Origin of the sequence: Algoriphagus resistens, assembly GCF_001442615.1 — a bacterium.
Taxonomy (GTDB): Bacteria; Bacteroidota; Bacteroidia; order Cytophagales; family Cyclobacteriaceae; genus Algoriphagus; species Algoriphagus resistens.
This window is the reverse complement of sequence record NZ_LMXN01000002.1, coordinates 346,029-403,699: the sequence shown is the minus strand read 5'-3', so window position 1 is coordinate 403,699 and position 57,671 is coordinate 346,029. Positions and strand designations below refer to the sequence as shown.

Here is a 57,671-nt window from a genome sequence, read left to right as displayed (position 1 = left end):
GCTGAGAAGAAGCAAATCGAGTTGGAAGAGACCAATGTGGAAGAGTTTGAGTCTGAAGCTGCCGCCTACGTTTAAAATAAAATTGACTAAACAACCCTTGCTGTGAGATTGGCAAGGGTTTTCACTACATACCCAATGAAAAACTACACTGATTTACGAAAAATATCGAAGGTCTTCCATCAATATGGAATTGATCTGACAGGAAGAAGAAAATACGCTTCCTTTACCGCAGACCTGAGAATGGACCAGGTATTTGTAGACGGATTAATATTCGAATTAGAATATGAATTAAGAAAACAGATAGAAGATGACAAAGTAGAAGGGGTACAGGCACCCGCCCAGCTTATTAAATTGTTGATGAGTTAATGTTTGTACGGGAAAAGGATAGTCCACCCGTACTTTAGAAAAAGAGTCCCGGAAGTCTGGGACTCTTTTTTTTATCAATTTTTAACTGAGGGTTCGTTGAAATGAAAAATCTTTTGCCTTAGGTAAATGGGTGTTATAATTTCTTCAACGGGCGCAAATGACGAATAACCTAATTGGATTTAATATCATTCTGCGGGGATTTTACGTAAACGAATCCTGACCAATCTGGAGATTCGGAATTACCGGAAATCTATGTTATCTGACTAATCCCAAGTTCACTCTTCAAGCAAAGTATTGTTGAATAACTTTAAAATTCGTTTATACTCATCTGTCCATGAACTTGACTCTACGAATCCATGATCTTCAACAGGATAGATTGCCATTTCCCAATTATCTTTTCCCAGCTCAATAAATCGCTGTGAAAGCCTCACCACATCCTGAAAATGCACATTCACATCTACCATTCCATGTGCCATCAATAGATTGCCTTTCAATCCTTCAGCAAAATAAATCGGAGAGGACCGCCGGTAAGCAATCGGATCTTCTTCTGGTGTGTTGAGAATGTTGGAAGTGTAGCCGTGATTGTAGTGCGCCCAATCGGTAACGGAGCGCAGCGCAGCACCTGATCTGAATGTGTCAGAAGCATTGAACATTGCCATCAAGGTGATGAACCCACCGTAACTTCCACCGTACAAGCCTACACGATCAGGATCTATCCCATGTGAGGCAACTAGATATTTTACCCCATCAACTTGATCGGATAGGTCTTTTCCTCCCATGTGGCGATAGATGCCGGTTCTCCAGTCACGACCATAGCCTGCAGATCCCCGGTAGTCAATATCCAAAACTGTATAGCCCAAATCAGCCAGCAGGTTGTGAAACATATATTCCCGAAAGTAACTACTCCACCATTTGTGAACGTTCTGCAAGTAACCCGCACCATGTACGAAAACCACAGCTGCACCATTCTTTTTGGCTGGATCAGGGAGGTAAAGCCTTGCCGGAACTTGTTCCCCGTCTTGTGCGCTGAACCGCACAAGCTCCGGCTCTCTCCAGTTGTATGCTTTAAACTCCTCGCTTTGACCTGCGGTCAGTTGCTCGGCATTCGAACCAGGTTTGTTATCCTGCAAATAGAGCTCAGCGGGCTTATTGCTATAGGAATAGATAATGGCCAGCTTTTTCTCATCTGGAGAAAGTGAGACTTCATTGTTTCCTATCATGGATGTAAGCTTTACGGCTTTCCCGCCCAAAACCGGCATTTTATAAAAATGCCGTTCCCCGGGATCCACTTCTGAAGAGGTGAAATACCAATTTTTTTTGTCCTTGGAAAGGAAAGGGTTGAACACCTCATAATCGCCTGATGTGAGGGCATTCTTTTCGCCTGAACTCACATCCAGCAAATAAAGATGAGAATATCCGCTTTCTTCCGACTGGAAATAGATGTGTTGGTTATCGGGTAACCATCCCATTGTGCCTCCAGAGAACGAATAGCCAATGCCTGGACCTGCGATCCAAGCTTCGTCCCGCTGCCTATCCAGTGTGGTCAATTTTCCAGTTTCCAAATCGATGGAAGCAATCCATCGATCTTTATTGTCAGTAGATCGAATGTTTAGGATAGCCTTTTTACCATTCGGGGAAAAGTAGGGAGTGGAGAAAACCACATCTCTTTCCTTTTCTTCCCATTCCTTATCAGGGTAGTCAGCTACATAATCCGGTAAATCTTTAATTCCGGGCAGTTCGGAAGAACTTATGAAATAAACCGTATCTCGCAGTAAATTGTAGATTCCTACAGCTGCTTTAGTTGGAGTTGAACCGACTTTTGACCGTGCGTTCAGCTCCGTGGTGTATCCGGAAGCATCCACATAATCAGGAACTTTGGTGTTTTTGTTGTCAGAAGAATTATAGATGGTGAATGTCACGTAATTACCATCCGGAGATAATTGTAAGTTTACAGGGCTTTTGCCTTCAGTATAATAGGTGAATTTGTCCTTATCTGATTCGTTGTAGGCTTCTCTATAATCAGTTCGCATCTTCGCTTTTTCCTTACGCTCTTTTACTACACCTAGAAGCCCAAGATTTTCTGATTCCAACCAAGCGGTTTCCTCTTCCTCGTCTTTCGATTTTTCTTTGGGTTTTGGTTCAGTCGATATGTTGGTGATTTTTCTAGCCGTTCTTGTGGCTCTATTGAAGACAAAAATATTGCTCTTTGATGCAAAGGAGATTTCATTTTCATCGGCCATAAACTTTGGATCACTGAAGTTCTCCGGCCATTCTGCCAATACTTCAGAAGTATGCTTACCCATATCTTCCAGCATCAATTTCCTGTCTCTCTGATATACACGAAGGGATCTGTCCGTATTAAAGTCTTCCTCATTTCGCTCATTGGTTTTCAATTCCATCCAACTCACTTTTGAAATTGATTTTTTATCGGCTAATCCTAGTTTATACAATGAGTCAGCGGGGTCCTTTTCAAGGTTATAACGGAAATATATTGTTTGGGAATCATCGCTCCAGAATGCGGAAGAAGGGAAAGTTCCCATCCATAAAGGATCACGCATGATGTGCTCTACACTTAAATCGGATTGTGCCTTTGCGGCAAATAGGGCAATAAAAAGCAAAGGCAGAAACAGTAATTTTCGCTGCATAGTTGTAAGGGTTTGTTTATTCTGTATTTAATCTAGTGTTTCCAGGAACTGGTTCAATTCAGTTTCGATCTCGGTAAGTTGTGCCTGAAGGCTCGCATTTAATTCTGGGAAATCGAGTCGGTTATTCTCAAGCTCTTCTAAAATTTTCCGTGCCTTTTTAGCTCCTATATAGACCATGGTAGGCTTGGCTTTGTGGCAACGGTTTTTGATCGTACCGAAATCACCCTGCTTGTAAAAAGTATCAAGTTCCTTCAAGTCTTTGATGTTTGTCTCTAAGATTATCTGAACCATCTCTCTAACCATCTCAGGCTCATCTTCACCGAAGTACTGATAAATCGACTGTTCACTTATGGACTGATACATGGCTGGGTAAAAAAGGTTTTAAAATATAAAAAGTTGAATAGGTCTATCTTCCTAAAATTAAACACATTTTTGAAAAAGTTTAATTTTCCGACTAGGTCTTTCAATAATTCCTAGACAATTGATCCAGATTTCCTTTGAATGGTTAATTTTGCATGAAATCAAGTAGAAATCTATACTGCATGCCTCGGAATAAGAAGATATTTTTGATCCTATTTGTGATTTTCATGTTGATCATGTGCTGGATTGGATATGATATTTCCCAGAGGACTACCTTCCCTGGTTCCAAGAGGAATCTTGAGCAACGTATAGGGGATGACCTGAATAAGGATGGAAAATAGATAGCCAATCCTCTTATTTGTTCAATAGCTTACACTTACTCGGCAGGCCTGCCGGGGAAATACCAATTCAATGGATAACTTAATGACCCGTCAGCTTGATATTATTTTACGTGAAGGAGAGGTGGATTTTGCGCGGGATTTTGAACTGGAAGTAATACCCAAATATTTAGATGAAAAAGGGAGAAACTGGCTGGCGGATATCTATGATGATCTCGGGGGAATTGGAAAACTGCCTATGCTTGAAAAGCTGAAAATCGACTTCAAAATCAACAGAAATTTGTTCTTGTATGATGAAGAAATCCACTTCAATAGATACCGATTAATAACTTTTAAATCAGATCTTTATTCGGAATTAAACTTTCCTTTTCTAGAAACCCAAAAAAGGCTGTGTAGAAGCTATGAAAAAGAGTGCATGAAGGTAGGGTTGCAACAAAGAATCTGGAATGGTCCGCCTGTTGCCAAGCATTGTTTTGGAGATGCTTCTGAGCCGGGAGATTTCTCAGGAAACGGAGCTTCAGGTTGGAAGCTCACCGCATACAACGATGTTCAATTTGATATCCAAACGAGAATTCACGGATATAAACTTTTTCGCATTACACCTTACGAAACGCTAATGACCGGCGGTTCCTTGAAGCGTCTGGATCAATTGCTTATTAATCCCAAAGAGGAGCAGCGGAAGATGATTTTAAACTGGTTTATTCGAAAGTACCAGTCCTAGCCCCATAAAATCTGACTAATTCTCTGTTGTTTTTGAGTTTAGCTAGGTTTTAAGAGAATAATCCAAAAATTTCCCGCTCTACTTTTTCAACTACTAGAGAGAAATCGCTTGGATACTTCACAAAATCAAGGTTATTCACATCTATGATCAGTAGTTTTCCTTCCACATAGCCAGATATCCAATCTTGGTAATGTGTATTGAGGTTTTTCAGATAATCTATTCGCATAGTCGTTTCGTAATCTCTGCCACGCTTTTCGATCTGCCCTACCAGCTTTGGAATATCAGCTTTTAGGTAGATCAAGAGATCCGGAGCTTTCACATGAGCGATCATACTATCGAAAAGACTGAGGTAATTCGCATAATCCCGCTCCGTCATTAGCTTGCTTTTATATAGATTGGCAGCAAAAATATAGGCATCTTCATAGATAGTCCTGTCCTGGATTGTAGGTGTATTACTCTGCTGTATCTTCTTCAGTTGATTAAATCTGGAATTGAGAAAATATACTTGAAGATGAAAGGCCCATCTTTTCATATCTTCATAAAAATCAGGTAAATAAGGATTGTTATCTACAGCTTCAAATTCAGCTTTCCAGCCGTAATGCTTGGCAAGTTTTTCGGTAAGTGTAGTCTTTCCACTGCCTATATTTCCAGATACTGCGATATGCATTGTTCTTATTTTGTGAAACGGGGAGAAATGACAGAATCTTTGCTTCCTACAGTGTATTTGTAAAAACCTTCTCCGGATTTTACTCCTTTGAAGCCAGCCTGGACCATGTTAACTAAAAGTGGGCATGGGGCATATTTCGGATTACCAAAACCGTCTTGAAGAACTCTTAGAATCGAAAGACAAACGTCCAAACCGATAAAATCTGCCAATTGCAAAGGTCCCATCGGATGTGCCATTCCAAGCTTCATCACCGTGTCAATTTCATGTACACCAGCCACTCCTTCAAAAAGAGTGTAAATAGCCTCGTTGATCATTGGCATCAGGACTCTGTTTGCGACGAAGCCAGGATAATCATTGACCTCTACGGGCTCTTTAGAAAGATTAGTAGACAAAGTCATGATTTTGGCAGTCACTTCATCAGAGGTAGCATATCCACGGATCACTTCCACCAGCTTCATTACCGGTACGGGATTCATGAAATGCATACCAATTACCTGTTCGGGCCTTTTGGTAACTGCGGCTATTTTTGTAATGGAAATAGAAGAAGTATTGCTGGCCAAAATTGTCTTTTTGGGAGTGAATTGGTCTAGTTGACGGAATAAATCCAGCTTAATTTCCACGGTTTCAGTAGCGGCTTCCACCACAAGGTCAGCGGACTTTACGCCATCTTCCAAATCAGTGAATGTGATAATCCTGCTTAAAGCTGCCTTTTTATCATCTTCGGTAATCAATCCTTTGCCTACTTGCCTGTCTAGGTTCTTGGCAATAGTAGCCAGCGCTTTGTCCAGGAATTCCTGTTTGATATCGATCAGGCTGATTTCGTAGCCATGCTGTGCAACTACATGCGCAATGCCATTTCCCATGGTACCAGAACCAATGACTGAGATATTTTTCATAAAGAAGGATTAAGGTTAACGTTAGAATTTGGGTCTATTTCAACAGGTTTAAACAGTTGAAGAGTTCAAAGCTAATTCCAGCAGTGACCAAATCCAATTTTTCAACTTTCGGTTCTTTACTTTGTTGGTCACAAAAGTTCAGTTTTCAAACTGCGATTATTGCCTACCTTTGGGGAATGAAGGAACTTGGTTTAATCTCAAAATTACCCATCAATAGATTTACAGACTTCGGGGCATATTTGGCGCTGAATTCCGGCGAAGAACTTTTGCTTCCCAAAGGATACTTGACTGGAGAAGAAAAAGAAGGAGACGAAATTGAAGTATTTGTCTATACAGATAGCGAGGACCGGCCAGTAGCTGTGACACAAAAGCCTTTGGCACTATTGGATGAGTTTGCTGTTTTGAAAGCTAAGGAAGTTACTTCTTTCGGCACATTTATGGATTGGGGACTACCCAAGGATCTTTTTGTTCCAAAATCTGAAATGGGCAAAAACATGGAAGTGGGACAAAAATACTTGGTGAAGGTTTGCGTAGATTATAAGACCAACAGATTGATTGGAGTCAATAAATACAGAGACTTCATTCGGTTGGCACCGCTTGACTGGGAAGTAGGAAAGGAACTTGAAGGTCTTATTTTTGAAGAAACGGATCTTGGATTCAAGGTTTTGATTGATAATGAATACGAGGGACTTCTATTCAAAAATGAGGTATTCCAACCATTGGAACTAGGAGAAAAGCGTAAAGTTTATGTGAAAAAGAACCGTGAGGACGGAAAACTGGATTTGCAATTATTGCCTCTTGGTCGGGTGAAATATGATGAAGGGTCGGAAAAAATACTTTCTATCCTGGAGGCAAAAGGATTTTTACCATTGCATGATAAATCAGCCCCTGAGGAAATCCAGGAGCATTTGGCGATGAGCAAGAAGCATTTCAAACAGTGCATTGGGCAATTGTACAAAGCTAGGATGATCCAGATCGAGCCGGAAGGGATCAGACTAAATGCATCGAATTAAGTTTTAGAATATCAGTTGGAGTGATGCAAAATATCGCCCGGCCCTGTAAGGTAGCAATAGGGGCTTTGATCAGATTTGGAAATTTGATCAGGATATTCAGCCAGCTCTCATCATCCCAATTTTTGCCTGCGATGAATCGCTGGTAATCCGGATGAGCTCGGTTGAGTAAATCTTTTGCCCGGAGATTTAGTTTGAGCAAAAGACTATTCCATTGGGTAGGAGTGAGCTTTTCTTTGCTAAGGTCAATCGTGTTAACAAATTGGGATATTGATTTGGCATAAGCCAATGTCTGCTTATCTACCAGCTGCGTAGGGGAATGGTAGAAATACAATTCTGAAGGGTGAGTTTTCATGGCTATAGGGTTTTGTTGCTTCTTAAGATACTGAATATCTATAGTTTATAAAAGAATTTTTTTTCATAATTAGTTTCAAAAACATTATTTAACTTCTAGAGAAATTGGAAATTGACCTTGAAAATTTCGGTAAAGAGAGCAGATCAGAATATTCTTCTAATCAAAAGCTAAGAGCTAGGCTTAGAAAAGTAAAGCCTAAGGTTTTGGACGAAAGGTTCGGGAACTTGCATGAGCAGGTTTTCAGCGAACTAGATTGTTTGGATTGTGCCAATTGTTGTAAGACAACAAGCCCAATTTTTCTAAATACGGATATTGATCGTCTGGCTAAGGTTTTCCGGATGAAAAGCAGTGTTTTTATTGACGAATATTTGCATCGGGATGAGGAGGGTGATTTTGTCCTGAATTTTTCTCCCTGTGCTTTTTTGGGGCCCGACAATAAATGTCTTGTGTATGAAGATCGGCCAAAGGCCTGCCGGGAGTATCCTCACACAAACCGTAAAAAAATGCATGGTGTTCTAGAGCTTTCACTTAAAAACACCCTTGTTTGTCCGGCAGTTTTCAAAATTTTCCAGCAGATTGGGAAGGATTATAGGAAGTAATACTTTTCTTTTGCTTTTTTGAAACCGTAAACCTATTAATAATACTATGCAAAATCAGGAAGCACATTTCCTAGGAGTGGATGTGGGGGGAACTCACTTGAAAATTGGCCTTGTAAATAGAGAAGGCAATATATTGGACTTTGTGAAAGAAGACACCACTTCTTATCGTGATCATCCTGAAGGTTTTGGTCCAGCATTTATAGCTGGCTTGGAGAAATATCTCATCAAATATCCGGATGTAAAAAATGTTGGAATCGGACTTCCTGGTATGATTTCAAAAGATAGAACCACAGCACTGGAGATACCCGCAATACCTACTCTAAACGGCTTTAATCTTAAAGGGCAGCTTGAAGAGAAATTCCCAAAGCATGAATTTTCTTTAGAAAATGACGCTGCAGCAGCTGCGATAGGAGAATTTTATTTTGGGAAAGATGATCCCCCTCAGAATTTCCTGTTCATCACCATGGGGACTGGGATCGGCAGTGCCTTGGTATTGGACGGAGAAGTGTTCAAGGGATCAAGAGGAAATGCCATGGAAATGGGCCATATGCTTTCAAAGGGAGCCGCTAGACTTGAGACGCTCATCGGAAGAAAAGGAATCTTAACTATAATGTCCCGACTCATCGATGCTTATCCTCAAGAAGCCGGAGTCCTGGTAGGAGCTGAGCTAGGAACACATCTTTTAGTGGATACAGCGAAAGCCGGAAACCCGGTTTCCCTGATGGTATTTGAGGAGGTGGGAAGAATACTAGGGGAAGCAATTGTATCTGCAATCAGGATTCTCGATGTGACAAATGTGTATTTTGGAGGAGGGATTTCTGCGGGATTGGAATTTATGATGCCTACGCTGGATCGCACCATCAAACAATATTTGACGCAGTATTACGGGAAGGATTTAGTTTTGAAAAAAGCTACTCTAGAAAATAATGCCGGAACCCTTGGAGCAGCTGCACTGTGTTTTATGGGTTCTGGGTTGTAATCGTCACCTCGGATACTTTGCTTATTGCATTTAATCGAAAAAGAACTCTAAGGGGTTCTTTTTCGATTTCTACTCCATCACAATTATCACTAGGTTCCAGAAAATAGAAGAAAAAAGTCTGGCTTTTATCAACCAATTCCACCCGGTCGGGACGTCCAAACGTTTTGATCAAGGCTTGGTTATCTACTCCCAAATAAGAATGTTTTAACCGCTCAAGTTCTTCCAGATCCTGGATTCTCAATCCTTTGCAACCGTTCCTGTCAGATTTCCAGTTTTCCATATTCATGCTTCCTGTATCTCTTTTGGAGCTGCAGGAAAAGGAAATGGAAACAACTAAAACAGAGAAAAAGAGTAAAGATTTTTTCATGATTATAAAGAAATGGAATGGATTCGGGATTTGAGCTGCAGGTTTTTCCACAGCCAATAGAAAGAACCCACACAATAAAAGCCCAAGATTCCGACTAGAACCGGCAAAGGTAGCAGAGATTGGATCAAGAAAAAGACAACTCCTGCAAAAGCAAGGATTCTTGCTATCTCCTGAGGGAAATACCAGCTTCTTTTTTCGAATATCCCCGAAAAACTCACCGTCGTCCACACGATTATTGAACTTACAAGGACTTTGGGCAGCCAGTTAAAGCTGTCCACCTCGAAGAGAAAAAAGCCTGTAAGCGGCAAGACCGAAATATAGTGGGCAAACACATACCAATTCAATGAATTGGGAACTACTGTATCGAACTTCTGATAGCCAGCTTCTACTTCTTTGGGCGCACGATAACCACCCAGGTAATCCGGCAGCCAGCCAGGTTTGTAAAAGAGGTATTTTATTCGATCAGCCCAGCTTGGGATCATCTTAAGCTCTTCTTTCATATTGGCATAGTGTGCCAGGTTGACCCAAACAGGATTCCAGCTTTTTACAGGAGTTGTGATACCGTAAGTCGGTTTTTCCTCTTCTGCCCGGAATGTGCCAAACCATTTATCGAAAATGATGAAAATACCCCCATGGTTCTTGTCAATATAATTGGGATTGCGACCATGATGAACTCGATGATGCGAAGGCGTATTCATGAATTTCTCTAAAAACCCCATTCTGCCTATGACTTCAGTATGAATCCAGAATTGGTACAACAGATTGATCCCTGAAGCCAAAATCAACATCACAGGATCGAAACCCAAGAGTGCAAGTGGGAAATAAAAGAAGAAAGTCCAAATGGTCTGTGTGCTGCTCTGGCGGAGCGCCACTGAGAGATTATACTCTTCACTGGAATGATGTACTACATGTCCTCCCCAGAATAGATTAATCTCATGGCTCATCCTGTGAGCCCAATAATAACAGAAATCGTAGAGAAAGAATAAAAGCAGGAAAGTCCATACATTGTTGGGAATATGGAAAAATGCGAGGTATTGGTAGATCAGCGTATAGATTCCAATCGAAAGCACTTTGATGAAGACTCCAGTCACTTGGGAGATCACCCCACAATTGATATTAGTAATTGCATCGTTGAGCCGGTAGCCGGGATGTTTTTGAAATCTAAGGACAATCATTTCTATAGCCATCAAAATGAAATACATCGGGATCGCGATCACTACTGGACTGAGGTTCATTATTTTGGGTGTTTTAGCGAAGCTATTTGTCAAAGATAAAGATAAAAGGAAGATGGATAAGTCGGATTCGATTTGTCCAAATCCTTTATATTAGCGCATTCAATTCCCCTCAATTATGTATTACCGATTCGGAAAAGCCTTTTATTTCCTCAGTGTTGCCCTGTTCATTTTCTTTCTGCTGTATTTCTATGCTGCATTGCCGGAGAAAGTCAGTTATAATTTCGATGAAAATGGATTATCGGCCGAAAAACTGGATAAGGGTACTTTTTTCTATGGAATGATCGCAGTTTTTATTATAATGAACGTGATCGTTCTACTTCCTCCCAAATTACTCGAAACCAAAAATCATAAGGGTTTGATCCGGGTTTTCCCCATTGGGGACAAGTTTAGGGATTATTACCTGGCCTGGTTTTATTCTTTCGGCGGCATACTAAACATGAGCCTGGGCATGTTGGTATTTTATACCCATGCGATCAATAATCAAGAGGAAATCGCCGCGAACCAGTATAATTTCTTCTTTTATCTCATACCTGGACTTTTCGTTTTCTGGGTATTGGGGTTGTTTGCGATCTTTATAGGGAAATTCAACCAAGTTTCAACTAAGTCTTGAGCAGAAATAAGTATCAAAAAGAATATGGCTGAAGCAGTTAAATATACAGAAGACAGTATCAAATCCCTCGACTGGAGGGAGCATATCAGGTTAAGACCGGGTATGTACATTGGAAAGTTAGGCGATGGAAGTGCGCAGGATGACGGTATCTATGTCCTTGTCAAGGAGGTGCTGGATAATTCTATTGATGAACATATGATGGGCTATGGAAGAACCATCGATGTCAAAATCTCCGAACATAAAGTGGAAGTCCGGGATTATGGCCGTGGGATTCCACTGGGCAAAGTCATCGACTGCGTTTCCAAGATTAATACAGGTGGCAAATACGATTCCGGCGCTTTTCAGAAGTCTGTCGGCTTAAATGGGGTAGGTACCAAAGCAGTGAACGCGTTGTCTGACTTTTTTAAAGTGCAGGCTTACCGTGAGGGAGAAACCAAAGTAGCCGAATTCGAAAAAGGCATCTTGGTAAACGATCCACCAGTGACCAAGACATCCGATAGAAATGGAACAAAAGTCGTTTTTTCTCCTGATGGCGGCATTTTCAAAAACTACCATTTCATACCTGAATATCTCGAAAATCAGATTTGGAACTATGCCTATCTAAACGCAGGTCTTACGATCAACTATAACGGGAAAAAATATTTCTCTGACAGAGGACTTTATGATTTGCTTTCCAATAAGATAGATGAGGAGACTCAGCGATATCCTATTATTCACCTGAAAGGGAATGATATAGAAATGGCTCTCACGCACTCCAATCAGTATGGAGAGGAGTATTATTCTTTTGTCAATGGTCAATACACGACACAAGGGGGGACACATTTAGCGGCGTTCCGAGAGGCAGTCGTGAAGACAGTACGGGAATTTTTCAAGAAAGATTATGATGCTTCTGACATTCGGCAAAGCGTCGTAGCCGCAATTTCCATCCGGGTGCAGGAACCTGTTTTCGAGTCGCAGACCAAGACTAAGCTTGGTTCCCAATCTGTTGGACCAGATGGCCCCACCGTCCGTACGTTTATCAATGACTTCCTCAAGACGGAGCTTGATAATTACTTGCATAAAAACCCAGCGGTTGCAGATGCTCTTTTAAAGAGAATCCTTCAATCCGAACGTGAGCGTAAGGAGATTTCAGGGATTAAGAAATTGGCAAACGACCGGGCCAAAAAGGCCAATCTGCACAATAAGAAGCTGAGAGATTGCCGTGTGCACTACGACGATCCCAAAGCCAATGAGGATATGAAAGCCAATACAATGCTGTTCCTTACTGAGGGTGATTCCGCTTCGGGATCTATCACCAAATCCCGGGATGTACAGACCCAGGCAGTGTTTTCACTTCGGGGAAAGCCTTTAAACTGTTTTGGGATGACCAAGAAAGTGGTGTATGAGAATGAGGAATTTAACCTTCTACAACATGCACTAAATATTGAAGACGGAATTGAAAATCTTCGCTATAGAAAGATTGTAATCGCTACGGATGCAGATGTCGATGGTATGCACATCCGCTTGCTGATTATGACTTATTTCCTGCAGTTTTTTCCTGACTTGGTAAAGAATGGACATTTATTCATTCTGGAAACTCCATTATTCCGGGTGAGAAACAAAAAGGAAACAATCTATTGCTATACAGACGAGGAGCGACAGCGGGCAATTCATAAGCTTGGAAACAAGCCTGAAATTACCCGATTTAAAGGATTGGGGGAGATTTCTCCTGAGGAATTCGGAGGATTTATAGGAGAGGATATACGCCTGGAGCCGATAATATTGAATAAGGAGACCAAGATAGGTGACTTGCTTACTTTCTATATGGGCAAGAATACACCAAATCGTCAGAACTTTATTATAAAGAATCTAAAGATTGAAAAGGATTTGGCACTTGAGGATCCAAAAGCTACCGAAGCGGCTGAAGAGGAAAGTGAAGCGGCTTAATTTTCTGCCAACGAATGGGTTTGTATAAGAAAACAAACTGCTATTCAATTGGGTATTTGTTGGTTTCAAAGTTGTTTGCTTTCTTTTGCGACAGAGCAGGCTATTATATTAAGTAGGAAAGCTACGGTTCCCAACGCCCGATGTGGAACGGAATAACAACGGCTGTATAGCTACCTATGCCTATTTGGTTGTGTTTACCATCAGGTTGACATGATTTGATGCTTTGGAGATCGGAATAAGAATCAAAGCGGATGACAATAAAATTTCAAATGATTATTTCCTGATTGGAAATATGATTTCTGTTGGTGTTGGTATTTGACCTTCCAACTTTATAAATACTGGACTATAACATGAGTGAAGAAAACAATTTGCCTGATAATGGAGACGAATCTCTGCACACTTCTGTTCCGGTGACAGGAATGTACAAGGAATGGTTTCTCGATTATGCTTCTTATGTAATTCTTGAGCGGGCAGTCCCTGCGATCGAAGATGGTTTGAAACCCGTGCAACGTCGTATTCTACATGCGATGAAGGAAATGGACGATGGACGGTTCAATAAAGTCGCCAATATCATCGGTCAATCCATGCAGTTTCATCCACATGGCGATGCCTCCATTGGAGATGCTATTGTAAATATTGGTCAGAAAGAACTTTTAATTGAAACCCAGGGTAACTGGGGCGATGTACGGACCGGTGACCGAGCTGCTGCTGCCCGTTACATTGAAGCCAGGCTTTCTAAATTTGCCCTTGAAGTATTGTTTAATGCCCAGACTACTGAATGGCAACTTTCTTATGACGGCAGAAAACGGGAGCCGGTAACACTTCCAGTTAAATTTCCGCTTTTACTTGCACAAGGGGTAGAAGGAATTGCTGTGGGACTTTCTACCAAGATTCTTCCCCACAATTTTTGTGAGTTGATACTCGCGTCTATCGAGATTCTCAAGGGAAATAAAACCAATGTCTTACCGGATTTTATCACAGGGGGATATGCTGACTTTTCTGAATATAATGAAGGTCTTCGGGGAGGTAAGGTTAAGGTTAGAGCAAGGATTGAAGAGGAGGACAGTAAAACACTTTTAATTAAGGATATACCGTATGGTACAACAACTGACTCTTTGATTGATTCTATCCTAAAAGCGAATGAGAAAGGCAAAATTAAAATCAAGAAGGTAGTAGATAATACCGCCAAAGATGTAGAAATAGCGATACAACTTGCACCTGGCGTTTCTCCCGATGTGACAATAGATGCACTTTATGCTTTCACAGATTGTGAAGTGTCTATTTCGCCAAACGCCTGTGTAATTATTAAGGATACGCCGGTCTTCCTCACAGTAAACGAAATCCTAGAATACAATACCAAGCAAACCAAAGCGCTACTTAAGCGTGAGTTAGAGATCCGTAAGGCGGAATTGATGGAGAAGCTGCTATTCTCCTCATTGGAAAAAATATTCATCGAAAATAGAATCTACCGGGACATCGAAGAATGCACTACCTGGGATGATGTGCTTAAGGCCATAGATGAAGGACTGGATCCATACAAACCCGATTTCTATAGAGAGATTACTACCGAGGACCTGGTCCGTTTGACTGAGATTAAGATTAAGCGTATTTCCAAATTTGATACTTTCAAAGCAGACGAGTTGATGAAGCGGCTTCAGGATGAGCTGAAGGAAGTGAATCATCACTTAAGGCATCTGACAGACTATGCGATAGCTTACTATGAAAATCTGCTTGCAAAATATGGCAAAGGCCGGGAACGTAAGACTGAAATCAGAACTTTTGATACGATTCAGGCTAATACCGTGGCGGCAAGTAATGCAAAGCTTTACGTAAACCGTGCAGACGGGTTTGTAGGCTATGGTCTAAAGAAGGATGAATTTGTCTGTGACTGCTCAGATCTGGACGATATCATCGTAATTCGTAAGGATGGAGTTTGTATGGTTTCTAAGATTCAGGAAAAGAACTTCATGGGCAAGGATATTTTACATGTGGCTGTTTTCCGTAAAGGCGATGAACGAATGGTCTATAATTTTATCTACCTGGATGGCGCTACGGGCCGGGCAATGGTCAAGCGTTTTCAGGTATTGGCCGTGACTCGTGATAAAGAGTATTTGCTTACCAAAGGTACTAAGGGCAGCAAAACGCTTTACCTCACTGCCAATGCAAATGGTGAAGCTGAGATCATCACGGTCTATCTGACTCAAGGTGCAAAAGCCCGAGTGAAGGTTTTTGATTTTGATTTTGCTACAATTGATATCAAAGGCAGAGGAGCAGGAGGTAATATTCTGACTCGATATCCGATACGCAAGATCCAGTTGAAAATGGAAGGAGTATCTACGCTGGGAGGATTGAATATTTACTATGACTCCATCGTAGGCAGGTTAAATACCGATGAGCGAGGAAAGTTGATTGGTAATTTCTTGGGAGACGACAGAGTGTTGGTCTGTTACAAAAGCGGTGATTATGAATTGACTAGTTTTGAAACGACCAACAGGTACGATGCTCCTAATGTAGTCCTGATAGAAAAATTTGATCCTGATAAAGTACTGTCAGCCATTTATTTTGATGGCGGGAGTAAAACTTATTATATAAAACGCTTCCAGATAGAGACAACTACCTTAAACAAGAATTTTAATTTTATTTCAGATCATAAACAGTCTTACCTGAAACTTATCTCCACTGATAAACAACCGCAGGCACGCGTGACTCTGATCAAAGGCAAAGAGGAAGAAGTGATGGAGTATGACTTGGATATGTTGATTGACATTAAGGGATGGAAGGCTTTGGGCAATAAATTGAGTACCTATCAAGTGAAAGACTTGAGCTTAATTGAGTCAAAAAAAACGGAGATATCCAAAGAATCTGAATCAGAAGAGGAAGAGCCGGATTCAGATGATGATCTTGAAATCGGTTCTACGATAGATTTATCAGTAAAAAAAGACGATGATGAACAATTAGGGCTATTTTAAGTAGCTCAACTTTTCCAAATGGAGAGAAAAAAGCATTTAGAAACTATAGATCAAGACTGGTTGGATTATTTGGGCCAATACATTACCGCCCATAAGAAAACAGTAATGGAGAAGGTGTTGGCTCAAAGAACCCGTTTTCTTACTGTTGTCCTGGAAGATATTTTCAAACCCCATAATGCCAGTGCTGTTTTACGTACTTGCGATTGCTTTGGGATTCAGGATGTACATGTCATCGAGAAGGTGAATAAGTACAAGATCAATCCCTACGTAACCCGGGGCGCCTCCCAGTGGGTGGATCTGCATAAGTATTACACGCAAGATGGCTCAGCGGTTCAGGATTGTTTTTCCAGTCTTAGAGAAAAGGGATATAAAATATTTGGTACCAGTCCTTTACCGGGTTCTATTTCAATTTATGATTTAGAACCTGATGAAAAGCTTGCACTGGTATTCGGGAATGAACATGAGGGTATAAGTGCGGAAGTGCAGGAAAATGCAGATGGATTAGTGCATATTCCGATGCTGGGCTTTACAGAGAGTTTTAATATTTCTGTGGCAGCTTCCATTTCTCTTTATGAGCTCGTCAAAAAAGTCAAAAACTATGATCATCCTGATTTCTACCTGACAGATGAGGAGAAGCAGATGCTCCGGATGAAGTGGTATAAGTCAGTAGTAAATAGAGCGGATTTGCATGAAAAAGTTTATTTGAATACAAAGAAGGTCTAGTCCTTCTTGTGAAATACTGTGTTGAGCTGTTCTTTGAATGTTGGCTTTTGTGCTCTTTTTTTCGCTTTATGCCGCTTCCTCTGTCTTTTCTTCTGCTCTTTGCTTTTTACCAAAACCATACGTGCGGATATCCCCACTTGCCCTCTATAGAATTCTTCCCGGCCAACTAGGTTAATATTGGGTTTGTAATCCAGAGAAATGACAGTATTCAACAGGGTGAGTTCCAATCCTGCAATCAAATCCAATCCTGTGGTGGAATTTCCATAGGTATGAAGAATTTGCTTTTGCTCAGGATCTTTCACAAAACTTTCTTCAACTCCGAATGAGGGGCCAACTCCATAGTAGTAATTAAAGCGTTTGGAGATGATGGGATGGTGTTTTTCTACCAATACTGAAAAAGTAGTGTTAAGCTTGAAATCGGATTGGAGAATCCCTTCAAGGGATAGTCTTTTCGTGATTCTTTGTTGCACTGTTAATCCTACAGTTCTGTAAAGATTATTGTTGCCAAACCTTAGCCCTAAAGCAGTACCATAGCGTTGAGCCTCTGAGATGGTAAGTGATGTGAAAAATAGGAGGATGAGCAGGCTAATTCGTGTTTTCATAGACTATTTTCAAAGGGAATGACCCTTGTTCAATAACTATTCCAAGCTTCAGGATTTACTTAAACAGGAATAAAAAATGCCCTCAGAAGCAGATTTGCTAATGAGGGCATATCAATGTAACTAGAATTTTTTAAGATTCAGAAACGACAATCTTCTCGATTTTGTCACCTGCTTTTATCTCATCAATCACGTCCAAACCTTCTACCACTTTACCGAAGCAGGTGTGATTTCTGTCTAAATGGGCAGTATTGTCCCTACTATGACAGATGAAGAACTGGGATCCTCCAGTATTTCTACCTGCATGCGCCATAGAAAGCACCCCACGATCATGGTATTGATTCTCCCCATCCAGTTCACATTTTATGTGGTACCCAGGTCCACCGGTTCCATTTCCTTTGGGGCAGCCGCCCTGAATCACAAAATTTGGAATAACTCTGTGAAAAGTCAGTCCATCGTAAAATCCTTTATTGGCAAGATCAATGAAGTTTTGGACTGCAATCGGCGCGTCCTTCTCATAAAACTCCACTTTCATTGTACCTTTCTCTGTAATCAATTCTGCTGTCTTCATTTTTATCAGGTTATCGTATGTTCCAATCAGGAGCTTTTATATTCTTAACTGGGGCAAAAATATAATAATTAAGATAAGATTTGATACATTAATTATACAATAGATGATTTTATGAATTCTAATTGGTTCTCTATGAGCAGAAGGTTGACTGCATGTAAATTAAATGTGGTGGTAGCTAGGCGATAAATCTGGTTATTCTCCGCAACGAGGAGAAAGTGGTGTTTTTTAATGTGAATTTACTACGTGCACCGTTGGGGATACACGTAGTATTTATTGTAGGAATGTAGTTTCAAGCGAACCAAATAGGCAAAGGGTATACAAATTAGCATTCACATTTTTTGAACTTTCTTTTATTCAGAGAAGTGGCCCTCCTTGTAGAATAACATCAGATGAAAATTCCTTGAATTTTTCGAAATTTGCCTTAAATGCCTGCGCTAATTCTTTCGCCTGTTTATCATAGGCCTCCTTGTCCTTCCAGGTTTGCCTCGGGTCTAGAATTTCCGATGGCACGTTTGGACATTCCAGTGGCATATGAAATCCAAAAACGCGGTGCTCACTAAATTTAGCATGGTCTAATTTTCCCTCTAGAGCTGCGGTAATCATCGCCCTGGTATAAACTAGCTTCATTCTGGATCCCACTCCGTAAGGCCCCCCAGTCCAACCTGTATTGATTAACCATACATTGGTATTATACTTCTCCATTTTTTCCCCAAACAAAGTAGCATATTTGGCTGGGTGCAGTGGGAGGAATGCTGCTCCAAAACATGCTGAAAATGTCAGTTTTGGTTCCGTGATCCCCATTTCTGTACCAGCTACCTTAGCTGTGTATCCGGAAATGAAATGATACATAGCCTGACTTTTGTCCAACTTGGAAATAGGAGGGATCACTCCAAAAGCATCTGCAGTCAGGAAGAATATATTCTTCGGTATTCCGGCCTTAGATGGCACCAGTGCATTTGGTATATAATCAATAGGGTAGGCCGTTCGGGTATTTTCGGTAATAGACTTATTCGCAAAATCCACTTCTCTGGAATTTAGCTTGAATCGTGTGTTTTCTACAATGGATCCGAATTTTATTGCATTCCAGATTTCGGGTTCTTTCTCTTTGCTTAAATCAATGACTTTGGCATAGCATCCACCTTCGAAGTTGAATATTCCTTCTTCAGTCCAGCCATGCTCATCATCTCCTATTAAATCTCTATTTGGATCCGCCGAAAGGGTGGTTTTCCCTGTTCCTGATAACCCAAAGAAAATAGCCGTATCCCCGGTTGATCCCACATTTGCGGAGCAATGCATAGAAAGGACATTTCGATCATGGGGAAGAATGAAATTTAATACTGAAAAAATACCCTTTTTTATCTCACCTGCATAGGCAGTACCTCCAATCAGAATGATTCGTTCTGTGAGATTGATTATTGCAAAATTTGGGTTTAAGGTGCCATCAGTTTTGGGATCAGCTTCGAAATCCGGAGCACAAATGATGGTAAAGTCATGTTCGAAATCTCGCAATTCAATTTCCGACGGCCTCAAAAACATATTATAGCAGAAGAGATTGTGCCACGCCTTGGTATTGATCACCTTCAACTTGAGTCTGTAATTCGCATCAGCCCCGGCATAGGCATCTCGCACAAAGAGTTCCTTGTCAGCTAAAAATGCTTTCATTTTGTCCATTAGCAAACTGAATTTTCCAGCATCAAATGGAATGTTAATATCTCCCCACCAGACTGAGTCTTTGGTTTTATCGTCCAGGACGATGTATCGGTCTTTGGGGGATCTTCCTGTGAATGTGCCGGTGTCGGCCATCAATGCGCCTGTGGATGTTAGTTTACCTTCCTTGCGCGCTAAAGCAATTTCCACTAGCTCTGCCGGCGGAAGATTGATGTGAACTTTTCTGTTTGTCGTAGTACGGAGAAAAGCAAGGGGGGAGGTCTGGGTAGCCAGATCTAGTTCCTGCATAAATATTTGGGTTTACAATCTGAAAATTGTCTTCACAAAACTACTGAAATACCTTCTAAAAAAAACAAACAAATGTGCTTTATTTTTAATTACAATCGATTGCATTTGAAAAACAGATGTTTATTTGGGAAGCGGTTCGCACTTAGCCGCGTGGGATGCGAAACTATTTCCCCAATGGTGTAATAATTAGGCACAAACCTATAATTCAGCGGCTTTAACTTTGGAAACAAGGCCTAAAAAGGTTTATCATTGCAAAATTGATTTCACCCAAATAAAACTTTCCTTGGAAAAACAACATACTCCTGAATTTGACGGGCCTACTATTTTTGGCCATCCCAAAGGTCTGATGACACTCTTTTTCACAGAAATGTGGGAACGATTCAGCTACTATGGCATGCGGGCATTGCTCATACTATTTATGACCATGACTATCTCTGAAGGTGGTTTGGGCTTTGATGACCAGACTTCCGGAGCTATTTATGGCCTATATACTATGGGCGTTTATCTTTTGGCCTTGCCGGGAGGCTGGCTTGCAGATAGGCTTTTCGGACTGAAAAAATCAGTGTGGTATGGAGGGATTATCATTGCAATAGGTCACTTCACGATGGCTCTTCCGGGAGTAATGGCTTTGTTTACAGGTGATCATTCGATCAAATCCGAATTGAGTACTCTTGATACCTCCTCGTTCTTTTTGGGCTTAATATTAATTGTAGTGGGTACTGGGCTTTTAAAGCCAAATATCAGCTCGATAGTAGGACAGCTTTATCCAAAAGGAAGCACAAAGCGTGATGCAGGTTTTTCTATTTTCTATATGGGAATCAACCTCGGTGGATTTATCGCCCCAATTGCCTGTGGTACCCTTGCAACATATGATATGCACCTTGGTTTTGGGCTTGCAGGGTTAGGGATGGTTTTTGGCCTAATTCAGTATAAACTATCAGGGGGAATATTGGAAGGATACGGAGAACCTCCTTTAGTGGTGACCGAAAAAGAGATTTCAGGTCAAAAGAAGTTGAGATCTTTGGTGACCTATATATGCATTGCCTTGATTGCAATCGTTGGAGTACTCTTCATGGGAGTGATACCAGTCAATGTTTCTACCATTGCAGGGGCTTCGGGTACGATTATCGCTTTGGTAGTTTTCGGTTATCTGGGTTATGTAATAGTTTTTGGAGGACTCAACAAGTCAGACAAAAACAAGGTAGGGGTAATTGCTATTTTATTTCTTTTCACTGCAATGTTCTGGTCTGGTTTTGAGCAGGCTGGATCTACTTTGAATCTGTTTGCAGAACGATTTACAGATCGCACCATCATGGGTTGGGAAATTCCTACCAGTTATTTCCAGTCCGTGAACTCTCTTTTTATCGTCATTTTCGCGCCTGTGTTTGGAGCGCTTTGGGTATGGCTGGGCAGAAGAAACCTTGAACCTAGCTCTCCGCTGAAGTTCACATTTGGTCTTTTATTTCTGGGACTTGGTTTTTTTGTGATGTATTTCGCGACCAAAATCGCAGCGTCAGGCGATCTCGCTGCGCCAACTTGGCTATTGGTTACCTTTATGCTCCATACATTCGGTGAATTGAGTTTATCTCCTGTTGGACTTAGCTTGGTAACCAAATTGGCGCCAAATGGATATACCGGGCAAATGATGGGAATCTGGTTTTTATCAAATGCCCTGGGAAATCTTTTTGCCGGATTGATAGCAGGTGAAGCAAGTGGTGGTACAGAGGAAGCATTGGCCCAAATGCCAGATCAATATATGTTGATCGTTTATACAGTCTTTGGATCTGCCGCAGTGCTATTGCTACTCAAGCCTGTGATAAGGAAAATGATGGATGATGTACACTGAGTAGAGAACTCATTTTATCAGAGTTAAGTAGATATAAGTCGGGGCCTATCTCATAATCCGCTTTTCCTATCAGGCTGAGTCGCCAGACTTTATAAGGTGCGAAAGCCGAAGCCTTTTATTGGGTAAGGAAGGTATGTTTCGTCCACAGCTAGAAAGCTGCTCAATGTGATATTTATGAGTTTTAAGATTGCCTCTTCTACTATAAAAATCATTTGAATCCTCCTGGGAAATTGTCGAATAGGATCAGGGAAGTCTCTCTTCTTTTGCCGAAACCCACGATTTAATCTCTGCAAGCATGCTGTCCAAATCAGATCTAGTATAAACCTTGCCGTCTTTCACCACACCTTCAATACTAAGGGTGGCTGAGATATCTTCCAGAGGATTTTTAGAAAGGACTATAAGATTTGCAGCTTTGCCTTGCTGTACGGAACCAAATTCTCTGAAATTAAAATATCCTGGGCCGTTTATCACCGATGCGATCAATGCTTCCTGTGGAGTCAGGCCATATTCAACCAGTTTTTGAAGCTCCAAATGTATTGCCAAACCAGGGAAATCATAGGTATTAAGATACCCGGCGTCTGTGCCGGCAATGATCTTCATACCTGATTTTTTTACGAGCGGAATGAGATTGGACACTGTTTCAAAAGCTTGCTTTCTGGCTTGTTTAGTGGCTTCATTTTCCCCGGCCATCCGTTGAATTCTCCATTGGTAGCTTTCTTTCAACTGAGGTCCCAAATAATCGAGGATAGTATCATTGGCAAAATCATTTTCGTCCAGATAAGCGATGTTATAACTAATCAAGAGCGTAGGGACTACTGCAGTTCCCTGCTTGGCCAGCTGTTGGAAGTTTTTCAGAGTCACAGCTTCATCAAAAGTATTTGACTGAAGTTCAGCAGCATTAGCACCACTAAGTGTACCTTCCGCCCTTCCTTTGGAAATTTCTGCCTCATGAGGAGTTGTAGCCCTCAGCAGGTAAGAAAGGTGTTCTACTGTCTTTTGTCCTGCTTTGGATACTTGATCAAGTGTCAGCTCAGCTGGAATATGACCTGAAACACTATAGCCCCTTGCAGTTGCCTTTTGTACAGCTTTCAGGAATAGTTGAGGTTCTAGCGTGTTATCAGTGATTTTGATAAAATCTACCTTCAACTTATCCAGGGAATCCAGTGCTTCATCTAATTCATGTTCCGTACCTACTTCAAGGTCTCCGGGCCAAATCGACTCGATTCCTTCCAGTTTTGGTCCTGAAGTCAGAATATCCGGACCAATTCTGTCTCCTGCATTTATTTCATCCCTCCATTTCAGAACTTCAAGGCTGATATCACCAGCTGCATCCCTGACCGTGGTCACTCCAAATGCCAGATAAAGTGGTAAAAGTTGTTCATTTTCATCGATGTATTCCGCCCCTCCAAAATGGACATGGTTATCCCAAAGGCCCGGCATCAGGTAGTTACCATCTATATCCAATTCCCTGGCAGGATGGTATTTTTCCATCATTGATCCATCTCCAACTTCCATGATGGTATCGGCATTTATTATAACAAACCTGCTCTCTGATAGAGTACCCTCTTGAATGTCCAGTATTGTGGCATTTTTAATGACCAGATCCACTTTTGTTTTGGATTGACAGGCTGAAAGTATCAGAACTGCAAGAAAAATATAGTTCCTATTCATCATCAAAATAAACTAGTCTGCACTGTAGTTTTCTTGGTTGCTTGAATAGTTCCTTTTAGCATTTCCTGCATCAGGCGAAGGAAACCAGGCTCCCAGTTTTCGGCGTGTACTTTAAGATCTTTTCCTTCATATTCTATCGGTCCGAGCATTTTCTCATAGCCAATAATCATACTCCAAACGGTGTAGAAAGTAATTTCCGGTTGTAGCTCCGCACGAATACTTCCATCCTTGATCCCTTGGCTTACCATCATAATTCCGATTTTAGCAGGATCATGATGGACTTCGAGTAGCTTCTGAAAATGGGTAGATTCCAGCGTTTTCGGATCAATTGATTTCCTGGTTTCCGGATTGTTATACTTCTTGAGAAGGTCGAGAAAATTGAGAATTGAATCGTAATATACTTGGTTTGTTTTTGCAAAGGCAACAATCCTCACCAGTAGTGAGCACAGCATATCCAATCCTGTTTTTCCTTTGGTCCTATTTGACCATTCGTCCCGAAATTCATCTTTGAATTGATCGAAGGCTTTCTTTGTCAAAGCCATGAAAAGATCTTCCTTATTCTTGTAGTAGAAATAAGTTAGTCCCTTGCTTATTCCTGCTGCTTTGGCCACATCCTCCATTCGGGTGGCTAGATAGCCTTTGGAAGTGAAGAGTGCTACAGCTGAATCTAGAATGAGTTTTTCCTTATTTTTCTCTCCTGCCATGGATTTTAATTAGTTTACTAAAAATAGAATTCAAAGATATTAAACTAGGGTCAAAAATAGGCTTTTGATTTAGGTTTTATTTAGCTGTATTTCATAAAAAAAGGCCTTAGGTATTCCCTAAAGCCCTTTTTAGAGTGAGTATCACGCACTTACTTCACTTCCACGATGTAATAATTTTTCTTTCCTTTTTGGACAAGAAGATATTTGTTTTGAAGAAGAGTCAAGTTTATCTCAGCATTCGGATCCGATAGCTTCTCTTTATTGATGCTTACTCCGCCTCCCTGGATCATTTTTCTGGCCTCGCCTTTTGATGCAAAAACAACCCCTTCGGTAATGTCTCCAAAGAGATCCAAAACAGAATTCAATCCTGAATAGTCCTCTTGGCTAATCTGCACCTGGGGAACTCCTTCAAAAACCTGTAAGAAAGTGCGCTCATCCAGGGCAGCCAAATCTTCCGTGGATGACTTGCCGAATAATATCTCTGAAGCCTTCACAGCCATGTCAAAATCAGATTCACTATGAACCATGATGGTGATTTGCTTGGCTATTTCTTTTTGCAATATCCGTAGGTGAGGAGCTTCGGCATGCTCGGATTCAAGCTTTTCAATTATCTCCTGATCCAAAACGGTAAAGATTCTGATGTATTTCGCAGCATCTTCATCAGACACATTTAGCCAAAACTGATAGAATGCATAGGGAGAGGTTTTCTCAGGATCCAGCCATACAGAACCGCCTTCGGTTTTACCGAACTTGCTTCCGTCTGCCTTAGTGATCAGGGGAACAGTCAAGGCATAAGCACTTCCTCCGCCTATTTTTCGGATCAATTCGGTGCCTGTTACGATATTCCCCCATTGATCTGATCCACCCAGCTGAATAGAGCAGTTTTTATTTTTCCACAGATGATAAAAATCGTAACCCTGGATCAACTGATACGTGAATTCTGTGAATGAAAGGCCATTTCCGTCTTCAAGTCGTCTTTTTACAGAATCCTTGGACATCATGTAATTCACAGTGATATGTTTACCTATATCGCGGATAAAGTCCAAAAAGCTGAATTGAGACATCCAGTCGTAGTTATTCACCAGCTCGGCTTTATTGGAAGTAGAACCGGAAAAATCCAAAAACTTCGCAAGCTGGCCTTGAATGCAAGCTACATTATGATCCAGGGTAACTTTATCCAAGAGATTTCTCTCCGCGGATTTGAAGGAAGGATCTCCTATCATCCCGGTAGCACCGCCTACCAGGGCAAATGGCTTATGCCCTGCACGCTGGAAATGCAATAAGGTCATCACACCTACTAAGTGACCGATATGTAGGGAATCTGCCGTAGGGTCAAACCCCAGATATGCCGAAGCCATGCCTTTAGTCAGGTGTTCTTCGATTTCGGGGGTCATATCCTGAAGCATGCCTCTCCAGCGTAATTCTTCTATAAATGAGTTCATCCTATGAGTTGATTTTTCGAGGTGCAAATATAGCCTTGTATACTCAAGGAATGAAGGAAAGCTTTGATACATTATTGGATTTTAATCCTAAGTATGCTCAATAGCACCGATCAAATAAAGCCAGGTAATTCAAATTTATTTTTTGATTAATTTGAAACACTAAATCCAACTTTATGGCTAAAAGATTAACGGTTTTTGCATTGCTCGTCTGCTTTTTACCGGGCAATTTCACAATAGCTCAAGAAGCTCCTAAATGGATGCGATATCCGGCTATTTCTCCTGATGGAACCCACATTGCCTTTACCTACAAAGGTGATCTTTATTTGGTACCAAGCTCAGGAGGAACTGCCAGACAGATTACTTTTCACGAGGCGCATGATTATCAGGCTGTATGGAGTCATGACGGAAAAACCATCGCTTTCGCCTCTGATCGCTACGGTAACTTTGATGTATTTACCATGAGCCCGGAAGGTGGTCCTGCCACAAGACTTACATTTCATTCGAATGATGAACAGCCATTTGAATTCTCTGCCGACGACCGATCGGTGATATTTGGGGCCCAGCGGATGGATATAGCTGAGCACAGGCAATATCCTACCGGTTCACAGCCTGAACTGTATTCAGTTCCTAGAAAAGGTGGAAGGATAGATCAGCTCCTGACTATTCCTGCTGAATATGCAAAAGTCAGCAAGGACGGAAGCAAGATGATCTATCACGACAAAAAGGGAGGTGAAAATGAGTGGCGTAAGCACCATCAATCTAGTATTGCCAGAGATATTTGGCTGTACGATACCCAAGCCGATACCCATAAAATGCTGACAACCTTCTACGGAGAGGATAGAAATCCCGTCTTTTCACCTGACGAATCGGAGATCTATTACCTGAGTGAGGCCAATGGAAGTTTCAATGTCTTTGCAAGGAATATTGCCGATTCTTCGCAAACAGAGGCACTCACTACATTGGAGAATTTCCCAGTCCGTTTTCTGAGTATTTCCGATGATGGATTGATGAGCTTTGGATACGATGGAGAACTCTATACGCTCCGCAAAGGGGAAACTCCAAAGAAGCTTTCAGTTTCAGTTAAGACACAAGCTATCAGCAACTCTGATAATTACATTTCCATCAATGGCGGTGTAAAGGAAATGTCCATTTCCCCTAATGGGAAAGAGATTGCTTTCGTGGCCAGAGGAGAGGTTTTCGTAACTTCTGTGGACGGTTCACTAACTAAAAGAATCACAAATACTCCAGAGCAAGAGCGCTTTGTGGAATTTGCTCCAGACGGAAAATCACTCGTCTATGCAAGTGAAAGAGATGGCAAATGGCAGATTTTTCAAAGTATAAAAGTAAGGGAGGAAGAGCCTTTCTTCTTTGCTGCCACATTATTGAAGGAGAAACCCCTTGTAAAGACAGAAGGAGAGGCATACCTACCCAGATTTTCCCCTGATGGAAAAAAACTGGCTTTTGTAGAAGACAGAAGAACGCTAAAAGTGTTGGATCTGGCATCCGGGGAAACTGTTACGCTCATGACTCCTGATGAGCTTTTTCATATGCGTGACGGAGATCAATATTTCACCTGGGCTCCGGATAGCAAGTGGCTTCTGGCAACTTACAGACCTACAATGGCTAATTCCGAAGTCGTGCTCTTGGATGCTTCCGGAAAGCAGAAGATGAAAAACCTTACCAAAAGCGGATATGGAGATGAAAACGCAATGTGGGTGAACGAGGGGAAGCAAATGCTGTGGTTTTCCAACCGTGATGGTCTGCGGAGTTATGCTACCAGTGGGCAAAGTCAGCATGATGTATATACCCTCTTTTTTGATAAGGCTGCCTGGGAAAAATTCACCCTGTCCAAAGAGGACTTTGACTTGATGAAGGAAATCGAAAAAGTCAATAAGAAGGAAGAGAAAGACGATAAATCAAATGATGATAAAGAGAAAGATAAAGATAAAAAAATTGAGGATTTGAAGTTTGAGTGGGAGGGAATAGAAGATCGTAAAGCTAAATTGACTATACATTCTTCTTCACTGGGAGATGCTGTTTTGTCAAAAGATGGAGATAAACTTTATTATTTGGCAGCATTTGAGAAGGGAATGAATTTATGGAGTACAGATCTTAGAACCAAGGAGACAAAGCAGGAACTCAGTTTGGATGCCAGTTATGCCAATTTGACTTGGGACAAGGAGCAAAAAAATCTTTACCTTCTTAGCAATGGAAGCATATCCAAGATCAATCCTGAGGGAATGAAAAAAGAAGTGATTAAGATTTCGGGTGAAATGACCTATGATAAGGAAGCAGAAATGGCTTATATGTTTGAACACGTATGGCTCCGAACCAAAGGCATATTCTATACCCCGGATATGCATGGAGTTGACTGGGATTCTTCCAGGGTTGATTATGAAAAGTATCTTCCATCCATCGGCAATAGCTACGAGTTTTCTGAAATGATCTCAGAGATGATAGGTGAATTGAATGTATCGCATGCCGGGTCCAGGTACTCAAGAACTGTGGATATGGCTGATGCGACAGCAGCATTGGGTATATTTTGGGATTATAAATATCAAGGAGACGGCATTAAAATCACTGAGGTCATTAAAGGAGGACCTTTGGATAAAACAGGTTTGGACATCAAAAAGGGAATGATTATCGAGAAAATAGATGGTCAGACTCTAACCCCTGAAAGTGATATAGCAAAGTTCCTCAACAGAAAAGCGGATACCTACACTTTGCTTGAACTGATAAATCCAGAATCAGACCAGAGAAAACAAGTGACGGTCAAGCCGATTTCACTCAGAACTGAAAATCAATTATTGTATAAGCGTTGGGTAAAAATGAATCAAGCTGAGGTAGACAGCCTGAGCGATGGAAAGCTTGGCTATGTGCACATTCCCGGCATGAGTGATGGTCCCTATAGAAACGTGTATGAGGAGATGATGGGCAAATACCACGATAGTGAGGCCGTAATTGTAGACACCAGGTTCAATGGAGGGGGGGATTTAGTAGCCGACTTGGCTATGTTCTTTACTGGGGAGAAATTTTTGACTTACGCTACTGAGTCGAGGGAAGTGGGTTATGAACCTACAGCTCGATGGACTAAGCCAACACTTGCGATGTTCAATGAAGCCAATTATTCTGATGGCCATTGCTTCGCCTGCGGGTACACTGATTTAGCTATTGGAAAGACAGTGGGAATGCCTACGCCGGGCACCTGCTCGTTTGCCGGATGGGAGGCTTTGCCAGATGGATCACGCTGGGGAGCCGTGCCTATATCCGCTAAGAATAAATCAGGGGAGTGGCTGGAGAACAATGAGACAAGACCTCAATTTGAAGTAAAAAACATGCCAGGTAAAATCGATCAAGGTGAAGATCAGCAACTTCAAAAAGCAGTAGAAGAATTGTTAAAGGAGATAGATTGAAAAATAAAGAAACAGAAAAACCCGGTAGCATTACCGGGTTTCTTTGTTCTTCCGTACTTTTTCAAAAATGATTATTGATACGACTTTGTATTCAGTGTTTCATCATTTTTGAAAAAATCAGTGAGTTTTCCGAACGAATTTTCGAAATAACCATCCAGCATTTTCTTTATAATGAATGAACGATATTCATCTTTCGATACTATTGGAAAGTACTCATGGCTTTTACCGTAAGATTTGTGACTTACAAATCCTTTTCGCTCCAAAATCCTAACAATCGTTGACACAGTGTTGTACGCGGGTTTTGGTTCGGTCATAGGAGTAAGGATATCTTTCACGAACCCTCGTTCGATATCCCAGAGAATCTGCATGATCTCCTCTTCTGCTCTTGTTAATGGTTTCATAAATAAGGCGTTAAGTTTTAATTGCAAGAAAATTATTCGTTTAGTTTCACAATTGCAAAGAAAATCACCTTTACTTTTAATATTTTTTAACCAAAGAGATGTGACGTTCGTATCCTAATTTATCAAGTTCAATAAAAATGGCCTCATTTTGAGGCCATTAAGTTATGCAGGTCTTAGCTTGATTATCCGTGTGAGATGCAGCAGTTTTACAATTGGATAAGTGGGATCAAACTCGTACCACTTAACAGCAAAATTAGGTCTATTTGGTAGTTTGTGGTGATTGTTTTGGAACAGTTCTCCTAGCATTAAAACATCTAGTAAAAGACTGTTTTTCGACTGATCGTTGTTGTCAAAATTTGCATAGCCATATTTGTGCCCGCTCCAGTTTACAATAGCTCCGTGTACAGGCCCCATGAGGAAGTGAATAGGCAGAAGGAAATACATCCACCAATGTGTACCTGGCATATCAAAGACCGAAATACAAAGTATATAGATGGCAACGTACAGTAATCCCCAGCTTACTCTTACAAGCATGGTGTCCGCAAATTTGTCAAATTTGGTCCAATCAGGAATATCCTTAGAGAATCTCTCTTCGGGTTTCAGACGAAAAGAAAAATATTCATTGTAAATATTCTTTGTCTTCCACATCATGGTAAACAAATTCTCGGTGTGATGGGGACTATGGGGATCTTTTGGGGTATCGCTATAGGCATGGTGCATTCTGTGTAGAATGGCATAGGCTCTAGGGGACAAATAGGAACTTCCCTGCCACATCCATGTAAAGAAATAGAAGAATTTTTCCCAATATTTGTTCATATAGAACATCTGGTGGGCAGCGTACCGGTGTAGGAAGAAACTTTGGCAGAACAAGGAGAAATACCAATGCAACAAGAAGAAGATGATTATTATCACTCAGCGTAGAATTTATGTTAAGGCTGCAAATATACTACAACGCAAAACAAGTAACGAATTTCCAGTCTGTTCCATTCATTTTTAGGACATGATATTTGTCAACTTTTGAGGAATATTAACTTAAAGCTGTAAATTTATTTTTATGGAAAAGACTACTAAACCCTTCAATTTTCTAGTTAAAATCTTTCTAGGCGGGATAGCCGTGCTTATTGCAGAATTTTTTCTGTCAGGTATTCATATTGATACCGTTATGACGGGATTTTTATTGGCAGCGGTCATTATTTTGATAAACATTACGCTAAAACCTTTGTTGATATTGTTGACTTTTCCTATCACTGTACTGACTCTCGGTCTGTTTTTGCTGGTAATTAATGCGCTCATGATCATGCTGGCTGATCGCATTATCCCTGGTTTTGAGGTTGATGGTTTTTGGTGGGCAATTTTGTTCGCAATAGTTGTGAGCCTAATTAATTCACTTTTTGGAAATGATTTGAACCTTACTAAATAAAAATAATAGTATAAATCACTGAAAATCAGAAGGAAAAGTTAAATTTAATAAAAAGCCCAAAAACCTGAATGAAACTGCTTTAACGGAATAGCTTTGCCGGCGGCTTTACTATTTTAGCCGTTACAGGTTTTGTGAATTTTAAAAGGGACAATCTGGTATTCTTTAGGGTAATCCAGGAGATTAATAGAGGTTTCTACTTCTTTTTCAGCTATTTACAATCCTTAGAATTACTCAATTTTATAGCAAATTTTTCATTGGACTTAGTGGATTTAATTAAATTCGATTAAATTTTAATGTTATATTACTATAGGATTTAGTACTATTGAATTGCTAATCACTTAAAATATATATTCTTTAAATATTTGACCCATGGCAATCTCAAATCCAGGTTTTGATCCTCAGCGCATTGCGGAGCTAAAGGAAGAGTTAGGAAAGCTCAAGAAAACGTTTAAAATCATTCCAGATGAAGAAAACTCGGACGAGTTTGTGAATTTCTATTTCATAGGAATATTTCAAGGTAAAGAGGTGATTTACGATGCTGCGCTTTATACCCTTAGATTACATCATTCTAGTGAAGTGTATGAACTAGCTGAGCACAAGGCTGCTCAGAAATTCCCGAATTTCAAAGGTATATCCTATGAAGAGGATGAAAATGGTAATTTAAAACCGTTGACTAGTGAGGAGGAAGAGATAGGATGGTTTATCACCGAGATCATCATGGAAATAGAAGAAGAAGAAAGTGTGAAAGTACAAGAATTCGTGGACGTGGATACCCACCATGATTTTGGGATCGGAGTGGATGCTGCCTTAAATGTGGATCATATCGACGACATCGTGATTTCAAACTTTATTAAAGAATTTAATGAAGATACGTTGGAACTTGATGATACCATGTATACATTTCAATCTGAAGAAGAGGAAGATTAAGCATTAACCTATCCTGGATTAGAAAAAATACTAACGCTTGCTCAACACAAGCGTTTTTTTATGTTAAAAATCGCCTATTCACCTATTTATATGCATCCCTTGCCGGACGGCCATAGATTTCCGATGGAGAAATACGAATTGCTTCCCGGCCAACTGCTGCATGAAGGAATTGTAAAACAGGAGAACTTTTTTGAACCCGAAAAGCTGGATGAGAAGTGGATTTTGAACACGCATACCCTGGAATACTGGAATAAACTCAAGCATTTGACTTTATCCAAAGCTGAAATTCGGGCTACAGGCTTTCCGCTATCAAGGCAATTGGTGCGCCGGGAAATCGTCATTCTAAGTGGGTCGGTGCAAGCTGCCGAATATGCCTTACTGCATGGAATAGCAATGAATATTGCAGGAGGTACGCATCATGCTTTTGCTGACCGGGGTGAAGGGTTTTGTCTGCTAAATGATATCGCTGTCACGGCTAATTATTTAATTGATAAGCAATTGTGCAAGAATGTTCTGGTGATTGACTTAGACGTTCATCAAGGGAATGGAACTGCAAGTATATTTACTGCTAATCCAGCTGTTTTTACATTTAGCATGCATGGGGAGAAGAATTATCCTATCCGCAAGGAAGTGTCTGATCTTGATTGTGCTTTAGCAGATAGGACAGGAGATGTTGAATATCTCAGGATTCTTCAATCTCAACTGGAAAATATAGTAAAGGTTTTTTTGCCTGACTTTATTATTTATCAAGCGGGGGTAGATATACTGGAAAGTGACAAATTAGGAAGGTTGGCAATGACTGTAGAAGGAGTGCGAAATCGTGACGCTATCGTTTTAAATCTGGCAAAATCACTCAATACGCCCATTATGTGCTGTATGGGGGGAGGATATTCTTCCAAAGTAGCTAAAATAGTAGAAGCTCATACCCAAGTTTATAGGCTGGCCCAAGAGTTATATTTCTAGGCGGCTAATGTCAAATTTGACTATAGACCTTATGTCAATTCTTGTAAAATCAATACTTTCTTTATATTTGCGCCCTTGTAATCAATAACATGAACAAAGTGAAAAGAGGACTAAAACTAATCGGTGCATTGAGCCTTGCTACAGTGCTTTTATACAGCTGTGATAAAGCTGGAACTTCTACTACAAGTGGAGAAACTGTTTCAAAAGAGGTTAAACAAGGCGATTTGAAGATTGCTTTTGTCTATACCGATAGCGTGATCAATAAATACGATTACTTCAAGACTAAGTCAGAGGAGCTTACAGAGAAAGGAAAGAAATTTGAAGGTGACCTTCAGAGCAGGGCTAAAGGATTTGAGCAGGAGATCCAGACTTTTCAACAGACTGGTGGCAATATGACGCAAAATCAGGCAAGGGCTAAGCAAGAGGAATTGGCTAAAAAAGAGCAAAACCTAATGACTTACCGTGACAATTTGATGCAAGAATTATCATCTGACGAAGCGGCTTTGTATAGTGAAGTATACGACAGAGTCCAGAAATACCTGAAAGGCTATGCTGAAGAAAATGATATAGATGTGATCTTAAGTTATACCAGAGGTGGTGGGGTATGGCATGCAAATGATGCACTTGATCTTACAAACGCTGTTTTGGAAGGATTAAATAAAGAGTATCTTGCTGCACCTGCAGACACGGCAAAATAAGCCTGAAAACTTGTTCTAGTTTGTGAAACCCGGCCTTAGCTGGGTTTTTTTGTGGGAAAATTTGGGTAATTTTAGCGTTCCAACGAAAATTTATAGAATGAAAATCACTGAATTTTTAAAGCATAATTACCGTCACTTCAATGCTGCTGCTTTGATTGATGCTGCTGAAGGTTATAAAAGCCATTTGGATAATGGAGGCAAGATGATGGTTACCTTAGCCGGGGCCATGTCCACGGCTGAGCTGGGTATCTCTCTTGCAGAAATGATCCGCCAGGACAAGATCCAAATCATCACCTGTACCGGGGCCAATTTGGAAGAGGATGTATTCAATTTGGTCGCACATGATTATTATGAGCGTATTCCAAATTACCGCGAACTCACTCCGGCTCAAGAGCAAGATTTAGTGGAGCGGCACATGAATCGTGTAACTGATACCTGTATTCCGGAAATGGAGGCGATGCGAAGAATTGAGAATGTGATCCTGGAAGAATGGGTGAAGGCTGATCAGTCCGGCGAAGCGTTTTTTCCACATGAGTTTTTCTATAAAATCTTGCTTTCGGGTAAGTTGGAAGATTCTTATCAGATCGATCCAAAGAACAGCTGGTTGCTTGAAGCGGCCAAAAAGAACATCCCTATTATCGTACCCGGCTGGGAGGATTCTACCTTGGGAAATATGTTTGCAGGTCACGTCATCTCCGGTGATGTGAAGAATGTACACACTGTCCGTAGCGGGATTGAATACATGATGTACCTTGCAGAATGGTACACAAACACAGCTACTGATGAAAGTACTATCGGATTTTTCCAGATTGGCGGGGGAATTGCAGGAGACTTCCCTATATGCGTGGTGCCGATGTTGCATCAGGATTTACAACGGGAAAATGTGCCTCTTTGGGGCTACTTCTGCCAAATCTCTGATTCGACCACTTCTTATGGTTCGTATTCTGGAGCTGTACCAAATGAAAAAATTACTTGGGGAAAGCTAGGGATCGATACTCCGAAGTTTATTATTGAGTCTGATGCAACGATCGTAGCACCTTTGGTATTTGCCATTGTGCTTGATCAATAAACTATGAGAAAATTCAATAACGTATTAATTAGAGCAAGTGGCGCAATGCTACTTGCTTTTTGCTTTTCATTCAACCTCCAAGCTCAAAAAGTTGTTTCACTTTCCGGAGCCAATAGCCCACAGGATGATATGAATCCTGTTTGGATTGGAGACAACACCTTGCTGTTCACACGGGCTTTTCATCCGGACAATATCGGAGGAGTTACAGATCCCGGTGATATTTGGATGACAAAGAAGTCTGACTCCGGAGAGTGGCAAGAAGCTGTACATCGTGCCGATTTAAGTACCGACGGATATGATTTCTCCCTTGGACTGGAAGATTTACTTACGCTATTGGTATATCATACCGGGGGGGAAAGATTCGGGATTTATCAATACTCAAAATTCGGCACAGATTGGAATTTTCTTCGTCAGGTGACTATCCCTGGGCTGGAAGGGCTTTCGGGACAGGTTACCGGTAGAGTAGCCTCTGGCGGTAAGGTGATTTTTCTTTCAGGAAAAGCCAAAGATTCCAAAGGAAACGAAGACATCTACATAAGTGAAAAACTCGGGCCGATTGAATGGTCAACTCCGGTCAATCTTGGTTCTGCCATAAATACAATGGGACAGGAGATGAGTCCTTACTATGATACTGAGTCTGGTAAACTGTACTTCTCTTCCAATATGCATGAGGATGCAGAGGGAAAAGATATTTTCATAGCAAAGCGTATGGGGACTGATTGGGTTAATTGGAGTAAGCCAGTGATTTGGAAGCAGCTAAGTTCTGCTGGATCAGATGTGTCAGTTACATTCATAACCAAGGAGGAAGTAGTTTGGACAAGTACACAGAACAGTGATGGTTTTGCAGATTTGTTGACTTTCGAAACAGTTGTTCCGCTGGTGATTCCCGAGGAGTTTACTGTAGCTGCCCCTGAGCCATTTGTCCCGGATGCAAAACAGGAAGAAGCAAATAAAGTGTTAGTAGTTCCTATTTACCCTGCAACTTCAGTAGGTTTTCCTGAAGTGAAAGTTGTAGAGGATAAAACTAAAAAAGAAGAAAACCCCATAAGGTGGGTTGTCGTAGATGCAAAAAATAAAGCATTAGTACCATTCTTTCTCAGTTGGAAAACCGGGGACAACGCAGTCTCTAAAACGGTGGCTGATTCATTAAAACTTTCTGAATTGGTAGATTCACAAGTAAAAGAACTTAAGGTAAATGCTGAAGGCTATTTCCCTGAGACAGTTTTGCGCAGTGATATAAAAATAGGTGAACCGACAGTAGTGCTGATGACAAAAGCAGAATCTGGAAGCATCGTATTATTGGATAATGTGAGTTTCAAACGCGGAACTGCTGAATTGGAGGGTGAGCAGACAAAGATGTCTTTGGTAGAATTGTCGGAATTTCTTTTAGAAAACCCTGAAATGAAGCTAAGAATCCATGGTCATACGGATAGTGCAGGCGATCCTGGCTTGAACAAGGCGCTATCATTGGAAAGAGCCGGCAGTGTAAGAGATTTCTTAATCGAGCAAGGGGTTCCTTTTGAGAGTCTGAGAATTTCAGGCTGGGGTGGCACTAGACCACGTGCTTCCAACGCCACCGAAGCAGGAAGATCAAAAAACAGAAGAGTAGAATTGGAAGTAGAACGTTAGGAGTATTCATTTGCAGTTTTCAGACCAACTCGAATAATTGCATAGATTTGCTGAAATACTAAGTAAACGGCTTTGAGATAATTCCCAAAGCCGTTTTTTCTATTATAAGGAAAAGTCTCCCCTGTACTCGCGTCTTACAAATTGATTGGCAGGTTCGAAGTTGGTGACCTTCATATTCGGTCCATCCCAAACCAGTTTGATGCCTCTTCCAGGATAGTCAAAATCATTTGAACTATCTGGTTTTGGAGTTCTATAATCATAACTTCTGATTGCAAGATTTCCCATCAACACTGATTCTGTAAGCGGGCCAGCAATAGAGAAAGGAGAACTCAGATTTTTGTATTCTTCAGAACCATATCCAGCGATACATGCTTCTACCCAATTTTTATAGTGTCCGCTATCACCCCCAGGTACTCTATAAAGAGTCTCACGTACTTTGATGTCTTTGGTCTTTGATGTAGGAAGCAGTTGTGGGTTGATTCCATAGGTAGAGCACATCATTTTTCCTTTGGTACCTTCTATAATTACACCATTTCCACCATCACCCATTTGCTCATTTGGCGCCAATTCCTCTGGTCTATTTGGCTGAATCCCACCATCCATCCAGTGAAATTCCAAATCTTCTTTGCCTGGCCCATCAAAGCGCAACGTAATATGGGAAGAAGGAGGGCAGCTCTCCGGGAAATATCCTCTTTGAAACTCTCCTACATAAACAGATCCTACTGAGCATTCGGCAGATTTCGGGTAGCCCAGTCCTAGCACACGGAATGGAGGTTCCATGATGTGACATGCCATATCGCCAAGCGCCCCAGTTCCGTAGTCCCACCAGCCTCTCCAGTTGAACGGGACCAGATTGCCCACATAGTCTTTGTAAGGAGCTGTACCCAGCCATAGATCCCAATCCAAATCAGCAGGAGGAGTTACAGGCTCAGTTGGCCATTTGATTCCTTGGGGCCAGACGGGTCTATTGGTCCAGGAATATACCTTGGTCGCTTTACCGATTAGTCCCGCTTCATACCATTCTACCATTTTGCGAACACCATCACCCGAAGAGCCCTGGTTGCCCATTTGGGTGACTACTTTATACTTTTCGGCTGCTTCGGTTAGCATTCTTGCCTCATAGATATCATGGGCAAGTGGTTTTTGTACGTAAACATGCTTGCCCATCTTCATTGCAGCCATGGCAGCGACTGCATGTGTGTGGTCTGGAGTGGATACAGAGACTGCGTCAATGTTCTTTTCCTCCTTCTCCAGCATCTCTCTGAAATCCTTGTAATATCTTGCCTTAGGATGCAATTCTCTACTTGCTTTGGCTCTGGTATCGTCCACATCGCAGAGTGCAATGAAATCTGCCTTTTCTGTTCGGGTTATACCCCTTACATCCCCTCCGCCCATTCCTCCGACACCTATACCTGCTACACGAAGCTTGTCACTCGGGGCAGTGAAACCTGGTCCTCCTAAGACATTTCGCGGAACAATGTAAAATCCAGCTGCTGCTAATGCAGAACCTTTAAGAAATTTTCTCCGGGAACTTCCAGAGCTTAAGCTTTTACTTTTCATTAGATTAATAGTTATGTTAAAGAGGGTTTCTACATGTTAACTAGCAGTTTCTTGATCTTACCTGCCATTTGACTTTGAGAAATTTGAAATTATCAAAAACAAGTCAGAATCCTGAGTCCATTCATAAAAATCCTGTCAGTCTTCTCAGTTAACCGTAAATACTGGCAAGATTATGTGTTTTATAATAAGATTAATTAGTTCTGAAAAGATTATTAAAAAAATAGATTAAGTTTACTCAAACCTTTATTTTATGAAACATTCCTTGTGGACATTCACTGTACTTGCCGCATTTTCTTTTAGTTCTTGCCAAGTACCAGACGCCGTTAAACTTGAAGATGCTGGTATAATTCCTATTCCCAGTATTATTTCTTCTTCATCTGGAGTCTTTGAGCTAGGTTCTAATTCTACTATCCAATTGATTGGAACCGGTGATGATTTGACTAGAGTTGGGGATTATTTGGCTGAAAAATTACGCCCTGCAACTGGTTTTGATATTCCGGTGTCGAAAGAAAGTGGTGATTTGATTTTGGAGCTGGTTAGTGGAGAACCTTCTGAAAAATATCGTGTTGAAGTTACCGGTGAAGCAGTAAAAATCTCCTCAACTTCTGCCGCTGGGCTATATTATGGCACGCAGACACTTATAAAGGCGTTTCCTGTAGAAATTGAAAATACTTCTGCTGTAGATGCGGATTGGGTGGTAGCAAATGGAAAAATAGAAGATGAGCCGGAGTTCACCTATAGAGGAGCAATGCTTGATGTGGCCAGACATTTCATCAGTGTGGAAGATGTAAAGCATTATATCGACCAGATGGGAAGCCTGAAATTCAATTACCTACATTTACATTTGTCCGATGATCAGGGTTGGAGAATTGAGATCAAGTCATGGCCAAAATTGACGGAAATAGGTGGAAAAACAGAAGTTGGTGGTACTGAAGGTGGTTTTTTCAGCCAAGAAGACTATACTGAAATTGTAAAATACGCTTCGGACAGGTTTATAACTGTGGTGCCTGAGATAGATATGCCCGGCCATACCAATGCAGCTTTGGCCTCCTATGCAGAATTGAATCCAGGTGTGAACCTTCCGGATGGGGATTTTACAACTATGACAGAAGGAAAGATTGATTTTGATATTCTTGATAAGAATCCTGAGCCCGCAGAGCTTTATACAGGTATTGAAGTTGGTTTTAGCACATTTGCCACCAATAAAGAAATCACTTACACATTTGTTGAGGATGTAATTAAGGAGCTTGTTGAGCTTACCCCCGGTCCATACATTCATATAGGCGGGGATGAATCCCATGTTACTGAAAAAGATGATTATATCTTTTTTGTGGAGCGAGTGCAGGAAATCGTAACCAAGTATGGTAAGAAGAGCATAGGTTGGGATGAGATAGCAACCGCAAAATTATTACCGGGTTCAGTGGCCCAATTTTGGGCCCTGGAAGAAAATGCAATTCTGGCAAAGGAGCAGGGCAATCAAATCCTCATGTCTCCAGCTAAACGTGCATACCTTGATATGCAATATGATTCTACATCCAGACTCGGGTTGCATTGGGCTGCTTATATTGAGCTTGATGATGCTTACAATTGGGATCCGGCAACTTATGCAGACGGAATCAATAAAGCTGATATTTTAGGTGTTGAGGCTCCACTATGGACCGAGACAATTGGCAACCGTGCTGAAATAGAATACATGGCTTTTCCTAGATTGGCAGCACTCGCGGAAGTGGCCTGGTCATCAAATGAACGCAGAAATTGGAAAGATTTCCAAAAGAGAATTGCTCAGCAAGGTAAGCGATGGGATATCAATGGAATAGGATTCTATAGATCTCCAAAAGTCGATTGGTGATCTACCGTCATGCAATTAAAGACCCGGCTTTTGTCGGGTTTTTTGTTGCTTTAAAATCCATATTCTTTGAAATTGATTAAAATGAACCTAATATGGATGTTAATTTAAAATCATCCAATCGAGGTGATAGCTTACGTTAACTAGACAACTTAAATGGGCGAATACATTATTTCCTTTGCTAACTGGATATGGGGAACACCAATGCTGGTCATATTAATGGGCGGAGGAATGATACTCTTGGTACATTCTGGCTTTGTTCCTTTTCGCAAAATTGGCCATGCAATCGGATTACTTAGTGGAAAATATGATGATAGTCTCGCTCCGGGACAGATATCCTCTTTCCAGGCATTGTCAGCGGCTATTGCAGCGACAGTCGGCCTGGGAAACATAAGTGGAGTTGCCATAGCTATCAATATGGGAGGCCCCGGCGCAATTTTCTGGATGTGGGTCTCTGCCTTTGTGGGAATGGCCACAAAGTTTTATACCTGCAGCCTTGCCATTATGTTTCGGGGAAAGGACTCTGAAGGTCAAATTCAGGGTGGTCCGATGTATGTCATAGAGGAAGGAATGGGTAAAAAATGGAAATTTCTTTCAATCATTTTTTGCGGTGCAGGAATTCTGGGTTTACTGGCAATTTTTCAGGCAAATCAATTAACAGCTGTGCTAAGAACAGTAATCCTTGAGCCAGCAGGGCTGGATGAAGGGGATAAAACCCGCTGGATTATTGGGATTACCATGATGGTGCTTGTAGCTATTGTAATTCTTGGTGGGATTAAAAGAATAGCTGCAGTTGCATCTAAAATGGTTCCTTTTATGGTAGCACTTTACTTTGTGACTGTGATCATTATCGTATTCAAATACATTGGGGATGTTCCTGAAATGCTTCTTACAATTGTTACTGATGCGTTTACTGGAGAAGCTATGGCCGGAGGTGCGGTAGGGACCGTGATAATCGTTGGAGCGAGACGCGCAGCATTTTCTAACGAAGCTGGTATAGGTACAGCCCCGATGGTTCATGGTGCCTCCAAAAACAATGAGCCTATCCGAGAAGGGTTGATAGCGATGCTTGGACCTTTTATTGACACTGTAGTCGTCTGTACACTTACTGCATTAGTAATCATGCTTACAGGCGTATGGGAATCAACCGAGAAAGATGGGGTAAGACTGACACTTGCGGCATTCGATATGGCGCTTCCTTATTATGGAAGGTATCTTTTGATGATAGCTGTGTTAGTTTTCGCATTGTCCACTATGTTCACGTATTCCTATTACGGCCACAAGTGCTTTGGGTATCTCTTCGGCGCAAAAAGGGCCGATTATTATAACTACTTTTATTTAATTACCATTGTGGCAGGTGCAGTAGCTTCGTTGGACGTTGTGGTTAGTTTAGTAGATGGTATGTACGCGATCATGGCAGTTCCAACTATGATTTCTACTTTCTATCTGGCCCCCAAGGTAAGAGTAGCTATGAAAGATTATTTTCATAGAATGAAAAACACTTAAATTTATGAACATCCTGATTTCTCCCAATGCTTTTAAAGGCACTATGAGTGCCACTGAAGCCGGAAGAATAATTCAAGAGTTTGTCTATAATAAGTTTCCCCAGATCAATACGGAATTACTACCTATTGCCGATGGAGGGGATGGAACCTGTGAGCTTTTGACGAAGCTATTAGGTTTGGAAAAAAAATGGATTTGGTCACTTGATCCCTATGGAAGATCAACTCTCTGTTCATATGGTTGGAATGAAAAAGCGAACAAGGCTTACATAGATGTTTCTGCTGCTTCGGGAATTGCACAGCTTGGCAACGAAGCCAAAGAGCCTTACGTGGCTTCCAGTTTTGGGACAGGGCTTCTCATTCGAAATGCTATTAGTCTTGGGGCGGAAGAAATTGTGCTAGGTCTCGGGGGAAGTGCTACAGTAGATTTAGGTATAGGGATCTTGGCGGCTTTAGGCATTGATTTTTTGGATGAACGTGGCAAAAAACTAACACAGTTCATTCCTGGCTACCTATCTAAAATCCGACATATTCAGCAATCACCAAGAATCCCGAAAGTCAGATTTTCATACCTGTGTGATGTGAAAAACACTTTTTTTGGAAAGAATGGAGCAATTCCCGTTTTTGGTCCACAAAAAGGAATTTTACCGGGACAATTCGGATTTTATGAATCAGAATGCCATAGATTGGTTGATCTTCTTTTTAGAAAAAAGAAGAAGGATTTTGTAGATGAGTCTGGCTTTGGGGCTGCAGGAGGAATTGCTTTAGGGCTTTCAGTATTTTTTGAGGGTGAAATCAAGTTTGGAGCGAGTTATTTTTTTAAAGAAGTAAACCTGAAGGCAAAGGTGAAATGGGCTGACCTGATAATCACAGGTGAGGGGAGATATGATAGCCAATCTTCCGAAGGCAAAGCTTGCTTTGAAATACTGCAATTAGCCCATAGCCAGGCCAAAAAAGTAGCCTTAATTACTTCCGGACATGAAGATGGGGCAGAGCAGTTCGATCAAGTTTTGACTTTGCCTGATCTTGATTTTTCAAATCCACATTATAAAAGCCGTGCGAAGCAAAATCTACAAGCTTTATTGGCTAAGGAAATTCCCCCCCTGGCTCTTAGTATGAATCATCCTTTGGGATGACCTGCTAGCTGGCTCTTTTGAAAAAAGTATTTCTTTGATGGAGTTTTCCACTAGGGTCGATAGTCCATCGTTTTACGCAGCTCATTCGACAAAAATAATGAACAATTCATCGATCGGTTCCAATTTGGGAATTCAGCGGTTTTGAATTCAACAGGGCATAAAAAAAGAAGGCGTTAACCTTCTTTTAAGTAAGATATAAGTTATTAATGATCAGCTTTTTTCTTCTTGGTGAATGTGCTTCGTGTATCTATTGCAGTTATCCCGGCTCCAAGTCCGATTAATACACATACAATCAAAAGGAAGGTTTGGGCTCCTCCAGCAAGTGGGGAGGTGAAAACATCAAGTAGTACCATGATCAATTTTTGATTTTCTAAAGATTGGCCGAAGATAATTTCTTAAAGTCAATTAACCAAAAGATTCAGGTTAATCGAATTGGTCATCATCAAATTCTTCTTCATCTTCTTCATCGAAGTCCATAATATTTTCATCGACAAATTCATTTTCTTCGTCGAGATCATATTCATCTTCGAAATCATTACTGAAATCTTCTTCATCATTGAAGTTGTCATCATCTTCGAAATCGTCGTCAAAATCCTCCATAGTAATTTAGATAGGGGTTTTTAATAGTTTAACGTTCGAATTAAAGTAAAAAATCATTTCGCACCACACAGTTGATATATTTTTTTTCAACTTTTTTTCAAGTCCTGTCAAATGATTCCTTTTTCATTCGAATTAGCTATGACTGCCAGTGACGATAATCCTTACTTAGGATATTGAGGTAATCGAGTTTGGGTTGGATTATACTTCGAATGGATTTAAAGATGCTTTCCAAATTCTGCCGTGGCCCGGTTGTCGAGAAAAAAAATCCCAAATGGTCAGCTAGCTAAAAATTGATTTTATATATTTTTTTATTAGGGGTTTGGAGAGGTAGTCTTTGACTATGCTGTAGCTGCTTGCCTTACTAATATCCCTTTCATCAACTGAGCTGCTCAGAATGTAGATTTGGGCTTCATTTTTATCTGTATTAAAGCAATCCAAAAAATCCCAACCAGTCATATCGGGCATGTTCAGATCCAAAAACAGGTAATTGGGCTTAATAGAATAGATTTCTTGGAGCGCAGCCTTTGCACTGAGATATTTATAAAATTGACACGGCTCCTTCACATTTCGTGAAATTAGCTTTTCAGTAATGAAAATACTGATAGGATCATCGTCTATTAATACAATTGTAAGCATTGAACGGCAAAAACATGTGCTTGAAATACAATATACATAGCACAAAAGTAACAGGTAATTATTATCTCACAAATATTTTACCAAATAAGACTACCGACAAAATATATTTTTATTGGATGGCTTACTATTCCACTGCTTTGGGATAGATAAAAGTTGCTTTAAAACTCTTGCTGACGCTAAGTCAATGAATTATTGAGTTTCCTTTATTTCATATAAAAAGTAATCAATGATTTTGTCAGTAGCTTTCAAAACCTTCTTGCTTTTGGTTTTCTCACTACTAACTTCTGTTACCCCGGTTAAAGTCATTAGCAATTTGTCCTCTTTGGGATCTATGAAATCCACGATTACCTGCACTAATTCGTAAGTACTTGTAGAACTGTAATTCCGGTTATTGAAATAGGGATTATACATCCATGGATCCCAGACCCGGTAGCCCCAATAAGGATATGGATTATTGTTTTGGTAAGTTTCTCTCTTTCTGGGATCTTCATTGGAAGTGTAGCGGATCACCAGTTCAGGTGCTGTCTTATCATACACCAGCCCATTTTCTTCTAGTGCTTCCTGCAAATGGATTTGAACCTGCTGATCTATAAATTGTGAATTAAAACTCCGTATCCCTACTTCCTGATTGATTATTACAAACGAATTGTAGGGTTTTTTAATGGGGATTTCGCTATTCTCTTTGAAAATATCTATGGTACTACATGAGCTAAGCGTAATAGTCAAAAAGAAGACAAGAGATTGGGTAGTTAAACTTAGGCGATTCATTGTTTGAGGCTTTTCCTTCCAAAACGGGTATTGCAATAGAAAGTTAGATTTTAATGCTTAACGATAAAGTTGTAGCTATTATTCAGGTATTCTTGTTTGTCTTCCATATCAAATGCTAATTTTGGCGAAATTAAAAGATATGAGTAAACCTGATTTTGACGATATTTTCATGGAGTTGGCTGTAAATTTAGCCAAGCGCTCACATTGCATCAAAAAGCATGTAGGTGCGGTACTTACCAAAGAAACAAGAATAATCTCTATCGGTTACAATGGGCCGCCTGCCGGTACGCATAATTGCGATGTGGAGTTTCCTGAGCAAGGATGCGCCAGAGATAGTAAGGGAAGTTGCTCGCTGGCTCTTCATGCTGAGCAAAATGCCATTTTGTACGCGGTTAAAAATAATACCACTGTAGAAGGATCGACCTTATACGTTACACTTTCTCCATGTCTTGCATGTTCTCGAATCATATTTTCAATGGGGATATCCAGGGTTATTTATCTCTTTTCTTATGCAGAATACAAGGGAATAGGTTCCGATGAAGGAGTTGATTTCTTGCGGAAATTTGGCGTACGTGTAGATAGATATGAAAAAACATTCGAAGTCAATGATCAATTGATCTAGATAAAATTTACTTCTGGGTAAATGGAAATATTGAATTTGCCCAAAACGGATTGTTGGATATCCTGCGCCAGTTTTTTGATTTCATTTCCATCCCCTCCTCCGAAATTCACTAAAACCAATGGTTGTTTTGAGTGTACACCAATTTCTCCAAACCGCTGGCCCTTCCAGCCACATTGCTCGATGAGCCAAGCAGCAGGGATTTTTATGCCATCAGTAGCCGGATATCCTGGGAGGGAAGGGTAATGATTTCTTAATCTTTCAAATTCCTCAAGCGGGATAGTAGGGTTTTTGAAAAAAGAACCAGCATTGCCTATTTCCTTTGGATCTGGAAGTTTGGATTGGCGGATATGGATTACTGCATCTGAGATATTTTTTATATTCAATTCAGAGATACCGGATTTTTCCAAAGTCTCTTTAATCGCCCCATACGCTGTATGAAATACAGGTACTTTTTTCAGACGGAAAACGACAGAACAAATAACGTATTTCCCCTTCAAAGCATGCTTGAAGATACTTTCCCTATAGCCAAACGAACAGGCTTTAGAGTCAAATTCTTCAAGCTGTAGAGTTTCTATATTTAATGCCTTAAGACTAGTGAAGACATCTTTGATTTCCACTCCATAAGCACCGATATTTTGCATGGGCGAGGCACCCACAGTTCCTGGAATCAGGGATAAATTCTCTATTCCGGCCCAATTGTTTTTGATGGAAGTCAAGACAAAGTCATGCCAGATAACTCCAGCACCTACCTCAACCCAATAAAAATCATCATCCTCCTGAACCACTTCTATACCCTCAACCTCTATTTTGATCACCAATGCATCTTGGTTTTGGGTCAACAGGATGTTACTACCTCCTCCAAGAATCAACAATTTGATTTTCTGTGATTTAGCCCATTCAATAGCTTCTTTTAGCTCTTGTATTGATTTTACAGCCACAAAAAATCTGGCAATTTTATCAATTCCAAAGGTGTTATATGGTTTGAGGGAGATGTTTTCTAGTATATTCATATGTGAAGAGTGCCTTGCGAAATAAGTAAGATTTTGGCCGAATAAGAAATAAAATCACCCAATTGAAGCTTATTGTATGAAATCTAGCATGTCCGAATGGGCACCCAACTGGATGATTATCTGCTATGAGAGATTTTCCCGAGTTCAGTTCGTGACAGGCCATACGCACGCTTATAAAACAATTTTAAACTCATGAAATCGAGCATGTCTAAAACGACAGAGGGATGATTATAATGCATGCGAGATTCCATATGGTCTTTAAAAACAAATCATAAACACATGAAAGAATTGGTCATAAATGGTGTACGGATCAGACCGGGCCAATCAATGAATATTGAGATCGCCATTGCCAAACTTCCCACACATACCTTAATCGATCTTCCTATTTTTATTCGTTCTTCTAAGGCAGATGGTCCGGTAGTCTTAATTAGCGCAGGAGTACATGGCGATGAGATCAATGGGGTAGTGACTGCAAAGCGGTTATTGGAAGAAGTTGATGAAGGATTGGAATTACTAAAAGGGACTTTGATTTTTATACCCTTGGTAAATATTTATGGATTCCTTTCCAACAGCCGTACTTTTCCTGATGGGAGAGACCTCAACCGAAGTTTTCCCGGTAGCAAAAAAGGATCGTTGGCAGCCAGTATTGCTTTTATTTTAAGCAATGAAATTATTCCACAGATTGATTATGGTGTCGACTTTCATACAGGCGGCAGAATGCTAAGTAATTTCCCACAAGTACGTGTGGATTATAAGGACAAGGTGGCTGTGGAATTGGCAAAGGCTTTTGGGACTCATTACGTGGTAAACTCAAAGTATATAGAAAAATCTTTCAGGAAAGAGGCCTATAAAGCACGCAAGCATATTATTGTATTTGAAGGAGGGGAATCCATGCGTTTAGACGATTACGGTATTGAGGAAGGTGTAAACGGTACTAAGCGTATGTTAGCTAGTTTAGGAATGCTGGCGGATTGTCCTCCAGCTCAAGAGAGTATATTTTTGAAAGAAAGCAACTGGGTAAGAGCTAAAGCTTCCGGTATTTTTAATTCCAGTGTGAAAGTGGGTGAGTCAGTAAAAAAAGGCCAGATCTTGGCACGGATTTCGGATCCCTATGGTCAGGTGAAAATCCCTGTCAAAGCCCCTACAAACGGTCATATCATCGGTATGAACAATATGCCAGTGATCAATACAGGTGACGCTTTGGTGCATATTGGCAAGGAATAACATCTCTAACCTATTAACTTGTAAGCTAATTACCAGACTTTTGCATGAATTTATCTGAAGATTTTCAATACGTAAGAAACCATTCCCTTAACCTTTGTAGTCCCTTGATTACTGAGGATTTTAGCCTACAGGCATCAGAAGAAGTGAGCCCTCCAAAATGGCATTTGGCACATACAACCTGGTTTTTTGAGCAGTTTATACTTGCGCCAAATGAACCCGGTTATGTGGTGAAGCATCCCCAATTTAACTTCCTCTTCAATTCATACTACAACTCGTTAGGAGAAAGAACTGCAAGAAACCAACGTGGTCTGATGTCGAGGCCTTCAGTTGATGAGGTAAAGATTTACCGGGCTTATGTTGATGAAGCGATTCGAGACTTGATTGCGAAGAACAATCCGTCCATAGACGAATTGGTAATCCTGGGGATGAATCATGAGCAGCAGCACCAAGAGTTATTGATTGCAGATTTGAAATACAGTCTTTGGTTTAATCCTTTGAATCCTAGTGTAATGGATATAAAAGAATATACCTCTGAACCTGAGTCAAAATGGATTTCTGTCCAATCTGGAATTTATGAAATTGGCTTCAAAGGCAAAGGCTTTTGCTATGATAATGAACTTAACCCCCACAAGGTTTACTGCAACGATTTCTCCATTTCTTCAGCTTTGGTCACAAACGGAGAATACCTGGCATTTATGAAAGCTGGTGGATATCACAATTCTACTTATTGGCATGATGAGGGATGGGCTTGGGCAAAAGAATTGAAAGTAAAAGCACCATTGTATTGGGAAGAGAAAGAAGGAGATTGGTTTTATTACACACTGGATGGTCTAAAGCAAATTGATGAAAATGCCGCTGTAGCCCATGTGAATTTCTATGAAGCCTCTGCATATGCAGCATGGAAAGGGCTAAGATTGCCTACCGAATTTGAATGGGAAATTTCCCAGGATAAGTTTGACTGGGGCAACCGGTGGGAGTGGACCAACTCAGCTTACTTGCCTTATCCAGGGTTTACGGTGGCACCAGGAGCAATAGGAGAGTATAATGGCAAATTCATGGTCAACCAAATGGTACTTCGCGGTGGCTCAGTAGCTACTTCTGAAGCACATTCTAGACCAACATATAGAAACTTTTTTCATCCCCAATTCAGATGGCAATTTATGGGGATTCGCTTAGCCAAATCACTTTAATTTATGAACGCAAAAAACACGGATTTCGGTACCTTTGCCCAGGACGTCATGCTCGGCCTCAATTCCAACCCAAAAACTCTTCCTTCCAAGTATTTCTACGACGCTAAGGGCGACAAGCTCTTTCAGCAGATTATGGCCTTGCCTGAATACTACCTCACCCAAAAGGAATATGAGATACTGGAAGGTCAGCATAAACAGATTTTAGCTTCAATTCTTGGACAAGGCCAGCCATTTAACTTAGTAGAGCTTGGGGCAGGCGATGGAATGAAGACCAAAATTCTACTGCGGTATTTGGTGGAGACTGATGTAGATTTCACGTACTTCCCGATTGATTTCTCAGGCTCAGTACTGGAAGAATTGGAGCAAAGTCTGGGGCAGGAAATGCCAGGTCTACAAGTGAAACCTATTCAATCTACTTACAGAGATTCACTTAAAAATCAGGAATGGGAAAATGGACTTCCCAATCTGATCCTGTTTTTAGGAGCGAACCTTGGTAACTTTGGTGTGGATGAAGCCAAAAATATTATTAATCACCTAAGGGTGGGAACAAAAAAAGGCGATCTGGTATTACTGGGATTTGATTTGAAAAAGGACCCTCAGACTATTCTGGATGCTTATCATGACAGACAGGGTATTACCCGCGAGTTTAATATGAATCTTCTTGAACGAATAAATAGAGAACTGGATGCGGACTTTGACCGGGAGTCATTTATGCATTGGCCTACCTATGATCCAGTAAGCGGTGAATGCAGAAGCTATTTGGTTTCCAGAAAACCTCAACAAGTCACCATAGGAGCTTTAAACCAAAGCTTTGAATTTGAAGCATATGAATCAATTTTTACTGAAATTTCGAAAAAGTATAGTTTGACCGAGATTGGTTCTTTAGCTTCTTCAGGTGGATTTCAGGTGGAAGAGAATTTCTTGGATTCTGAAGGATTTTTTGCAGATGTTCTTTGGCAGAAAACTTAAAGATCCAGTTTTTTTAATCGGAATTTTCCATCCGTTATTAACATAGAGGGCCTGGAACTGGTAATTGCGGTGTTGGCTTTAAATATTGTTCCGTGAAAAGTACCCGTTACGTCTTGTCCCAATTCATTAAATGTCACATAGAATTCATCATTTATGGGAAGAATTCCATCTGGCTTTTTGAGTAAAACCGCCTGATGTAAAATGCCTTCTTCATTTCCATAAGTGAAATTAATTCTGGCCTGAGGTATTCCTGTAACAGTTACAGCATCCTGCATGTCATATTCTGTTCCTATTTTGAAAGCTTCATTCGATCTTAAAGTCAAGCTGATGAAGTTTTTGTTGCCAACTGACTCATCTTTCAAAACAAGAATTGTGGTGATATAAATTCCAAAATCAGGTTGGTATGAAAAGCCCATTGAGCTACTTAGTTTAGGCTCATATCTGATTAGATTTCCATTTGCTTTAAACTCAATAAAATAATCACTATCCTCGATTTTTGGCAAGGTATCATCATCATTTGAGGTGCAGGACAAAAGAAGCAGTAGGAGGGCTAGCAGAAAGCAGTTCGATTTTTTCATGTTTTTTTCAATGAAAGTAACCGCTGTTAAAACCTGCTTCCAGTTGCAATTATCAAATGAGTACTTTGACTTATTAAACGCAAAAAAGCACTGATTTCCCAGTGCTTTTAGCTGTTTGATTTTTTTGTTTTAACTAAAGTACCTCTTCAAACCTTCCAGTCTATCACTAAGCTCAGCCTCAACCTCCCTGTAATCAGCCACATTTACAAGTAGTGTATTCACTGAGAAATAGTATTTGATTTTTGGCTCGGTCCCGGATGGTCTAGCGGAGATTTTACTTCCGTCTTCAAGGTAGAACTGCATCACATTGGATTTGTCCATATCAAGTTTTTCGGATTTTCCGGATTTCACATCGGTAATCTTGCTTTCTTTTACATCTACGATTTTTACCACCTTCACTCCATTCATCTCTGCTGGCGGGTGATGTCGAAAATCCGTCATCAAAGCCTGAATCTGTTCTGCACCGTCTTTCCCTTTTTTGGTCACCGAGATCAGTGATTCCTTGTAAAACCCATATTGGGCATATATTTCGGCAAGTACATCGAAAACAGTTTTGCCTTGGGTTTTATAGTAAGCAATTGCTTCTGCTACCATAGCACATGCGCTTACTCCATCTTTGTCACGGACAAAATCACCTACCAGATAGCCATAGGATTCTTCCCCACCACCGATAAAAGTTTCTTTGCCTTCAAGCTCTTTGATAATAGCCGCGATATTTTTGAATCCTGTCAAAACAGAGAAACATTTCACACCGAAGCCTTCACAGATTTTATCTATCAATTCGGTAGTAACTATCGTATTTACCATGAATTGGTTACCATCCAGTTTTCCTGCCTTTTTCCACTGACTCAATAGGTAATAAGTAAGGAACGCGCCCGTTTGATTACCGTTAAGTAGCTCAAATTCTCCTGAGGCATTTGGAACTGCAGCTGCGTAGCGATCTCCATCTGGATCACAAGCCAAGACCAATTCTGCACCGATTTCTTTTCCCAACTTCAGGGAAAGTGTCAATGCCTCTGCTTCCTCTGGATTTGGATAAATCACTGTTGGGAAATTGCCATCAGGCTCAGCTTGTTCTTTTACTATGTTCACATTTTCAAAGCCAAAAGCTTTTAGGGCAGCTGGAACCATTTTGCCGGAGGCTCCATGAATCGGAGAAAATACTATCGGCATGTTTCTTTGTGCAGCAATAGCATCAGGCGCCAAGCTCAAGCCTTTGACAAGTTTCATATAGATCTCGTCAAAATCTTCTTCTATGTACTGGAAAAGTGCATCATTCTTTTCCCAATTCACGTCGTCAAATGAAGTGATCTTTTTTACTTCCTCTATGATATTCCTGTCATGAGGAGCGACTACCTGAGCACCATCATCCCAGTAGGCCTTGTAGCCATTATATTCTTTCGGATTATGAGAGGCAGTGATCATCACGCCACTCTTGCAGGCAAAGTGTCTTACTGCAAAAGAAAGCATCGGGGTAGGGCGCATTTCTTTGAAGTACAGTACGTGAATTCCATTTGCGGTCAACACATTTGCTGTCGTAGTAGCGAAAAGTGTGTTGTTTATCCTGCAATCGTGGGTGATTGCTACACGGATTGTCTCCCCAGGAAAACATTTTAGAAGGTAATTTGCCAATCCCTGGGTTGCCATTCCGACAGTATAGACATTCATTCGATTAGTACCTACCCCCATCAAACCCCGTAGACCTCCGGTCCCAAATTCTAGATCCCGATAGAAGGAATCGGTTAATTCAGTGGGGTTTTGATCAATTAGTGTGCGTATTTGGAGCTTGGAATCTTCATCGATATTTCCTTTTAGCCACGAGTTGGCTTTAGCTTGGATACTAGGGTCTATAGTAGTCATAGTGTAAAAATTGTTTAGGTTCTAAGATATATAAAAACACAAAATATGCCATCTGTTAATTCATTTGGTGTTGAATATGTGAGTGATAATTTTTCCCTCGAACAGGTAAACCTGAATTTTCAAAAATGATGTTGTGAGCTGCCATCCCATTTTTTCATACACAGGCACCAGGCTCCAGATGGGGTTGGAGTTGACTATTCCTACTAGTTCCAAAATCCATAGTGAAGTAAAAGAACCGTCAATTGTATTGTTGTTTAAGTTTAATAGATCCTTACTTTTTCGCTCTGATTGGTAAAAAGTACTATCCATCAGCGTATCAAAGAAGTAAGCTCTACCAAAGGAAGAAGGCAATAGGGGGATACCAAAGTTATGCCGCCTATTGTCAGTTCTCCTTAAATTCATATTTTCACATGCTATTTATAAAACTAGTTTTCTTCCTTCAGGTCATCTTCCTCACCTTTGGGCAGCTCATCTTCAGGAGGCGGTACAAAATCTCCCTTAAGTACTACTTCTTTTTTTTTTACCCTGGAATAATGCTTTCTGGGAACAATACCGTAGCCATATCTGATTGAAAAAACCTTGGTAAATTCTGCTCCATAAAAGAAAATAAGACAGGAATAGGAAACCCAAAGGAGAACTAGAATTATGGATCCCGCTGCTCCATAGGTAGATCCAGGTTCTGCCGCCCCGAAATAAACTCCGAGAAGGAATTTGGAAATAGAGAAAAGAAACGAAGTAAGAAAAGCTCCCACCCATACGGATTTCCAGCGGATTTTAGCATCGGGCAAGTATTTGAAAATAAGGGCGAAAAGCACTGCGATTACTCCGTATGAGATCAAAAAATCCACCACAAATGCAAATACAACCACAAATTCAGGAAGAATACTTTTGATAAAATCGCTGAATAGAGAAAGTAATGCCGTTAACACAAAACTGATCAGTAAGAGAAAACCAAGAACCAAAACAAAACCAAAACTCACAGCACGGTCCCAAAGCGTGTAATACCACTTCATATCTTCCGTTTGCTTAAGACCCCAGACTGAATTTATAGATATTTTAAGGTGGTAGAAAACACCGGATGCACCAAACACCAAAACCCCAATTCCTAGGATAGATGCAAGCCTAGATTTATCACTTGACTGTGTCTGCTCTACCATATCGGTCATAAACTTTGCCGTCTCAGGCCCCATTGCTGAGGCTAGCTCATTGTTCAGCTTGCCTGTCACTAGCTCTACTCCCCAGATTGCTCCAACTGTATTAATTACGATCACCATCAGTGCAGGCAGCGATAGCACCGCATAATAGGCGATCACAGCACTTAAGCGCCAAGGATCCGCCTCATTCCATTGTTTGAAACTCTCCACCACCAGGCTGGGAATATGCGTGATTTTAAACCGGGAAGGGGTCATATTTGCCATATTGTCTTCAGTTTCCATTAGCTCTCCTTAGTTACGATAGAGAAGTGTCTCAAAACTCTGTTTACACTCCTGAATAACTTACTTTTACGTGAATAAGGTTAAAAAAGCATGCCAAGACGTTGCAGTTATATTAGTTCTGCTTGGTGCAGAGGATTCTCATCAATTCGATTTCTCCGGACTTATAGTTTTTCTCAGAGAAATCCTTTGGAAAGCAATTTTTCAATTTTCGGGGTTCTAGACATTGCGTAAGAATAATAGGATGTAGGTAGGAGCTTTTGCAAACGGCTACAGTATGTCCCATTTTCTCCGCCACAAGTTTAATCAACGCCGTCTCTGGCTTTTTTCGAGTACCTTCGCAGCGCTGTTTCACATCATCTGCTTGTTTTATGCAAAGGTAGTTTGCCGCCCAGGTTCTAAAATATTTCGCTGTATAATAATCACCTGTTGAGGCATCTAGGCTGATATAATCATTCAATTCAGATGAATCTACCGTGTGCCAATCTCCATTTTCCTGATAGCGAAACAGCTCGTATCCCGGGAGCTGGGAACAATCTTTCAATAACCTGATTAACCTTTTATTAGTTAGTGAAACCGATCGTTCTTTACCGCTTTTCGCAGTATAGTTGATCAGAAGTTTATTGCCATCTTCCTTCAGATGCTTTCTTCTGAGTGTGGTGAGGCCATGGGTCTTGTTCGTCTCAGTGTAGTGTTTATTTCCTACACGCAGGTATAATTCATCCAAAAGTGCAGTTGCCAAAGCAAGGACTTTAGTTTTGTTCCAAAATTTTTGTTTGAGGTCTTTCCGATAGCGGTCTCGCAGTCTGGGCAAATAAAACCCAAACTTGAGCAGATCATCATATTTGATTTTTTTGGAATATTCTGACCATTTGGGATGATAGATGTATTGTTTTCTTCCCTTTTCATCTATGCCAGTTGCTTGTAGATAGCTGTTCTTTTTTGGACTGATCCAGACATTTTTCCACGCTGGAGGGATGACGAGATTTTCAATTCTCTTTAAATGAGATTCGTCGGAGAGTTTTTTATTGAATTTGTCCAGATAAATGAAGCCTCGTCCTCTTTTCTTTCTGAGTAATCCAGGCTGTGTGTCTCGGATATAGATGAGACCTTTAGGAAGTTCGGCAGCTGTAACCATAAGAATTTAAGCTAATAACCTTTCCTAAATTCTTTACAAGTCCCATGCTATTCTCAGCTATTTTTACTGGCATAACCACTTGATAATATACCAGATGATCCCACTCCTAATCTTCGCATTATCTGCAGGGCATCCTTCTGGGTAAGCTTGGTTTGTCTGACTTTCTCCTTTTCAAAAATCACTACGTTTCCTTCCCAGGTATTTGGTGCAGAAGGCACAAATACAACTAAATCTCCATTCGGAAGGGTGTCCACATGAAAGGCAATCATCCATCCATCTATTGGCACTAAGATTACTGGGAATTCTTTGTCGCTAATCAACCCAACATTAGACTGAAGGGTATTTTTCATCAGTTGATAACCAGGAAATAAAGTAAGAATATGGTCCTCGATCCAATTGACCATCCATTTTCCAGCTCCCAGTTTGGCTATCGTGCCTGCCACAAAGCAAAACAGAAAAATGACTATAACTGAAATAAGATAAGGAACGTCAAATAAGGAGGTATCCAAACCCAAACCTGCACTGATCTTAGCTGCGATAGGTTTTAGAATATGAATGATTTTTTCAAAAAAAATCAGGATCAGTACGAAGGGGAAAAGAAAAAAAATTCCGCCTTTGATGGTGTTGCTAATGATGTCCAGAATTGGTCTCATAAGATAAAAATTTATATTGTGTGCCAAATAATCCCTTCATCGCTCCCGCATGGATGGGATGTAAGGCATAAAGATAACTGATCTTGTGAAAGGATATAGTAACGAATAGTTTCCGGTGATGCTTCTAGAGAGTTGAAAGATGAGCCTTTGTTTGCCACTGTTTCAAGGTCAACAACCGATAAGTAGTATGGGCGGGCAAAAGCAAAAGCTTGCTTTAGTACACGAACAACTAACGGATATCAGAAAGGATTAGCTGCACAAGGGATCAACTGAAATTGTCAAAAACCACGACATAATATCAGTTGAAGACCTTGCTATAAAGAATATAATGAAGAATCGTTGCCCGTGCCAGGCAATGGGCGATGTTTCGCTGGGTGCATATTGCAGGATGCTTGGATACAAAGCCAATTGAAACGATAGGTCATTCGTTAAAATCGACTGATGGTTCCCATCAAGCAAAAGTTGTTCGACTTGTAGATGGATAAAACAGGACTTAACTCTTTGCCTAAGAGTGTGGGTTTGTAGATCCTGTGGTGAGATCCATGACAGGGATGTCAATGCGGGAAAGAACATCTTAACACAAGGTATAAAGGTATTCTCTGGTTGGGATACAGTCGGACCTAAAACAAAACGGGATGAGGCGTTGCCATTGGGTGAGTCTATGCCCCCCCGGAAGCCCAACCCATCGGCTGCGATGGGCGTGCAGTTCACATAAATTAGGGCTTTTGGGATGGAAATGAAAAAAATAAAATGCCGGCATGTAGCCGGCAAATTTGGATTATAGGTTTCCTCTCAAGCCCTGTTCCCGCTCTATCGCCTCAAAAAGTGCTTTGAAATTGCCCTTTCCAAATGATTTAGCCCCTTTTCTCTGAATAATTTCAAAGAAAAGCGTGGGTCTATCCTGCACAGGTTTGGTGAAAATCTGGAGCAAATAACCTTCGTCATCTCTGTCCACAAGAATATTCAGTTCCTTCAGAGGTCGAAGATCCTCATCTATTTTCCCCATCCGATCAAGCAAGTCGTCATAATAGGAGGAAGGTACAACCAAAAATTCAACCCCTCTATTTCTCAACTCGCTCACCGTATGGATAATATCATCTGTAGCAATAGCTATGTGCTGCACGCCAGGTCCGTGGTAGAAATCAAGGTACTCTTCGATCTGTGATTTCTTTTTTCCCTGTGCGGGCTCATTGATAGGAAATTTGATGTAGCCGTTTCCGTTGGATACGACTTTGGACATCAATGCAGAATATTCTGTAGAAATATCCTCGTCGTCAAATGTGATCAGCAATTTGAATCCCATGACGTTTTCATAGAATTTTACCCAGTGATTCATTTTGCCTAGTTCTACATTTCCTACACAGTGATCAATGTATTTCAGGCCAATGGAGGTAGCAGCGTAGGTATTGGATTTGGGTTGATAACCTGGAAGAAATATACCGTTATAATTTTTTCGCTCCACAAAGGTGTGGATGGTATCTCCGTAGGTTTTGATGGAAGCTACTACTACTTCACCAAATTCATCACGGAGGGTTTTAGGCTCCATAGCAGATTCGGCTCCCCTGTTAGTCGTTTCTTTCCAGGATTGCTTAGCATCATCCACCCACAAGGCCAGTACTTTCACTCCATCGCCATGCCTTTGGATATGCGCAGCAATTTCTCCTTCCGGATGTAGAGGAGAAGTAAGTACAAGTCTGATTTTATCCTGCTTTAATACATAAGAAGCCCGGTCTTTTACGCCAGTCTCCGGACCGGCATAGGCTATCAGCTGATAACCAAAAGCATATTGATAATAAAGGGCGGATTGTTTGGCGTTACCGACATACAATTCTACATAATCGGTCCCTTTCAAGGGTAGGAAATCTTGACTCATGACTGTCTATTTTTGGGTTTATCTCTTCTTTCAAAGGTATAAAATATCCCAAAGAATATTTGGTCAAACTCTTCTTTATTCCTGGGGATTTTTGTTGCTTATCAGGGAAATCCAAGCCATAATCAAAAAGGTCAAAGCCCAACTTCCCAGGGAAGTATCCATCGCCATCCAGCTCAGAAAGAGATAGTAAAAAGGTGCCAATACAAAGCCTATCATGAACTTCCAAGTAGACGAAAAAACAGGATCCTGCACGCTCGGTTTTTTCCAAAGCCATAGCCAATATAGCGGAAAATGGAAAATTTTCATCAGTTTGTTTTTTAACCCTGTATCCTCGGAAACAGGGTTTGGAACCACTCCATTTTCAAGAAAAAGCTTGACTTCGGCTCTACATGTCAAATCCACATTGTTTTGTATCAATCTTGCTAAGTCCTGTTCATAGGTTTCTTCGGGAATCTCTACTACCAGACCTTTCAAGGCCCGTTCTACAGATTTGGTAAGCAGACCGGATTTTGAAGGAGGCATATCCACGGAAATGGCTTTTCCGAAGGTCAATCGTACCCTGCTTCCAGACCTTTTGTGAGCCGAAAAATCTAACGCCACGGGTAATATCACTGGATGGGTTTCTGGGTATTTTTCTTTGAGTCCAAAAGCCATCCGGGTGAATCCCTTACTCAACGGGCGAAGATTTCTGATCAAACTATGACTGCCTTCTGCAAAAATAATTACAGTGCCGTTTTTGCGAAGCACCTCATAGGTTTGGTCAAAAGTACCTTGGTTTTGCTGGATTGTAGCGAAGCCATCACGCACTCTATAGACAGGAAGCATGCGGATGAAATTGAGCATTTTGGCGACAAATGATTTTTTGAAAACTGAAGCTCTGGTCAAAAAGTAAGGATTCAAAGTCGTGTGTGTTGCCAGTAGTAGTGGATCGATCAGGGCATTTTGGTGATTGGCTACCAGAATAATGGGGACGTTTTGAGGGATATTTTCTTTTCCAT

The 57,671-nt window shown here is 40.8% G+C and carries 54 protein-coding genes and 1 pseudogene (2 of these 55 cut by a window edge); 26 read left to right on the top strand and 29 right to left on the bottom strand.

The window, feature by feature from the left end; translation table 11 throughout:
- Positions 1-75: the final stretch of an efflux RND transporter permease subunit gene (locus AS141_RS05055; protein WP_057936537.1), read on the top strand. The gene continues 3,084 nt to the left of window position 1, outside the view; the window shows 75 of its 3,159 coding nt (coding positions 3,085-3,159); its start codon lies off the left edge, out of view; it ends in the stop codon at positions 73-75.
- A 60-nt stretch (positions 76-135) separates the two neighbouring features.
- Positions 136-366: a hypothetical protein gene (locus AS141_RS05050; protein ID WP_057936536.1), complete on the top strand. Its 231-nt coding sequence runs from the start codon at positions 136-138 to the stop codon at positions 364-366.
- A gap of 275 nt (positions 367-641) precedes the next feature.
- On the opposite strand, the gene AS141_RS05045 is transcribed toward AS141_RS05050, so the two are convergent.
- Together AS141_RS05045 and AS141_RS05040 are read right to left on the bottom strand one after the other, a co-directional pair.
- On the bottom strand, positions 642-3,011 hold the full coding sequence (locus AS141_RS05045) for a S9 family peptidase (protein WP_057936535.1): 2,370 nt from the start codon (positions 3,009-3,011) through the stop codon (positions 642-644).
- Between the two features lie 27 nt (positions 3,012-3,038).
- Positions 3,039-3,374, bottom strand: a complete 336-nt coding sequence (locus tag AS141_RS05040) for an Hpt domain-containing protein (RefSeq protein ID WP_057936534.1) — start codon at positions 3,372-3,374, stop codon at positions 3,039-3,041.
- Between the two features lie 408 nt (positions 3,375-3,782).
- Between AS141_RS05040 and AS141_RS05035 the strand changes: the two genes are divergently transcribed.
- Positions 3,783-4,430, top strand: coding sequence for a DUF7255 family protein (locus AS141_RS05035; RefSeq protein ID WP_057936533.1), 648 nt, complete (start codon positions 3,783-3,785; stop codon positions 4,428-4,430).
- Between the two features lie 49 nt (positions 4,431-4,479).
- Here AS141_RS05035 and AS141_RS05030 read toward each other — a convergent pair whose 3' ends face one another.
- Both AS141_RS05030 and AS141_RS05025 read right to left on the bottom strand, forming a co-directional pair.
- Positions 4,480-5,097, bottom strand: a complete 618-nt coding sequence (locus AS141_RS05030) for a deoxynucleoside kinase (RefSeq protein ID WP_057936532.1) — start codon at positions 5,095-5,097, stop codon at positions 4,480-4,482.
- 5 nt (positions 5,098-5,102) lie between these two features.
- A complete protein-coding gene (locus AS141_RS05025; protein WP_057936531.1) occupies positions 5,103-5,993 on the bottom strand; it encodes a 3-hydroxyacyl-CoA dehydrogenase family protein in 891 nt (296 codons plus the stop codon).
- A 176-nt stretch (positions 5,994-6,169) separates the two neighbouring features.
- On the opposite strand from AS141_RS05025, the gene AS141_RS05020 reads away from it, so the two are divergent.
- Positions 6,170-7,006: a CvfB family protein gene (locus AS141_RS05020; RefSeq protein WP_057936762.1), complete on the top strand. Its 837-nt coding sequence runs from the start codon at positions 6,170-6,172 to the stop codon at positions 7,004-7,006.
- On the opposite strand, the gene AS141_RS05015 is transcribed toward AS141_RS05020, so the two are convergent.
- Entirely contained in the window at positions 6,984-7,358 is a 375-nt protein-coding gene (locus AS141_RS05015; RefSeq protein ID WP_057936530.1) for an arsenate reductase family protein, read from the bottom strand. The two genes, AS141_RS05020 and AS141_RS05015, sit on opposite strands and share 23 nt — an antisense overlap.
- 104 nt (positions 7,359-7,462) lie before the next feature.
- Here AS141_RS05015 and AS141_RS05010 point away from each other — a divergent pair, with 104 nt between their 5' ends.
- Positions 7,463-7,957: a YkgJ family cysteine cluster protein gene (locus tag AS141_RS05010; protein WP_317043014.1), complete on the top strand. Its 495-nt coding sequence runs from the start codon at positions 7,463-7,465 to the stop codon at positions 7,955-7,957.
- 46 nt (positions 7,958-8,003) lie between these two features.
- Positions 8,004-8,936, top strand: coding sequence for an ROK family protein (locus tag AS141_RS05005; protein WP_057936529.1), 933 nt, complete (start codon positions 8,004-8,006; stop codon positions 8,934-8,936).
- Here AS141_RS05005 and AS141_RS05000 read toward each other — a convergent pair.
- Both AS141_RS05000 and AS141_RS04995 read right to left on the bottom strand, forming a co-directional pair.
- Positions 8,917-9,303, bottom strand: a complete 387-nt coding sequence (locus tag AS141_RS05000) for a hypothetical protein (RefSeq protein WP_057936528.1) — start codon at positions 9,301-9,303, stop codon at positions 8,917-8,919. The two genes, AS141_RS05005 and AS141_RS05000, sit on opposite strands and share 20 nt — an antisense overlap.
- 2 nt (positions 9,304-9,305) lie before the next feature.
- The gene (locus AS141_RS04995) at positions 9,306-10,538 is read right to left on the bottom strand and encodes a sterol desaturase family protein (RefSeq protein WP_057936527.1); all 1,233 of its coding nucleotides are present in this window, start codon (positions 10,536-10,538) and stop codon (positions 9,306-9,308) included.
- Positions 10,539-10,653: 115 nt separating this feature from the next.
- Between AS141_RS04995 and AS141_RS04990 the strand changes: the two genes are divergently transcribed.
- The 4 genes from AS141_RS04990 to AS141_RS04975 all read left to right on the top strand — a co-directional run bounded on the left by AS141_RS04990 (position 10,654) and on the right by AS141_RS04975 (position 16,766).
- Positions 10,654-11,148, top strand: coding sequence for a hypothetical protein (locus AS141_RS04990; RefSeq protein WP_057936526.1), 495 nt, complete (start codon positions 10,654-10,656; stop codon positions 11,146-11,148).
- A gap of 24 nt (positions 11,149-11,172) precedes the next feature.
- Entirely contained in the window at positions 11,173-13,074 is a 1,902-nt protein-coding gene (locus AS141_RS04985) for a DNA topoisomerase IV subunit B (protein WP_057936525.1), read from the top strand.
- A gap of 350 nt (positions 13,075-13,424) precedes the next feature.
- Positions 13,425-16,043, top strand: a complete 2,619-nt coding sequence (locus tag AS141_RS04980; RefSeq protein ID WP_057936524.1) for a DNA gyrase/topoisomerase IV subunit A — start codon at positions 13,425-13,427, stop codon at positions 16,041-16,043.
- An 18-nt stretch (positions 16,044-16,061) separates the two neighbouring features.
- On the top strand, positions 16,062-16,766 hold the full coding sequence (locus tag AS141_RS04975; RefSeq protein WP_057936523.1) for a TrmH family RNA methyltransferase: 705 nt from the start codon (positions 16,062-16,064) through the stop codon (positions 16,764-16,766).
- Here AS141_RS04975 and AS141_RS04970 read toward each other — a convergent pair.
- The 3 genes from AS141_RS04970 to pckA all read right to left on the bottom strand — a co-directional run bounded on the left by AS141_RS04970 (position 16,763) and on the right by pckA (position 19,892).
- On the bottom strand, positions 16,763-17,368 hold the full coding sequence (locus AS141_RS04970) for a hypothetical protein (protein ID WP_057936522.1): 606 nt from the start codon (positions 17,366-17,368) through the stop codon (positions 16,763-16,765). The two genes, AS141_RS04975 and AS141_RS04970, sit on opposite strands and share 4 nt — an antisense overlap.
- A gap of 130 nt (positions 17,369-17,498) precedes the next feature.
- On the bottom strand, positions 17,499-17,936 hold the full coding sequence (locus AS141_RS04965; protein ID WP_057936521.1) for a peptidylprolyl isomerase: 438 nt from the start codon (positions 17,934-17,936) through the stop codon (positions 17,499-17,501).
- 354 nt (positions 17,937-18,290) lie between these two features.
- Positions 18,291-19,892, bottom strand: coding sequence for a phosphoenolpyruvate carboxykinase (ATP) (gene pckA, locus AS141_RS04960; protein ID WP_057936520.1), 1,602 nt, complete (start codon positions 19,890-19,892; stop codon positions 18,291-18,293).
- A gap of 346 nt (positions 19,893-20,238) precedes the next feature.
- Between pckA and AS141_RS04955 the strand changes: the two genes are divergently transcribed.
- Positions 20,239-21,738: a peptide MFS transporter gene (locus AS141_RS04955; protein ID WP_232424834.1), complete on the top strand. Its 1,500-nt coding sequence runs from the start codon at positions 20,239-20,241 to the stop codon at positions 21,736-21,738.
- A 243-nt stretch (positions 21,739-21,981) separates the two neighbouring features.
- On the opposite strand, the gene AS141_RS04950 is transcribed toward AS141_RS04955, so the two are convergent.
- The 3 genes from AS141_RS04950 to tyrS form a co-directional block, all read right to left on the bottom strand.
- Complete coding sequence (locus AS141_RS04950) at positions 21,982-23,412, bottom strand: amidohydrolase family protein (protein WP_232424821.1); 1,431 nt, start codon at positions 23,410-23,412, stop codon at positions 21,982-21,984.
- Positions 23,412-24,113: a TetR/AcrR family transcriptional regulator gene (locus AS141_RS04945; protein WP_057936518.1), complete on the bottom strand. Its 702-nt coding sequence runs from the start codon at positions 24,111-24,113 to the stop codon at positions 23,412-23,414. The genes AS141_RS04950 and AS141_RS04945 overlap by 1 nt, the downstream gene beginning before the upstream one ends.
- 149 nt (positions 24,114-24,262) lie before the next feature.
- Positions 24,263-25,555 (bottom strand): tyrosine--tRNA ligase, encoded by a 1,293-nt coding sequence (gene tyrS / locus AS141_RS04940; protein WP_057936517.1) that lies wholly within the window; start codon positions 25,553-25,555, stop codon positions 24,263-24,265.
- Between the two features lie 173 nt (positions 25,556-25,728).
- On the opposite strand from tyrS, the gene AS141_RS04935 reads away from it, so the two are divergent.
- Positions 25,729-28,968, top strand: coding sequence for a S41 family peptidase (locus tag AS141_RS04935; RefSeq protein ID WP_057936516.1), 3,240 nt, complete (start codon positions 25,729-25,731; stop codon positions 28,966-28,968).
- Between the two features lie 71 nt (positions 28,969-29,039).
- Here the strand turns inward: AS141_RS04935 and AS141_RS04930 are convergent, their stop codons facing one another.
- Together AS141_RS04930 and AS141_RS04925 are read right to left on the bottom strand one after the other, a co-directional pair.
- Positions 29,040-29,369: a BlaI/MecI/CopY family transcriptional regulator gene (locus tag AS141_RS04930; RefSeq protein ID WP_057936515.1), complete on the bottom strand. Its 330-nt coding sequence runs from the start codon at positions 29,367-29,369 to the stop codon at positions 29,040-29,042.
- Positions 29,370-29,531: 162 nt separating this feature from the next.
- Entirely contained in the window at positions 29,532-30,281 is a 750-nt protein-coding gene (locus AS141_RS04925; RefSeq protein WP_057936514.1) for an acyl-CoA desaturase, read from the bottom strand.
- A gap of 142 nt (positions 30,282-30,423) precedes the next feature.
- Here AS141_RS04925 and AS141_RS04920 point away from each other — a divergent pair, with 142 nt between their 5' ends.
- From AS141_RS04920 to AS141_RS04895, 6 genes are all read left to right on the top strand, one after another.
- Complete coding sequence (locus AS141_RS04920) at positions 30,424-30,789, top strand: phage holin family protein (protein WP_057936513.1); 366 nt, start codon at positions 30,424-30,426, stop codon at positions 30,787-30,789.
- Between the two features lie 369 nt (positions 30,790-31,158).
- On the top strand, positions 31,159-31,716 hold the full coding sequence (locus tag AS141_RS04915) for a hypothetical protein (protein WP_057936512.1): 558 nt from the start codon (positions 31,159-31,161) through the stop codon (positions 31,714-31,716).
- 60 nt (positions 31,717-31,776) lie between these two features.
- Complete coding sequence (locus tag AS141_RS04910; protein ID WP_057936511.1) at positions 31,777-32,679, top strand: histone deacetylase family protein; 903 nt, start codon at positions 31,777-31,779, stop codon at positions 32,677-32,679.
- Positions 32,680-32,768: 89 nt separating this feature from the next.
- Positions 32,769-33,377: an OmpH family outer membrane protein gene (locus AS141_RS04905; RefSeq protein ID WP_082632181.1), complete on the top strand. Its 609-nt coding sequence runs from the start codon at positions 32,769-32,771 to the stop codon at positions 33,375-33,377.
- A 97-nt stretch (positions 33,378-33,474) separates the two neighbouring features.
- Positions 33,475-34,446 (top strand): deoxyhypusine synthase family protein, encoded by a 972-nt coding sequence (locus AS141_RS04900; protein ID WP_057936510.1) that lies wholly within the window; start codon positions 33,475-33,477, stop codon positions 34,444-34,446.
- 3 nt (positions 34,447-34,449) lie between these two features.
- On the top strand, positions 34,450-36,075 hold the full coding sequence (locus AS141_RS04895) for an OmpA family protein (protein ID WP_057936509.1): 1,626 nt from the start codon (positions 34,450-34,452) through the stop codon (positions 36,073-36,075).
- Between the two features lie 102 nt (positions 36,076-36,177).
- Here the strand turns inward: AS141_RS04895 and AS141_RS04890 are convergent, their stop codons facing one another.
- Positions 36,178-37,635, bottom strand: coding sequence for a Gfo/Idh/MocA family protein (locus tag AS141_RS04890; RefSeq protein ID WP_057936508.1), 1,458 nt, complete (start codon positions 37,633-37,635; stop codon positions 36,178-36,180).
- 250 nt (positions 37,636-37,885) lie between these two features.
- Between AS141_RS04890 and AS141_RS04885 the strand changes: the two genes are divergently transcribed.
- The 3 genes from AS141_RS04885 (at position 37,886) to AS141_RS04875 (ending at position 42,119) form a co-directional block, all read left to right on the top strand.
- Positions 37,886-39,484 carry a family 20 glycosylhydrolase gene (locus AS141_RS04885; RefSeq protein ID WP_057936507.1) on the top strand — a complete coding sequence of 533 codons (1,599 nt, stop codon included), beginning with the start codon at positions 37,886-37,888 and terminating at the stop codon, positions 39,482-39,484.
- A 153-nt stretch (positions 39,485-39,637) separates the two neighbouring features.
- Entirely contained in the window at positions 39,638-40,987 is a 1,350-nt protein-coding gene (locus AS141_RS04880; protein WP_057936506.1) for an alanine/glycine:cation symporter family protein, read from the top strand.
- A gap of 4 nt (positions 40,988-40,991) precedes the next feature.
- Positions 40,992-42,119, top strand: coding sequence for a glycerate kinase family protein (locus AS141_RS04875; protein WP_057936505.1), 1,128 nt, complete (start codon positions 40,992-40,994; stop codon positions 42,117-42,119).
- 203 nt (positions 42,120-42,322) lie between these two features.
- On the opposite strand, the gene AS141_RS26810 is transcribed toward AS141_RS04875, so the two are convergent.
- The 4 genes from AS141_RS26810 to AS141_RS04865 form a co-directional block, all read right to left on the bottom strand.
- Positions 42,323-42,472 (bottom strand): hypothetical protein, encoded by a 150-nt coding sequence (locus AS141_RS26810; RefSeq protein ID WP_198293496.1) that lies wholly within the window; start codon positions 42,470-42,472, stop codon positions 42,323-42,325.
- Positions 42,473-42,542: 70 nt separating this feature from the next.
- The gene (locus tag AS141_RS26805; RefSeq protein ID WP_198293495.1) at positions 42,543-42,719 is read right to left on the bottom strand and encodes a hypothetical protein; all 177 of its coding nucleotides are present in this window, start codon (positions 42,717-42,719) and stop codon (positions 42,543-42,545) included.
- A gap of 279 nt (positions 42,720-42,998) precedes the next feature.
- On the bottom strand, positions 42,999-43,355 hold the full coding sequence (locus tag AS141_RS04870) for a response regulator (protein WP_057936504.1): 357 nt from the start codon (positions 43,353-43,355) through the stop codon (positions 42,999-43,001).
- A 189-nt stretch (positions 43,356-43,544) separates the two neighbouring features.
- Complete coding sequence (locus AS141_RS04865) at positions 43,545-44,123, bottom strand: DUF4136 domain-containing protein (protein ID WP_057936503.1); 579 nt, start codon at positions 44,121-44,123, stop codon at positions 43,545-43,547.
- Between the two features lie 139 nt (positions 44,124-44,262).
- Here AS141_RS04865 and AS141_RS04860 point away from each other — a divergent pair, with 139 nt between their 5' ends.
- Positions 44,263-44,745, top strand: coding sequence for a deoxycytidylate deaminase (locus AS141_RS04860; RefSeq protein WP_057936758.1), 483 nt, complete (start codon positions 44,263-44,265; stop codon positions 44,743-44,745).
- Here AS141_RS04860 and murB read toward each other — a convergent pair.
- On the bottom strand, positions 44,742-45,755 hold the full coding sequence (murB, locus tag AS141_RS04855; RefSeq protein WP_057936502.1) for a UDP-N-acetylmuramate dehydrogenase: 1,014 nt from the start codon (positions 45,753-45,755) through the stop codon (positions 44,742-44,744). The two genes, AS141_RS04860 and murB, sit on opposite strands and share 4 nt — an antisense overlap.
- Positions 45,756-46,034: 279 nt before the next feature.
- Here murB and AS141_RS04850 point away from each other — a divergent pair, with 279 nt between their 5' ends.
- From AS141_RS04850 to AS141_RS04840, 3 genes are read left to right on the top strand one after another with little or no spacing between them, the layout of a single operon-like run.
- On the top strand, positions 46,035-46,979 hold the full coding sequence (locus AS141_RS04850; protein ID WP_057936501.1) for a succinylglutamate desuccinylase/aspartoacylase family protein: 945 nt from the start codon (positions 46,035-46,037) through the stop codon (positions 46,977-46,979).
- A gap of 44 nt (positions 46,980-47,023) precedes the next feature.
- Positions 47,024-48,169, top strand: coding sequence for an ergothioneine biosynthesis protein EgtB (gene egtB, locus AS141_RS04845; protein ID WP_057936500.1), 1,146 nt, complete (start codon positions 47,024-47,026; stop codon positions 48,167-48,169).
- A gap of 3 nt (positions 48,170-48,172) precedes the next feature.
- Complete coding sequence (locus AS141_RS04840; protein WP_057936499.1) at positions 48,173-49,138, top strand: L-histidine N(alpha)-methyltransferase; 966 nt, start codon at positions 48,173-48,175, stop codon at positions 49,136-49,138.
- Here the strand turns inward: AS141_RS04840 and AS141_RS04835 are convergent.
- From AS141_RS04835 to AS141_RS04810, 6 genes are all read right to left on the bottom strand, one after another.
- Entirely contained in the window at positions 49,135-49,716 is a 582-nt protein-coding gene (locus AS141_RS04835) for a hypothetical protein (protein ID WP_057936498.1), read from the bottom strand. The two genes, AS141_RS04840 and AS141_RS04835, sit on opposite strands and share 4 nt — an antisense overlap.
- A gap of 129 nt (positions 49,717-49,845) precedes the next feature.
- Complete coding sequence (locus AS141_RS04830; RefSeq protein WP_057936497.1) at positions 49,846-51,576, bottom strand: phospho-sugar mutase; 1,731 nt, start codon at positions 51,574-51,576, stop codon at positions 49,846-49,848.
- A 60-nt stretch (positions 51,577-51,636) separates the two neighbouring features.
- A complete protein-coding gene (locus AS141_RS04825) occupies positions 51,637-51,978 on the bottom strand; it encodes a hypothetical protein (protein ID WP_057936496.1) in 342 nt (113 codons plus the stop codon).
- A 23-nt stretch (positions 51,979-52,001) separates the two neighbouring features.
- Positions 52,002-53,012: a YihY/virulence factor BrkB family protein gene (locus tag AS141_RS04820; RefSeq protein ID WP_198293494.1), complete on the bottom strand. Its 1,011-nt coding sequence runs from the start codon at positions 53,010-53,012 to the stop codon at positions 52,002-52,004.
- A 112-nt stretch (positions 53,013-53,124) separates the two neighbouring features.
- Positions 53,125-54,147, bottom strand: coding sequence for a DNA topoisomerase IB (locus tag AS141_RS04815; RefSeq protein WP_057936495.1), 1,023 nt, complete (start codon positions 54,145-54,147; stop codon positions 53,125-53,127).
- Between the two features lie 53 nt (positions 54,148-54,200).
- Entirely contained in the window at positions 54,201-54,800 is a 600-nt protein-coding gene (locus tag AS141_RS04810; protein ID WP_057936494.1) for a DUF502 domain-containing protein, read from the bottom strand.
- 457 nt (positions 54,801-55,257) lie between these two features.
- Between AS141_RS04810 and AS141_RS27345 the strand changes: the two are divergent.
- Positions 55,258-55,515 (top strand): annotated as a pseudogene (locus tag AS141_RS27345) (zinc ribbon domain-containing protein); the annotation flags it as partial.
- A gap of 63 nt (positions 55,516-55,578) precedes the next feature.
- On the opposite strand, the gene hppD reads toward AS141_RS27345, so the two are convergent.
- Both hppD and AS141_RS04800 read right to left on the bottom strand, forming a co-directional pair.
- Complete coding sequence (hppD, locus tag AS141_RS04805; protein WP_057936493.1) at positions 55,579-56,673, bottom strand: 4-hydroxyphenylpyruvate dioxygenase; 1,095 nt, start codon at positions 56,671-56,673, stop codon at positions 55,579-55,581.
- Between the two features lie 75 nt (positions 56,674-56,748).
- Positions 56,749-57,671, bottom strand: the 3' portion of a protein-coding gene (locus AS141_RS04800; protein ID WP_057936492.1) for a 1-acyl-sn-glycerol-3-phosphate acyltransferase. Its footprint extends 79 nt past the window's final position; the window shows 923 of its 1,002 coding nt (coding positions 80-1,002); its start codon lies off the right edge, out of view; it ends in the stop codon at positions 56,749-56,751.

Coding starts and splice junctions, on each gene's coding strand:
- AS141_RS05050 (WP_057936536.1), top strand. CDS start 136: ATGAAAAACTACACTGATTTACGAAAAATATCGAAGGTCTTCCATCAA.
- AS141_RS05045 (WP_057936535.1), bottom strand. CDS start 3,011: ATGCAGCGAAAATTACTGTTTCTGCCTTTGCTTTTTATTGCCCTATTT.
- AS141_RS05040 (WP_057936534.1), bottom strand. CDS start 3,374: ATGTATCAGTCCATAAGTGAACAGTCGATTTATCAGTACTTCGGTGAA.
- AS141_RS05035 (WP_057936533.1), top strand. CDS start 3,783: ATGGATAACTTAATGACCCGTCAGCTTGATATTATTTTACGTGAAGGA.
- AS141_RS05030 (WP_057936532.1), bottom strand. CDS start 5,097: ATGCATATCGCAGTATCTGGAAATATAGGCAGTGGAAAGACTACACTT.
- AS141_RS05025 (WP_057936531.1), bottom strand. CDS start 5,993: ATGAAAAATATCTCAGTCATTGGTTCTGGTACCATGGGAAATGGCATT.
- AS141_RS05020 (WP_057936762.1), top strand. CDS start 6,170: ATGAAGGAACTTGGTTTAATCTCAAAATTACCCATCAATAGATTTACA.
- AS141_RS05015 (WP_057936530.1), bottom strand. CDS start 7,358: ATGAAAACTCACCCTTCAGAATTGTATTTCTACCATTCCCCTACGCAG.
- AS141_RS05005 (WP_057936529.1), top strand. CDS start 8,004: ATGCAAAATCAGGAAGCACATTTCCTAGGAGTGGATGTGGGGGGAACT.
- AS141_RS05000 (WP_057936528.1), bottom strand. CDS start 9,303: ATGAAAAAATCTTTACTCTTTTTCTCTGTTTTAGTTGTTTCCATTTCC.
- AS141_RS04995 (WP_057936527.1), bottom strand. CDS start 10,538: ATGAACCTCAGTCCAGTAGTGATCGCGATCCCGATGTATTTCATTTTG.
- AS141_RS04990 (WP_057936526.1), top strand. CDS start 10,654: ATGTATTACCGATTCGGAAAAGCCTTTTATTTCCTCAGTGTTGCCCTG.
- AS141_RS04985 (WP_057936525.1), top strand. CDS start 11,173: ATGGCTGAAGCAGTTAAATATACAGAAGACAGTATCAAATCCCTCGAC.
- AS141_RS04980 (WP_057936524.1), top strand. CDS start 13,425: ATGAGTGAAGAAAACAATTTGCCTGATAATGGAGACGAATCTCTGCAC.
- AS141_RS04975 (WP_057936523.1), top strand. CDS start 16,062: ATGGAGAGAAAAAAGCATTTAGAAACTATAGATCAAGACTGGTTGGAT.
- AS141_RS04970 (WP_057936522.1), bottom strand. CDS start 17,368: ATGAAAACACGAATTAGCCTGCTCATCCTCCTATTTTTCACATCACTT.
- AS141_RS04965 (WP_057936521.1), bottom strand. CDS start 17,936: ATGAAGACAGCAGAATTGATTACAGAGAAAGGTACAATGAAAGTGGAG.
- pckA (WP_057936520.1), bottom strand. CDS start 19,892: ATGCAGGAACTAGATCTGGCTACCCAGACCTCCCCCCTTGCTTTTCTC.
- AS141_RS04955 (WP_232424834.1), top strand. CDS start 20,239: ATGACACTCTTTTTCACAGAAATGTGGGAACGATTCAGCTACTATGGC.
- AS141_RS04950 (WP_232424821.1), bottom strand. CDS start 23,412: ATGATGAATAGGAACTATATTTTTCTTGCAGTTCTGATACTTTCAGCC.
- AS141_RS04945 (WP_057936518.1), bottom strand. CDS start 24,113: ATGGCAGGAGAGAAAAATAAGGAAAAACTCATTCTAGATTCAGCTGTA.
- tyrS (WP_057936517.1), bottom strand. CDS start 25,555: ATGAACTCATTTATAGAAGAATTACGCTGGAGAGGCATGCTTCAGGAT.
- AS141_RS04935 (WP_057936516.1), top strand. CDS start 25,729: ATGGCTAAAAGATTAACGGTTTTTGCATTGCTCGTCTGCTTTTTACCG.
- AS141_RS04930 (WP_057936515.1), bottom strand. CDS start 29,369: ATGAAACCATTAACAAGAGCAGAAGAGGAGATCATGCAGATTCTCTGG.
- AS141_RS04920 (WP_057936513.1), top strand. CDS start 30,424: ATGGAAAAGACTACTAAACCCTTCAATTTTCTAGTTAAAATCTTTCTA.
- AS141_RS04915 (WP_057936512.1), top strand. CDS start 31,159: ATGGCAATCTCAAATCCAGGTTTTGATCCTCAGCGCATTGCGGAGCTA.
- AS141_RS04910 (WP_057936511.1), top strand. CDS start 31,777: ATGTTAAAAATCGCCTATTCACCTATTTATATGCATCCCTTGCCGGAC.
- AS141_RS04905 (WP_082632181.1), top strand. CDS start 32,769: ATGAACAAAGTGAAAAGAGGACTAAAACTAATCGGTGCATTGAGCCTT.
- AS141_RS04900 (WP_057936510.1), top strand. CDS start 33,475: ATGAAAATCACTGAATTTTTAAAGCATAATTACCGTCACTTCAATGCT.
- AS141_RS04895 (WP_057936509.1), top strand. CDS start 34,450: ATGAGAAAATTCAATAACGTATTAATTAGAGCAAGTGGCGCAATGCTA.
- AS141_RS04890 (WP_057936508.1), bottom strand. CDS start 37,635: ATGAAAAGTAAAAGCTTAAGCTCTGGAAGTTCCCGGAGAAAATTTCTT.
- AS141_RS04885 (WP_057936507.1), top strand. CDS start 37,886: ATGAAACATTCCTTGTGGACATTCACTGTACTTGCCGCATTTTCTTTT.
- AS141_RS04880 (WP_057936506.1), top strand. CDS start 39,638: ATGGGCGAATACATTATTTCCTTTGCTAACTGGATATGGGGAACACCA.
- AS141_RS04875 (WP_057936505.1), top strand. CDS start 40,992: ATGAACATCCTGATTTCTCCCAATGCTTTTAAAGGCACTATGAGTGCC.
- AS141_RS26810 (WP_198293496.1), bottom strand. CDS start 42,472: ATGGTACTACTTGATGTTTTCACCTCCCCACTTGCTGGAGGAGCCCAA.
- AS141_RS26805 (WP_198293495.1), bottom strand. CDS start 42,719: ATGGAGGATTTTGACGACGATTTCGAAGATGATGACAACTTCAATGAT.
- AS141_RS04870 (WP_057936504.1), bottom strand. CDS start 43,355: ATGCTTACAATTGTATTAATAGACGATGATCCTATCAGTATTTTCATT.
- AS141_RS04865 (WP_057936503.1), bottom strand. CDS start 44,123: ATGAATCGCCTAAGTTTAACTACCCAATCTCTTGTCTTCTTTTTGACT.
- AS141_RS04860 (WP_057936758.1), top strand. CDS start 44,263: ATGAGTAAACCTGATTTTGACGATATTTTCATGGAGTTGGCTGTAAAT.
- murB (WP_057936502.1), bottom strand. CDS start 45,755: ATGAATATACTAGAAAACATCTCCCTCAAACCATATAACACCTTTGGA.
- AS141_RS04850 (WP_057936501.1), top strand. CDS start 46,035: ATGAAAGAATTGGTCATAAATGGTGTACGGATCAGACCGGGCCAATCA.
- egtB (WP_057936500.1), top strand. CDS start 47,024: ATGAATTTATCTGAAGATTTTCAATACGTAAGAAACCATTCCCTTAAC.
- AS141_RS04840 (WP_057936499.1), top strand. CDS start 48,173: ATGAACGCAAAAAACACGGATTTCGGTACCTTTGCCCAGGACGTCATG.
- AS141_RS04835 (WP_057936498.1), bottom strand. CDS start 49,716: ATGAAAAAATCGAACTGCTTTCTGCTAGCCCTCCTACTGCTTCTTTTG.
- AS141_RS04830 (WP_057936497.1), bottom strand. CDS start 51,576: ATGACTACTATAGACCCTAGTATCCAAGCTAAAGCCAACTCGTGGCTA.
- AS141_RS04825 (WP_057936496.1), bottom strand. CDS start 51,978: ATGAATTTAAGGAGAACTGACAATAGGCGGCATAACTTTGGTATCCCC.
- AS141_RS04820 (WP_198293494.1), bottom strand. CDS start 53,012: ATGGAAACTGAAGACAATATGGCAAATATGACCCCTTCCCGGTTTAAA.
- AS141_RS04815 (WP_057936495.1), bottom strand. CDS start 54,147: ATGGTTACAGCTGCCGAACTTCCTAAAGGTCTCATCTATATCCGAGAC.
- AS141_RS04810 (WP_057936494.1), bottom strand. CDS start 54,800: ATGAGACCAATTCTGGACATCATTAGCAACACCATCAAAGGCGGAATT.
- hppD (WP_057936493.1), bottom strand. CDS start 56,673: ATGAGTCAAGATTTCCTACCCTTGAAAGGGACCGATTATGTAGAATTG.